At 59.9% G+C, this 56,394-nt stretch carries 60 protein-coding genes (2 of these 60 only partly in view); 50 read left to right on the top strand and 10 right to left on the bottom strand.

The features are described from left to right. From NQL71_RS10600 to flhB, 19 genes are all read left to right on the top strand, one after another. A protein-coding gene (locus NQL71_RS10600) for a sigma-54-dependent transcriptional regulator (protein ID WP_248686366.1) crosses the window boundary here: on the top strand, positions 1-586 show its final stretch. Its footprint begins 806 nt before the window's first position; only the last 586 of its 1,392 coding nucleotides appear in the window; the start codon falls outside the window, past its left edge; its stop codon occupies positions 584-586. A 117-nt stretch (positions 587-703) separates the two neighbouring features. Continuing rightward, complete coding sequence (gene fliE / locus NQL71_RS10595; RefSeq protein ID WP_077184074.1) at positions 704-1,033, top strand: flagellar hook-basal body complex protein FliE; 330 nt, start codon at positions 704-706, stop codon at positions 1,031-1,033. A 15-nt stretch (positions 1,034-1,048) separates the two neighbouring features. Further along, complete coding sequence (gene fliF, locus NQL71_RS10590) at positions 1,049-2,836, top strand: flagellar basal-body MS-ring/collar protein FliF (protein ID WP_046816896.1); 1,788 nt, start codon at positions 1,049-1,051, stop codon at positions 2,834-2,836. Then, positions 2,829-3,848: a flagellar motor switch protein FliG gene (gene fliG, locus NQL71_RS10585; RefSeq protein WP_046816897.1), complete on the top strand. Its 1,020-nt coding sequence runs from the start codon at positions 2,829-2,831 to the stop codon at positions 3,846-3,848. The genes fliF and fliG overlap by 8 nt, the downstream gene beginning before the upstream one ends. A 4-nt stretch (positions 3,849-3,852) precedes the next feature. Next, positions 3,853-4,635: a flagellar assembly protein FliH gene (gene fliH, locus NQL71_RS10580; protein ID WP_046816898.1), complete on the top strand. Its 783-nt coding sequence runs from the start codon at positions 3,853-3,855 to the stop codon at positions 4,633-4,635. Then, positions 4,625-5,983: a flagellar protein export ATPase FliI gene (fliI, locus tag NQL71_RS10575; RefSeq protein WP_046816899.1), complete on the top strand. Its 1,359-nt coding sequence runs from the start codon at positions 4,625-4,627 to the stop codon at positions 5,981-5,983. Before fliH ends, fliI begins: the two co-directional genes overlap by 11 nt. A 6-nt stretch (positions 5,984-5,989) precedes the next feature. Beyond that, positions 5,990-6,439, top strand: coding sequence for a flagellar export protein FliJ (gene fliJ, locus NQL71_RS10570; RefSeq protein WP_046816900.1), 450 nt, complete (start codon positions 5,990-5,992; stop codon positions 6,437-6,439). A gap of 1,111 nt (positions 6,440-7,550) precedes the next feature. After that, a complete protein-coding gene (locus tag NQL71_RS10565; protein ID WP_046816904.1) occupies positions 7,551-7,850 on the top strand; it encodes an STAS domain-containing protein in 300 nt (99 codons plus the stop codon). Positions 7,851-7,855: 5 nt separating this feature from the next. Then, positions 7,856-9,562: an ATP-binding SpoIIE family protein phosphatase gene (locus NQL71_RS10560; protein WP_274642638.1), complete on the top strand. Its 1,707-nt coding sequence runs from the start codon at positions 7,856-7,858 to the stop codon at positions 9,560-9,562. A 30-nt stretch (positions 9,563-9,592) separates the two neighbouring features. Then, positions 9,593-9,943 (top strand): Hpt domain-containing protein, encoded by a 351-nt coding sequence (locus tag NQL71_RS10555; RefSeq protein WP_046816905.1) that lies wholly within the window; start codon positions 9,593-9,595, stop codon positions 9,941-9,943. A 100-nt stretch (positions 9,944-10,043) separates the two neighbouring features. After that, a complete protein-coding gene (locus NQL71_RS10550) occupies positions 10,044-11,348 on the top strand; it encodes a flagellar hook-length control protein FliK (protein WP_274642618.1) in 1,305 nt (434 codons plus the stop codon). A 130-nt stretch (positions 11,349-11,478) separates the two neighbouring features. Next, complete coding sequence (gene fliL, locus NQL71_RS10545) at positions 11,479-11,979, top strand: flagellar basal body-associated protein FliL (protein ID WP_046816907.1); 501 nt, start codon at positions 11,479-11,481, stop codon at positions 11,977-11,979. A 9-nt stretch (positions 11,980-11,988) separates the two neighbouring features. Beyond that, positions 11,989-12,957 carry a flagellar motor switch protein FliM gene (gene fliM, locus NQL71_RS10540; protein ID WP_046816908.1) on the top strand — a complete coding sequence of 323 codons (969 nt, stop codon included), beginning with the start codon at positions 11,989-11,991 and terminating at the stop codon, positions 12,955-12,957. 64 nt (positions 12,958-13,021) lie between these two features. Continuing rightward, positions 13,022-13,480: a flagellar motor switch protein FliN gene (fliN, locus tag NQL71_RS10535; RefSeq protein WP_046816915.1), complete on the top strand. Its 459-nt coding sequence runs from the start codon at positions 13,022-13,024 to the stop codon at positions 13,478-13,480. Beyond that, on the top strand, positions 13,481-13,927 hold the full coding sequence (gene fliO / locus NQL71_RS10530) for a flagellar biosynthetic protein FliO (RefSeq protein WP_077184071.1): 447 nt from the start codon (positions 13,481-13,483) through the stop codon (positions 13,925-13,927). Continuing rightward, positions 13,927-14,685, top strand: coding sequence for a flagellar type III secretion system pore protein FliP (fliP, locus tag NQL71_RS10525; protein ID WP_046816910.1), 759 nt, complete (start codon positions 13,927-13,929; stop codon positions 14,683-14,685). Before fliO ends, fliP begins: the two co-directional genes overlap by 1 nt. Continuing rightward, positions 14,682-14,951: a flagellar biosynthesis protein FliQ gene (gene fliQ / locus NQL71_RS10520; protein ID WP_046816911.1), complete on the top strand. Its 270-nt coding sequence runs from the start codon at positions 14,682-14,684 to the stop codon at positions 14,949-14,951. The genes fliP and fliQ overlap by 4 nt, the downstream gene beginning before the upstream one ends. A 3-nt stretch (positions 14,952-14,954) precedes the next feature. Continuing rightward, positions 14,955-15,740 (top strand): flagellar biosynthetic protein FliR, encoded by a 786-nt coding sequence (gene fliR / locus NQL71_RS10515; RefSeq protein ID WP_046816912.1) that lies wholly within the window; start codon positions 14,955-14,957, stop codon positions 15,738-15,740. 3 nt (positions 15,741-15,743) lie between these two features. Next, positions 15,744-16,883, top strand: coding sequence for a flagellar biosynthesis protein FlhB (gene flhB / locus NQL71_RS10510; protein ID WP_077184069.1), 1,140 nt, complete (start codon positions 15,744-15,746; stop codon positions 16,881-16,883). A gap of 460 nt (positions 16,884-17,343) precedes the next feature. On the opposite strand, the gene NQL71_RS10505 is transcribed toward flhB, so the two are convergent. Further along, positions 17,344-18,441: an RHS repeat-associated core domain-containing protein gene (locus NQL71_RS10505; protein ID WP_046819333.1), complete on the bottom strand. Its 1,098-nt coding sequence runs from the start codon at positions 18,439-18,441 to the stop codon at positions 17,344-17,346. A 339-nt stretch (positions 18,442-18,780) separates the two neighbouring features. On the opposite strand from NQL71_RS10505, the gene flhA reads away from it, so the two are divergent. From flhA to NQL71_RS10425, 16 genes are all read left to right on the top strand, one after another. Continuing rightward, the gene (flhA, locus tag NQL71_RS10500) at positions 18,781-20,910 is read left to right on the top strand and encodes a flagellar biosynthesis protein FlhA (RefSeq protein WP_046819334.1); all 2,130 of its coding nucleotides are present in this window, start codon (positions 18,781-18,783) and stop codon (positions 20,908-20,910) included. Positions 20,911-20,921: 11 nt separating this feature from the next. Beyond that, positions 20,922-22,247, top strand: coding sequence for a flagellar biosynthesis GTPase FlhF (flhF, locus tag NQL71_RS10495; RefSeq protein ID WP_046819335.1), 1,326 nt, complete (start codon positions 20,922-20,924; stop codon positions 22,245-22,247). A gap of 115 nt (positions 22,248-22,362) precedes the next feature. Next, a complete protein-coding gene (fleN, locus tag NQL71_RS10490; protein WP_007975361.1) occupies positions 22,363-23,193 on the top strand; it encodes a flagellar synthesis regulator FleN in 831 nt (276 codons plus the stop codon). Continuing rightward, positions 23,190-23,930, top strand: a complete 741-nt coding sequence (gene fliA, locus NQL71_RS10485) for an RNA polymerase sigma factor FliA (protein ID WP_046819336.1) — start codon at positions 23,190-23,192, stop codon at positions 23,928-23,930. Before fleN ends, fliA begins: the two co-directional genes overlap by 4 nt. A gap of 166 nt (positions 23,931-24,096) precedes the next feature. Then, complete coding sequence (locus NQL71_RS10480) at positions 24,097-24,468, top strand: chemotaxis response regulator CheY (protein ID WP_162488921.1); 372 nt, start codon at positions 24,097-24,099, stop codon at positions 24,466-24,468. A 19-nt stretch (positions 24,469-24,487) separates the two neighbouring features. Further along, positions 24,488-25,276 carry a protein phosphatase CheZ gene (locus NQL71_RS10475; protein ID WP_046819338.1) on the top strand — a complete coding sequence of 263 codons (789 nt, stop codon included), beginning with the start codon at positions 24,488-24,490 and terminating at the stop codon, positions 25,274-25,276. Positions 25,277-25,322: 46 nt separating this feature from the next. Then, positions 25,323-27,572 carry a chemotaxis protein CheA gene (locus NQL71_RS10470; RefSeq protein ID WP_274642617.1) on the top strand — a complete coding sequence of 750 codons (2,250 nt, stop codon included), beginning with the start codon at positions 25,323-25,325 and terminating at the stop codon, positions 27,570-27,572. Positions 27,573-27,622: 50 nt separating this feature from the next. Next, positions 27,623-28,759, top strand: a complete 1,137-nt coding sequence (locus NQL71_RS10465) for a protein-glutamate methylesterase/protein-glutamine glutaminase (protein WP_274642616.1) — start codon at positions 27,623-27,625, stop codon at positions 28,757-28,759. Further along, positions 28,759-29,499, top strand: a complete 741-nt coding sequence (locus tag NQL71_RS10460; RefSeq protein ID WP_046819341.1) for a flagellar motor protein — start codon at positions 28,759-28,761, stop codon at positions 29,497-29,499. Before NQL71_RS10465 ends, NQL71_RS10460 begins: the two co-directional genes overlap by 1 nt. A gap of 12 nt (positions 29,500-29,511) precedes the next feature. Next, positions 29,512-30,405, top strand: coding sequence for a flagellar motor protein MotD (gene motD, locus NQL71_RS10455; RefSeq protein ID WP_410454533.1), 894 nt, complete (start codon positions 29,512-29,514; stop codon positions 30,403-30,405). A gap of 42 nt (positions 30,406-30,447) precedes the next feature. After that, positions 30,448-31,236 (top strand): ParA family protein, encoded by a 789-nt coding sequence (locus tag NQL71_RS10450; protein ID WP_046819343.1) that lies wholly within the window; start codon positions 30,448-30,450, stop codon positions 31,234-31,236. A 205-nt stretch (positions 31,237-31,441) separates the two neighbouring features. Continuing rightward, positions 31,442-32,341, top strand: coding sequence for a chemotaxis protein CheW (locus NQL71_RS10445; RefSeq protein ID WP_274642615.1), 900 nt, complete (start codon positions 31,442-31,444; stop codon positions 32,339-32,341). Positions 32,342-32,383: 42 nt separating this feature from the next. Further along, positions 32,384-32,869: a chemotaxis protein CheW gene (locus NQL71_RS10440; protein WP_007980742.1), complete on the top strand. Its 486-nt coding sequence runs from the start codon at positions 32,384-32,386 to the stop codon at positions 32,867-32,869. Continuing rightward, the gene (locus NQL71_RS10435; RefSeq protein ID WP_046819345.1) at positions 32,870-33,262 is read left to right on the top strand and encodes a DUF2802 domain-containing protein; all 393 of its coding nucleotides are present in this window, start codon (positions 32,870-32,872) and stop codon (positions 33,260-33,262) included. Between the two features lie 366 nt (positions 33,263-33,628). Then, positions 33,629-34,117, top strand: coding sequence for a hypothetical protein (locus NQL71_RS10430; protein ID WP_274642614.1), 489 nt, complete (start codon positions 33,629-33,631; stop codon positions 34,115-34,117). Between the two features lie 280 nt (positions 34,118-34,397). Then, complete coding sequence (locus tag NQL71_RS10425) at positions 34,398-34,652, top strand: hypothetical protein (RefSeq protein WP_143512428.1); 255 nt, start codon at positions 34,398-34,400, stop codon at positions 34,650-34,652. Between the two features lie 81 nt (positions 34,653-34,733). Here the strand turns inward: NQL71_RS10425 and NQL71_RS10420 are convergent, their stop codons facing one another. Further along, positions 34,734-35,021, bottom strand: a complete 288-nt coding sequence (locus NQL71_RS10420; RefSeq protein WP_274642613.1) for an EscU/YscU/HrcU family type III secretion system export apparatus switch protein — start codon at positions 35,019-35,021, stop codon at positions 34,734-34,736. 324 nt (positions 35,022-35,345) lie between these two features. Here NQL71_RS10420 and NQL71_RS10415 point away from each other — a divergent pair, with 324 nt between their 5' ends. The 3 genes from NQL71_RS10415 (at position 35,346) to solA (ending at position 39,091) form a co-directional block, all read left to right on the top strand. Further along, entirely contained in the window at positions 35,346-37,010 is a 1,665-nt protein-coding gene (locus tag NQL71_RS10415; RefSeq protein WP_274642612.1) for a pyrroline-5-carboxylate reductase dimerization domain-containing protein, read from the top strand. Between the two features lie 322 nt (positions 37,011-37,332). After that, complete coding sequence (locus tag NQL71_RS10410; protein ID WP_274642611.1) at positions 37,333-37,935, top strand: EamA family transporter; 603 nt, start codon at positions 37,333-37,335, stop codon at positions 37,933-37,935. Then, entirely contained in the window at positions 37,925-39,091 is a 1,167-nt protein-coding gene (solA, locus tag NQL71_RS10405; RefSeq protein WP_274642610.1) for an N-methyl-L-tryptophan oxidase, read from the top strand. The genes NQL71_RS10410 and solA overlap by 11 nt, the downstream gene beginning before the upstream one ends. Before the next feature lie 138 nt (positions 39,092-39,229). Here the strand turns inward: solA and NQL71_RS10400 are convergent, their stop codons facing one another. Beyond that, complete coding sequence (locus NQL71_RS10400) at positions 39,230-39,559, bottom strand: EscU/YscU/HrcU family type III secretion system export apparatus switch protein (RefSeq protein ID WP_274642609.1); 330 nt, start codon at positions 39,557-39,559, stop codon at positions 39,230-39,232. Then, on the bottom strand, positions 39,556-41,124 hold the full coding sequence (gene fliK, locus NQL71_RS10395) for a flagellar hook-length control protein FliK (RefSeq protein ID WP_274642608.1): 1,569 nt from the start codon (positions 41,122-41,124) through the stop codon (positions 39,556-39,558). Before fliK ends, NQL71_RS10400 begins: the two co-directional genes overlap by 4 nt. 198 nt (positions 41,125-41,322) lie before the next feature. On the opposite strand from fliK, the gene ccmA reads away from it, so the two are divergent. From ccmA to phnN, 11 genes are all read left to right on the top strand, one after another. Next, positions 41,323-41,958, top strand: coding sequence for a cytochrome c biogenesis heme-transporting ATPase CcmA (gene ccmA, locus NQL71_RS10390; RefSeq protein ID WP_274642607.1), 636 nt, complete (start codon positions 41,323-41,325; stop codon positions 41,956-41,958). Next, entirely contained in the window at positions 41,955-42,623 is a 669-nt protein-coding gene (gene ccmB / locus NQL71_RS10385) for a heme exporter protein CcmB (protein ID WP_007980754.1), read from the top strand. Before ccmA ends, ccmB begins: the two co-directional genes overlap by 4 nt. 79 nt (positions 42,624-42,702) lie before the next feature. Next, positions 42,703-43,458, top strand: a complete 756-nt coding sequence (locus tag NQL71_RS10380; protein ID WP_077184061.1) for a heme ABC transporter permease — start codon at positions 42,703-42,705, stop codon at positions 43,456-43,458. Further along, the gene (gene ccmD / locus NQL71_RS10375; RefSeq protein ID WP_008055370.1) at positions 43,455-43,631 is read left to right on the top strand and encodes a heme exporter protein CcmD; all 177 of its coding nucleotides are present in this window, start codon (positions 43,455-43,457) and stop codon (positions 43,629-43,631) included. Before NQL71_RS10380 ends, ccmD begins: the two co-directional genes overlap by 4 nt. Continuing rightward, positions 43,628-44,083: a cytochrome c maturation protein CcmE gene (gene ccmE / locus NQL71_RS10370; protein WP_056852992.1), complete on the top strand. Its 456-nt coding sequence runs from the start codon at positions 43,628-43,630 to the stop codon at positions 44,081-44,083. Before ccmD ends, ccmE begins: the two co-directional genes overlap by 4 nt. Positions 44,084-44,086: 3 nt before the next feature. After that, positions 44,087-46,075 carry a heme lyase CcmF/NrfE family subunit gene (locus NQL71_RS10365; RefSeq protein ID WP_077184060.1) on the top strand — a complete coding sequence of 663 codons (1,989 nt, stop codon included), beginning with the start codon at positions 44,087-44,089 and terminating at the stop codon, positions 46,073-46,075. Continuing rightward, on the top strand, positions 46,072-46,608 hold the full coding sequence (locus NQL71_RS10360; protein WP_166619209.1) for a DsbE family thiol:disulfide interchange protein: 537 nt from the start codon (positions 46,072-46,074) through the stop codon (positions 46,606-46,608). The genes NQL71_RS10365 and NQL71_RS10360 overlap by 4 nt, the downstream gene beginning before the upstream one ends. Next, on the top strand, positions 46,605-47,075 hold the full coding sequence (locus NQL71_RS10355; protein WP_046819352.1) for a cytochrome c-type biogenesis protein: 471 nt from the start codon (positions 46,605-46,607) through the stop codon (positions 47,073-47,075). The genes NQL71_RS10360 and NQL71_RS10355 overlap by 4 nt, the downstream gene beginning before the upstream one ends. Beyond that, on the top strand, positions 47,072-48,274 hold the full coding sequence (ccmI, locus tag NQL71_RS10350) for a c-type cytochrome biogenesis protein CcmI (protein ID WP_046819353.1): 1,203 nt from the start codon (positions 47,072-47,074) through the stop codon (positions 48,272-48,274). Before NQL71_RS10355 ends, ccmI begins: the two co-directional genes overlap by 4 nt. Before the next feature lie 14 nt (positions 48,275-48,288). Continuing rightward, the gene (locus NQL71_RS10345) at positions 48,289-48,696 is read left to right on the top strand and encodes a hypothetical protein (protein WP_274642606.1); all 408 of its coding nucleotides are present in this window, start codon (positions 48,289-48,291) and stop codon (positions 48,694-48,696) included. A 248-nt stretch (positions 48,697-48,944) separates the two neighbouring features. After that, the gene (gene phnN / locus NQL71_RS10340; protein WP_166619206.1) at positions 48,945-49,511 is read left to right on the top strand and encodes a phosphonate metabolism protein/1,5-bisphosphokinase (PRPP-forming) PhnN; all 567 of its coding nucleotides are present in this window, start codon (positions 48,945-48,947) and stop codon (positions 49,509-49,511) included. 157 nt (positions 49,512-49,668) lie between these two features. Here the strand turns inward: phnN and NQL71_RS10335 are convergent, their stop codons facing one another. Beyond that, the gene (locus tag NQL71_RS10335) at positions 49,669-50,874 is read right to left on the bottom strand and encodes an MFS transporter (RefSeq protein WP_248686348.1); all 1,206 of its coding nucleotides are present in this window, start codon (positions 50,872-50,874) and stop codon (positions 49,669-49,671) included. Positions 50,875-51,112: 238 nt separating this feature from the next. Between NQL71_RS10335 and NQL71_RS10330 the strand changes: the two genes are divergently transcribed. Continuing rightward, on the top strand, positions 51,113-51,556 hold the full coding sequence (locus tag NQL71_RS10330) for a hypothetical protein (RefSeq protein WP_077184054.1): 444 nt from the start codon (positions 51,113-51,115) through the stop codon (positions 51,554-51,556). A gap of 68 nt (positions 51,557-51,624) precedes the next feature. Here the strand turns inward: NQL71_RS10330 and NQL71_RS10325 are convergent, their stop codons facing one another. From NQL71_RS10325 to NQL71_RS10305, 5 genes are all read right to left on the bottom strand, one after another. Beyond that, positions 51,625-52,620 (bottom strand): sulfate ABC transporter substrate-binding protein, encoded by a 996-nt coding sequence (locus NQL71_RS10325; RefSeq protein WP_077184052.1) that lies wholly within the window; start codon positions 52,618-52,620, stop codon positions 51,625-51,627. Between the two features lie 103 nt (positions 52,621-52,723). Next, positions 52,724-53,548, bottom strand: coding sequence for an ion transporter (locus tag NQL71_RS10320; RefSeq protein WP_046819359.1), 825 nt, complete (start codon positions 53,546-53,548; stop codon positions 52,724-52,726). A 21-nt stretch (positions 53,549-53,569) separates the two neighbouring features. Then, positions 53,570-54,484 (bottom strand): urea transporter, encoded by a 915-nt coding sequence (locus tag NQL71_RS10315; protein ID WP_077184049.1) that lies wholly within the window; start codon positions 54,482-54,484, stop codon positions 53,570-53,572. A gap of 137 nt (positions 54,485-54,621) precedes the next feature. Then, positions 54,622-56,037, bottom strand: coding sequence for a pyruvate kinase (gene pyk / locus NQL71_RS10310; RefSeq protein ID WP_274642605.1), 1,416 nt, complete (start codon positions 56,035-56,037; stop codon positions 54,622-54,624). After that, positions 56,027-56,394 carry the final stretch of a glycerate kinase type-2 family protein gene (locus NQL71_RS10305; protein WP_166619204.1) on the bottom strand. The gene runs 913 nt beyond the window's last position, so the window shows 368 of its 1,281 coding nt (coding positions 914-1,281); its start codon lies off the right edge, out of view — the gene reads right to left on this strand; the stop codon is at positions 56,027-56,029. The genes pyk and NQL71_RS10305 overlap by 11 nt, the downstream gene beginning before the upstream one ends.

Raw genomic sequence — 56,394 nt, 5'->3', positions numbered from 1 at the left:
CACCAACCGGGACCTGGCCGGGGAAGTGGCGGCGGGGCGTTTCCGTGAAGACCTGTACTATCGCCTGTCCGTATTCCCGCTGGCCTGGCGGCCGTTGCGCGAGCGCACTGCCGATATCCTGCCCCTGGCCGAGCGCCTGCTGGCCAAGCACGTCAATAAAATGAAGCATGCCGCGGCGAGGTTGTCGCCCGAGGCGCAAGCCTGCCTGATCGGCTATCCGTGGCCGGGCAATGTGCGTGAACTGGATAACGCGATTCAGCGCGCATTGATCCTGCAGCAAGGTGGCCTGATTCAACCCCAGGATTTCTGTCTCGCCGGGCCGGTTGCCTGCGCACCGCTGCCGGCGTTGGCGCCAGCGCCTGCGAGGGCGGTGGAGGTCGAGGTCGAGGTCGAATCTGCCGGGGCGCTGGGCGATGACCTGCGCCGGCGTGAATTCCAGATGATCATCGACACCCTGCGCACCGAGCGCGGCCGCCGCAAAGAGGCCGCCGAGCGCCTGGGCATCAGCCCGCGCACCTTGCGCTACAAGCTGGCGCAGATGCGCGATGCCGGGATGGACGTGGAAGCGTATTTGTTTGCGACCTGATTCGGCGCGTATCCGCCGAGCTGGCACCCTTGTTGCTAACACCTCGTTACCCGCTGAGTGAGCGTCAAAAAAATTGCGGGCCGCCAGCGACGTAGCTCGTTTTCAAAGAGAGAAACCATGAGCCAAGGTATTGAATTCAATCGGTTGATGCTGGATATGCGCGCCATGCAAATGGACGCCATGTCTGCGCCGAAATCGACTGCCGCCGTCCCTGAACTGAATGGCAGCAGCTTTTCCGACATGCTCGGTCAGGCCGTCAACAAGGTCAACGACACCCAGCAGGCTTCCACGGCCCTGGCCAACGCCTTCGAGATCGGCAAGAGCGGCGTCGACCTGACGGACGTGATGATTTCCTCGCAGAAGGCCAGCGTGTCGTTCCAGGCATTGACCCAGGTGCGCAACAAGCTGGTTCAGGCTTACCAAGACATCATGCAGATGCCGGTTTAAGGACGAGATTGAGTCATGGCAGATGCAATCGCTGACAAGGTTCCGGCCAAGGCCAACTCCGTAGACGGCAAACCGCCGCTGTTCGGGTTGTCCTTCCTGGAAAACCTCTCCGAGATGACCATGCTGCGCCAGGTGGGCCTGATGGTCGGCCTGGCCGCGAGCGTGGCGATTGGCTTTGCCGTGGTGTTGTGGTCCCAGCAGCCGGACTACCGTCCGCTGTACGGCAGCCTGGCCGGCATGGACGCCAAGCAGGTGATGGATACCCTGGCGGCCGCCGATATTGCCTATAGCGTCGAACCCAATTCCGGTGCCTTGCTGGTCAAGGCCGAAGACCTGTCCCGTGCACGTCTCAAGCTCGCGGGCGCGGGTGTCACGCCCAGCGATGGCAACATCGGTTTTGAAATCCTCGACAAGGAACAGGGCCTGGGTACCAGCCAGTTCATGGAAGCGACCCGTTATCGTCGCGGCCTTGAAGGCGAGTTGGCGCGGACCATTTCCAGCCTGAACAACGTCAAGGGTGCCCGGGTGCACCTGGCGATCCCGAAAAGTTCGGTGTTCGTGCGTGACGAGCGCAAGCCGAGCGCTTCGGTGCTGGTCGAGCTGTACTCCGGGCGTTCGCTGGAGCCGGGCCAGGTCGTGGCCATCGTCAATCTGGTGGCGACCAGTGTGCCCGAACTCAGCAAGTCGCAGATCACCGTGGTCGACCAGAAAGGCAACCTGCTCTCCGATCAGGCGGAAAACTCCGAACTGACCATGGCCGGCAAGCAATTCGACTACAGCCGCCGCATGGAGAGCATGCTCACCCAGCGCGTGCACAACATCCTGCAACCGGTGCTGGGTAACGACCGCTACAAGGCCGAAGTCTCGGCCGATGTCGACTTCAGCGCCGTCGAGTCCACCTCCGAGCAATTCAATCCGGACCAGCCGGCGTTGCGCAGCGAGCAGTCGGTCAACGAGCAACGTACCGCCAGCAACGGCCCGCAAGGTGTGCCGGGTGCCCTGAGCAACCAGCCACCGTCGCCAGCCTCGGCACCGCAAACCACCGGTGGCGCCACCGCGGCGGCCGGCATGGTGCAGCCTGGCCAGCCTCTGCTCGATGCCAACGGCCAGCAGGTCATGGACCCGACCACCGGCCAGCCAATGCTCGCGCCATATCCGGCGGACAAACGTTCGCAATCGACCAAGAACTTCGAGCTCGACCGCTCTATCAGCCATACCAGGCAACAGCAGGGCCGATTGAATCGCCTGTCGGTCTCGGTGGTGGTCGATGACCAGGTCAAGATCAACCCGGCCAACGGTGAAACCACCCGTGCGCCGTGGAGCGCCGACGAATTGGCCCGTTTCACTCGGCTGGTCCAGGATGCAGTCGGTTTCGACGCCAGCCGGGGCGACAGCGTCAGCGTGATCAACATGCCGTTCTCCGCCGAACGTGGCGAAGTGATTGCCGATATTCCGTTCTACTCCCAGCCGTGGTTCTGGGACGTCATCAAGCAGCTGTTGGGCGTCCTGTTCATTCTGGTGCTGGTGTTCGGCGTGTTGCGCCCGGTGCTCAACAACATCACCGGTGGCGGCAAGGGCAAGCAGTTGGCGGGCATCGGCAGCGACGTCGAGCTCGGTGGCATGGGCGGCCTCGATGGCGAGCTGGCCAACGACCGTATCAGCCTTGGCGGCCCGACCAGCATCCTGCTGCCGAGCCCGAGCGAAGGCTATGACGCACAGTTGAACGCAATCAAGAGTCTGGTGGCAGAAGACCCGGGTCGTGTTGCCCAGGTCGTGAAAGAGTGGATTAACGCAGATGAGTGATAACCGAGCCATTGCCGCCAAACTGAGCAAGGTCGACAAAGCCGCGATCCTGCTGCTGTCGCTGGGCTCGACCGATGCCGCCCAGGTGCTGCGCCACATGGGGCCCAAAGAGGTCCAGCGTGTCGGCGTGGCCATGGCGCAGATGGGTAACGTGCACCGCGAGCAGGTCGAGCAGGTGATGAGCGAGTTCGTCGACATCGTCGGCGACCAGACCAGCCTGGGCGTGGGTTCCGACGATTACGTGCGCAAGATGCTCACCCAGGCACTGGGCGAGGACAAGGCCAACGGCCTGATCGATCGCATCCTGCTGGGCGGCAATACCAGCGGCCTCGACAGCCTGAAGTGGATGGAGCCGCGCGCGGTCGCCGACGTGATTCGCTACGAGCACCCGCAGATCCAGGCAATCGTGGTGGCGTATCTCGACCCGGATCAGGCCGGTGAAGTGCTGGGCAATTTCGACCACAAGGTGCGCCTGGACATCATCCTGCGGGTGTCCTCACTGAACACCGTGCAGCCGGCGGCCCTCAAGGAGCTCAACCAGATTCTCGAGAAGCAATTCTCCGGCAACTCCAATGCTTCGCGCACCACCCTGGGCGGGATCAAGCGCGCGGCAGACATCATGAACTTCCTCGACAGCTCGATCGAAGGCCAGCTCATGGACTCGATCCGCGAAGTCGACGAAGACCTGTCCGGTCAGATCGAAGACCTCATGTTCGTGTTCAACAACCTGGCCGATGTCGACGATCGCGGCATCCAGGCGTTGCTGCGTGAAGTGTCCTCCGACGTACTGGTGCTGGCCCTCAAGGGCTCGGACGAAAACGTCAAGGAGAAGATCTTCAAGAACATGTCCAAGCGTGCGGCCGAACTGTTGCGCGACGATCTCGAGGCCAAGGGCCCGGTGCGCGTCAGCGATGTGGAAACCGCTCAGAAGGAAATCCTCACCATCGCCCGTCGCATGGCCGAAGCGGGCGAAATCGTGCTCGGCGGCAAGGGCGGCGAGGAAATGATCTGACCCCATGGCCAAGAACGATGAGCAACCCTCTGACCTGATCCGGGCCCGGGATGTCGGTGGTTTCGAATCCTGGGCGCTGCCCAGCTTCGATCCGCCGGCCCCCGAGCCTGAGCCTGAGCCCGAACCCGAGCCGCCGCAAATGGAGGAAGTGCCGCTGGAGGAAGTCCAGCCACTGACCCTCGAAGAGCTCGAGAGCATTCGCCAGGAAGCCTACAACGAAGGTTTCGCGGTGGGTGAGAAAGAAGGCTTCCATAGCACCACGCTCAAGGTTCGCCAGGAAGCGGAAGTGGCCTTGGCGGCGAAGATCGCCGGGCTTGAAAAAATAATGGCGCATCTGTTCGAGCCCATCGCCGAACAGGACACCCAGATTGAAAAGTCCCTGGTCGAGCTGGTGCGGCACATGACCCGGCAGGTGATCCAGCGCGAACTGGTCATGGACTCGTCGCAGATCGAACACGTCATGCGCGAGGCCCTCAAGCTGTTGCCGTTGGGCGTCGACAACGTGCGGCTGTACATCAATCCGCAGGATTTCGCGCAGGTCAAAGCCCTGCGCGAGCGCCATGAGGAAACCTGGCGCATCGTCGAGGACGAGGCGCTGTTGCCCGGTGGTTGCCGGGTTGAAACCGAACACAGCCGTATCGATGCCACGGTGGAAACCCGTGTAGCGCGCGTGATGGACAAGCTGTTCGACCAGCTTCACGAGCAGGCCTTGCACCCGGCCGCGGCGGATCTGAGCCTGGAGCTGCCCGTCGGCGACAAACCAATGGCTGCCCCCGATGCGCCTTGAACGCACCAGTTTCGCCAAGCGCCTGGGCAGTTACGCCGAGGCCACGACCCTGGCTGGCGCGCCGATCCTCGAAGGTCGCCTGCTGCGCATGGTCGGCCTGACCCTCGAAGCCGAGGGCTTGCGCGCGGCCATGGGCAGTCGCTGCATGGTCATCAACGATGACAGCTACCACCCGGTGCAGGTCGAAGCCGAAGTCATGGGCTTTTCCGGCAGCAAGGTGTTCTTGATGCCGGTCGGCAGCGTGGCCGGTATCGCCCCCGGTGCCCGGGTGGTTCCCCTCTCAGACAGCGGCCGCTTGCCGATGGGCATGAGCATGCTCGGGCGCGTGCTCGATGGTGCCGGTCGTGCGCTGGACGGCAAGGGCGGGATGAAGGCCGAGGACTGGGTGCCGATGGATGGCCCGACCATCAACCCGCTCAAGCGCGAACCGATCAGCGAGCCGCTGGACGTGGGCATTCGTTGCATCAACGGCATGTTGACGGTCGGGCGCGGTCAGCGACTCGGTCTGTTCGCCGGTACCGGCGTCGGTAAATCCGTGCTGCTGGGCATGATGACGCGCTTTACCGAGGCCGACATCATCGTCGTCGGCCTGATCGGCGAGCGGGGGCGTGAGGTCAAGGAGTTCATCGAGCACATCCTCGGTGAAGAAGGGCTCAAGCGTTCGGTGGTGGTGGCATCGCCCGCGGACGATGCGCCGCTGATGCGTCTGCGCGCCGCCATGTATTGCACGCGAATCGCCGAGTATTTCCGCGACAAGGGCAAGAACGTCCTGCTGCTGATGGATTCGTTGACACGTTTCGCCCAGGCCCAACGGGAAATCGCCCTGGCCATCGGCGAGCCACCGGCGACCAAGGGTTATCCGCCCTCGGTGTTCGCCAAGTTGCCGAAGCTGGTGGAGCGCGCCGGCAATGCCGAGAAGGGCGGTGGTTCGATCACGGCGTTCTATACCGTACTGTCCGAAGGTGACGATCAGCAGGACCCGATCGCCGACTCGGCGCGGGGCGTGCTCGACGGGCACATCGTGCTGTCGCGGCGCCTGGCCGAGGAGGGCCATTACCCGGCTATCGATATCGAGGCCTCCATCAGCCGGGTCATGCCGGCGGTGGTGTCGCCCGAACACATGGCCCGGGCGCAGTACTTCAAGCAGTTGTGGTCGCGCTATCAGCAGAGCCGCGACCTGATCAGCGTCGGCGCCTACGTCGCCGGCGGCGACCGCGAGACCGACCTGGCAATTTCCCTGCAGCCGCAGCTGGTCAAATACCTGCGCCAGGGCCTCAACGACAGCATCAGCCTGGGCGAAAGCGAAGCGTACCTCGCTTCGATCTTCGCGCCCGCGGCGGGCGGTTAACCGGTCATGGCCCAGAGTCGGGCGGGCCGCCTGGCCCCCGTGGTGGAAATGGCCGAGAAGGCCGAGAAAACCGCGGTCCAGCGTTTGGGGCACTTCCAGGGCCAGGTCCGGCTGGCCGAAAGCAAGCTGGCCGACCTTGAAGCCTTTCGGCTCGACTATCAGGAACAGTGGATCGTGCGCGGCAGTGCCGGCGTGTCCGGCCAATGGTTGCTGGGCTACCAGGGCTTTCTCGCGCAATTGGGCACGGCCATCGATCAACAGCGGCAAAGCCTTGCCTGGCACCAGAACAACCTGAACAAGGCGCGGGATACCTGGCAACAGGCGTTCGCCCGGGTCGAGGGTTTGCGCAAACTGGTACAACGCTACCAGGACGAAGCAAGGGCGCTGGAAGACAAGCGCGAGCAGAAGCTGCTGGACGAATTGTCCCAGCGCCTGCCGCGACATGATGCGTATTGATCGTTGCCCGGGAAAAGATCGCAGCCAGCGGCAGCTCAGGGTGAGCGCGAAACCCATGTAGGAGCTGGCTTGTCGGGGCGCCGCATCGCAGCGAAGAGGCCCGAAAAAACAATGCAATACCCAAGGCCGCCTTCGCCGGCAAGCCGGGCTCCTACAATGTTTTGTGTTGGCCATGAGTCCGTGGTTGTCCTCGGACCATGTAGGAGCTGGCTTGCCAGCGAAGAGGCCCGAAAAAACAATGCAATACCCAAGGCCGCCTTCGCCGCCAAGCCGGGCCCCTACAATGTTTTGTGTCGGCCATGAATCCGTGGCTGTCCTCGGACCATGTAGGAGCTGGCTTGTCGGGGCGCCGCATCGCAGCGAAGAGGCCCGAAAGAACAATGCAATACCCAAGGCCGCCTTCGCCGGCAAGCCGGGCTCCTACAATGTTATGTGTCGGCCATGAGTCCTTGGCTGCCCTCGGACCATGTAGGAGCTGGCTTGTCGGGGCGCCGCATCGCAGCGAAGAGGCCCGAAAGAACAATGCAATACTCAAGGCCGCCTTCGCCGCCAAGCCGGGCCCCTACAATGTTTTGTGTCGGCCATGAATCCTTGGCTGTCTTCGGACCTGTAGGAGCTGGCTTGCCAGCGAAGAGGCCCGAAAGAACAATGCAATACCCAAGGCCGCCTTCGCCGGCAAGCCGGGCTCCTACAATGTTATGTGTTGGCCATGAATCCGTGGCTGTCCTCGGACCTGTAGGAGCTGGCTTGCCAGCGAAGAGGCCCGAAAGAACAATGCAATACCCAAGGCCGCCTTCGCCGGCAAGCCGGGCTCCTACAATGTTTTGTGTTGGCCATGAGTCCTTGGCTGTCCTCGGACCTGTAGGAGCTGGCTTGTCGGGGCGCCGCATCGCAGCGAAGAGGCCCGAAAGAACAATGCAATACCCAAGGCCGCCTTCGCCGGCAAGTCGGGCTCCTACAATGTTTTGTGTTGGGCATGAATCCGTGGTTGTCTTCGGACCTGAGCTGCCGAAGGCTGCGATCTTTTGATCTTGATCCCTGCCTTGCCCCAACCTCTACACGATGCTAAACCTTGTACAAGAAGGTTCACCAATGACAAGGAAGCCATGACATGTCAGTCGTTACAGAAGTCTCCCCGGACGGGGAAAAACTGACGATATCGGTCAAGGGACGATTCGATTTCGCCAAGCATCAGGATTTCCGAGCATCCTACGAAAACAAGGCGCTCAAGGCGGTGGTGGTCGACCTGAAAGAGGCCACCTACCTCGACAGTTCCGCCCTGGGCATGCTGCTGCTGTTGCGTGACCATGCCGGTGGCGACGATTCCGACGTTCGCGTGGTCAACAGCAATTCTGACGTGAGGAAAATTCTCGCCATCTCCAACTTCGACAAGCTGTTCGACATCAGTTGATCACCGTGCAGGCGGCAATCGAGTCGCTGACGATCCTGATCGCCGAAGACAGCGCGGCCGACCGCCTGCTGTTGTCGAGCATCGTCCGCCGCCAGGGGCATCAAGTGCTGACGGCGGCCAACGGCGCCGAAGCGGTCGAGGTGTTTCGCCAGCAACGCCCGCAACTGGTGTTGATGGACGCGATGATGCCGGTGATGGACGGTTTCGAGGCCGCCGCGCAAATCAAGGCATTGGCCGGGGAAACCCTGGTGCCGATCATCTTCCTCACCTCGCTGTCGGAAAACCAGGCGTTGGCCCGCTGCCTGGAGGTCGGGGGTGACGATTTTCTGGCAAAACCCTACAACCAGGTGATCCTCGCCGCCAAAATCAAGGCAATGGACCGCTTGCGGCGCCTGCAGGCCACCGTCCTGCAGCAGCGCGACCAGATCGCCAGGCACCATGAATACTTGCTCAATGAGCAGCGGGTGGCCAAGGCGGTGTTCGACAAGGTGGCCCATTCCGGTTGCCTGAATGCGCCCAATATCCGCTACCTGCAATCGCCTTATGCGTTGTTCAACGGCGACCTGCTGTTGGCGGCGTTCACCCCGGCCGGGGACATGCACGTATTGCTTGGCGATTTCACCGGCCATGGCCTGCCCGCCGCCGTTGGTGCCATGCCCCTGGCTGAAGTCTTCTATGGCATGACCGCCAAGGGGTACGGCCTGGCCGAAATCCTGCGCGAGATGAATGCCAAGCTCAAGCGCATCCTGCCGGTGGACATGTTTTGCTGCGCGACGATGCTGTGCCTGGGTTTCCAGAGCCGCTCGCTGGAGGTCTGGAACGGCGGCATGCCGGACGGCTATCTGCACCACATCGCCAGTGGGGAGCGAACGCCACTGACGGCGCGGCATTTACCCTTGGGTGTGCTGAGCCCGCACACCTTCGATGACCGCACCGAAGTGTTTCCGATGGCCGTGGGTGACCGGGTATTCCTGTTGTCCGACGGGGTGATCGACACCTGCGATGCCGATGATCAGCTGTTTGGCGTGCAGCGGTTACAGCAGGTGTTTGCCGCCAATCGTCAGCCTGACACCTTGTTCGAGGACATCGAGCAGGCACTGCGTGACTTTCGCGGTGTAGCCCGCGACGATGTCAGCATGGTCGAGGTCATCCTGACCGAGCTCGCGCAGGCGAGTTTACCGGCACCGGTCTATTCCGACAGCGGCCAGTCCTGCCCCCTGGACTGGTCGGCCAGTTTCGAGTTTCGCGCCGAGACCCTCAAGCGCTTCAACCCATTGCCCTATCTGTTGCAACTGCTCCAGGAAGTGCATGGCCTGCGGGCGCAGAGCGGGGCGCTCTACAGTGTGCTGGCGGAGTTGTACTCCAATGCCCTTGAGCATGGGGTGCTGGGCCTGGACTCCAGCCTCAAGCGCGATGTGTCAGGTTTTACCCGCTATTATCAACAGCGCAATACGCGCCTGGACGAATTGAAGGACGGTTATGTCCGGGTGCATTTACAGGTCACGCCAGAGGGCGAGGGCGGTTGCCTGGCGATTCGCGTCGAGGACAGCGGCAAGGGCTTTGATGTCGGGCAGGTGCTGCAGCGTCTCCCCGATCCTGTCCGCCTGTCCGGACGCGGCGTCAACCTGATCCGTCAGTTGGGTCAAAATGCGAGCTGGTCTGACGGCGGTCGAAGTGCCCGCGTGGAGTTTTACTGGAAGGCTCTGGCATAATCCGAAGATTCTTGATCAGGGAGCGAACAAGTGACTGAAGAACATCTTGACCTGGACGCGCTGAGCGCATTGCGCGAAGTCATGGAGGACGCGTATCCGCAGTTGCTGGATACCTTTCTCGACGATTCCGAACAACGCCTGCAATCGCTGCGAGAGGCGGGGAAAGCTGCGCAGTTGATAGACGTGGCTCACAGCTTCAAAGGCAGCAGCAGCAATATGGGCGCCGTCAGACTCGTCGCGTTGTGTGGCGAACTTGAGAAGAATGCCGAAAAGCTTTCTTCCTCCCAAATCCAGGAGCTGATCGCTGCAATCGACGTAGAGTTCGCGATCGTGCGACCCCTTTACGAAGCAGAGCGGCAGCGGTCCCTGGCGGAAAACTGAGGCATAAGGCGCTTTTCGTCTTCACCGAGTGAAACTGGCTCGACCCTTGCAGTCAACTCTTCAACTGTACCTACGATCCCAGTGCAGCGGAGACCGTTAAATGCCCCTTACCCCCCAATCACTGCTCCAGGCTGCTGCTCAATCCAAGAGTCAGGCCAAGAGTCAATCCGTCTCAGCCCCTGCCACCGCAGTGATTGCCGAGCCCCGGGATAAGGCCTCCAGCTTCTCGCAGGTGTACGCCAGGCAAGCTCGGGACAAAGCCGTGGCGACCCCTGACACACCTTCGAAATCGGCACGAGACAAGGTTGCCGACAGCGTCGCCCGTAAGGATGTAGAGGATAAATCTGCCGCGCAGCAACCCGCCGTTGCCGATAGCGGCAAAAACTTGCCCGCCGATAAACCGGCGCAAGCCGATGACAAGCCGGCCGATGCCGATTCGACGGACGCCGGACAGGCACCGGTCGTCGATGCAGTGCCTGTTGATCCCGCCTCGGTGCCTGTGGTTGCGGCGCCTGCGTCGCCTGTGGTGACGGACCCCGCCGAAGAGACGTTGGCGGCGCTCGTTGCGCCAGCCGTTCCCGCCACTGACGCCGGTTTCGATCCAGAAGCCGACCCACTCGACGCCTTGCCAGCCCTGCGCATGGCCATGGAGCAGAGCGGGCATGTCTCGGCTTCGAGCCAGGCACAACCCAAGGCGGCACCAGCCCAGGCCGACGGCGAGCTGACCGCGGCGCAGACCTTTGCCGCCGGCATGGCGAACATGCTCGATGTGCAAGCCGACAAGGACAGTACCGGCCAGGGGGGCGAAAAAGCCTTCGGGGGCCTGATCGATGCGGGCCTCAAGGACCTCACATCTGCCAGCAGCGATACCCGGGTCGATGAATTCGCCAACCGCCTGGCGGCATTGACCCAGGCGGCCACGCCGAAAACCGCCAACGCCGTGCCGGTCAACCAGCCTATCGCGATGCACCAGAGTAGCTGGACCGAAGAAGTGGTGAACCGGGTCATGTACCTGTCCAGCGCCAATCTCAAGGCGGCCGACATCCAGTTGCAGCCGGCCGAGCTGGGCCGCCTCGACATTCGGGTGAACATGGTGCCCGACCAGCAGACCCAGGTGACCTTCATGAGCGCTCATCCGGGGGTGCGTGAAGCGCTGGACAACCAGATGCACCGGTTGCGCGACATGTTCGCCCAACAGGGCATGGGCCAGGTTGACGTCAACGTCTCCGACCAGTCCCGCGGTTCGCAGGGTCAGGGGCAACATCAGCAGGCGCAGAGCGGGCGGGCCAGTGCCAGCGGCGGTCGCCTTGACGCCATGGATGACGAGATCGCCCCGAGCGTGACGGAAGTGGCCGCAACGGCTACACGGGTGATTGGCTCCAGCGCGGTTGACTATTACGCCTGACCCGGCGCTCAGCCCGATCGTTCCCACGCAGAGCATTGGAGCGATCGGGCTTCCTGGATAGTTCTGGCATAACACTTGCTCCAGCCTTGCCGTGCGACTGTGAAAACCCGAATAGTGACGGATTATTGGCATGGCGAAGAGCGACGCAGCAGTAAAAGACCCCGCAACCAAAGGCAAACTCAAGCTGATCATCTTGATCGTGGTGGCGCTGCTGCTGGCGATCGGCTTGTCCGTTGGGGCGACCTGGTACTTCATGCACAGCGCCCAGAGCAAGCCTGCCGTCGTGGCTGAGACCGCCCCTGTGGGCAAGCAGCCAGCGGTTTTCGAGGCGATGGCTCCGGCGTTCGTGGCCAACTACAACCAGGGCGGCCGCCAGCGCTACATGCAAGTGAGCATCACCATGCTCGCGCGCAACCAGGCGGACCTGGACGCGCTCAAGGTGCACATGCCGGTAATCCGCAACAACCTGGTGATGCTGTTCTCCGGTCAGGACTTCGCGACCCTCGCCTCGCCGGTCGGCCAGGAAATGTTGCGCCAGAAGGCCACGGCCAGCGTCCAGGAAGTGGCGCAGAAAGAGCTCGGCAAAGTGGTGATCGAACAGTTGCTTTTCACTAATTTCGTACTGCAGTAGGAACACGACATGGCCGTGCAGGACCTGCTGTCCCAGGATGAGATCGACGCGCTGCTGCATGGCGTCGACGATGGTCTGGTACAGACCGATATCGCTGCCGAACCCGGCACCGTCAAGAGCTACGACCTGACCAGCCAGGATCGCATCGTCCGTGGACGCATGCCGACCCTGGAAATGATCAACGAGCGTTTTGCCCGCTACACGCGCATCAGCATGTTCAACCTGCTGCGCCGTTCGGCAGACGTGGCGGTCGGTGGCGTGCAGGTGATGAAGTTCGGCGAATACGTGCACTCGCTGTACGTGCCGACCAGCCTCAACCTGGTCAAGATCAAGCCGCTGCGCGGCACTGCGCTGTTCATCCTCGACGCCAAGCTGGTGTTCAAGCTGGTGGACAACTTCTTCGGCGGCGATGGCCGCCACGCCAAGATCGAAGGGCGTGAATTCACCCCCACCGAGCTGCGCGTGGTGCGCATGGTCCTGGAGCAGGCCTTCGTCGACTTGAAAGAGGCCTGGCAGGCGATCATGGAAGTGAACTTCGAATACATCAACTCGGAAGTGAACCCGGCCATGGCCAACATCGTCGGCCCCAGCGAAGCCATCGTGGTGTCGACCTTCCACATCGAACTCGATGGCGGTGGCGGTGACCTGCACGTGACCATGCCGTACTCGATGATCGAACCGGTGCGCGAGATGCTCGACGCCGGCTTCCAGTCCGATCTCGACGACCAGGACGAGCGTTGGGTCAATGCCTTGCGCCAGGATGTGATGGACGTCGATGTTCCGATCAACGCCACCGTTGCCCGTCGCCAGTTGAAGTTGCGCGACATCCTGCACATGCAGCCGGGGGATGTGATTCCGGTGGACATGCAGGAAGAACTGGTCATGCGCGCCAACGGCGTGCCGGCCTTCAAGGTCAAGATGGGCTCGCACAAGGGCAACCTTGCGCTGCAAGTGATCGAGCCGATCGAGCGTCGTTGAGGCGGCGCCACTCCCCCTATTAATTGACTCTTCTGATTGAAGAGTTGTTCGCCGAGGACAAATGATGGCTGACCACATGAATACCCAGGACGACCAGGCGCTGGCTGATGAGTGGGCTGCGGCCCTGGAAGAAACCGGCGACGCCGGGCAGGCCGATATCGACGCCTTGCTGGCCGCCGATGCTGGCCGCTCTTCGTCCAACCGCCTGCCCATGGAAGAGTTCGGCAGCGTGCCGCGGAGCAACGAGCCGGTGAGCCTGGAAGGCCCGAACCTGGACGTGATCCTCGACATCCCGGTGTCGATCTCCATGGAAGTCGGCAGCACCGACATCAACATCCGTAACCTGTTGCAGCTCAACCAGGGTTCGGTCATCGAGCTCGATCGCCTGGCCGGTGAGCCGCTGGACGTGCTGGTCAACGGCACGCTTATCGCCCATGGCGAAGTGGTGGTGGTCAACGAGAAGTTCGGCATCCGCCTGACTGACGTGATCAGCCCAAGCGAACGCATCAAGAAGCTGCGCTGAGTGAAAAGGCTCTTGGGGTTTTTCTCGGCGCTGGCGCTTCCCTGCAGCGTGCTGGCCGCCGAGCCTGCGGCCCATGCCGCTGCTGCGCCGGTGGTCAACAGCGGCGTGGCCGGGCAGTTGACGCAGCTGGTGTTCGGCCTGCTGCTGGTGCTGGGGCTGATTTTCTTCCTCGCCTGGCTGTTGCGCCGGGTGCAACAGGCCGGGCCGGCCGGCAAGGGGCAGGTGATCGAGCTGATCGGCTCCCGCGCGCTGGGGCCCCGTGATCGCTTGATGCTGGTGCAGGTGGGCAACGAGCAGATCCTGCTCGGCCTGAGCCCGGGCACCATCACGGCGCTGCATGTGCTCAAAGAGCCGGTGCAGGTGCCGGGCACGACCGAGAAAGCCACCCCGGAGTTCGCCCAGCGCCTGATGGAGCTGATGGGCAAGGATCAGAAGGATAAGAAGTAATGGGTGCGCTGCGCATCGTCTTGACCCTGGCCATGATGCTGGCCGCGCCGCTGGCGCTGGCCGCCGATCCGTTGTCGATCCCGGCCATCACCCTGGGCACCAACGCCGAGGGCGCCCAGGAATACTCGGTCAGCCTGCAAATCCTGCTGATCATGACCGCGCTGAGTTTCATTCCGGCGTTCGTCATGCTGATGACCAGTTTTACCCGCATCATCATTGTCTTCTCGATCCTGCGCCAGGCCCTCGGCTTGCAGCAGACACCGTCGAACCAGATCCTCACCGGCATGGCGCTGTTCCTGACCCTGTTCATCATGGCGCCGGTGTTCGACCGGGTGAACCAGGATGCCTTGCAGCCCTACCTCGCGGAAAAAATGACTGCCCAGGATGCCGTGGCCAAGGCCCAGGTGCCGATCAAGGACTTCATGCTGGCCCAGACGCGCACCAGTGACCTGGAGCTGTTCATGCGCCTGTCCAAGCGCACCGACATTGCCACGCCGGACCAGGCGCCGCTGACCATCCTGGTGCCGGCGTTCGTCACCTCTGAGCTCAAGACCGCGTTCCAGATCGGCTTCATGATCTTCATTCCGTTCCTGATCATCGACCTGGTCGTGGCCAGCGTGCTGATGGCCATGGGCATGATGATGCTCTCGCCGCTGATCATTTCCCTGCCGTTCAAGATCATGCTGTTCGTGCTGGTCGATGGCTGGGCCCTGATCATCGGCACCCTGGCCAGCAGCTTCGGCGGTGTCTCGCCATGACGCCAGAAGTCGCCGTCGACATCTTTCGCGAAGCGTTATGGCTGACCACCCTGATGGTCGCGGTGCTGGTGATTCCGAGCCTGCTCGTGGGGCTGTTGGTGGCGATGTTCCAGGCCGCCACCCAGATCAACGAACAGACCTTGAGTTTCCTCCCGCGCCTGCTGGTGATGCTGGTCACGCTGATCGTCGCCGGCCCCTGGCTGGTGCAGACCTTCATGGAATACATCCTGCAGTTGTACGGCAGCATTCCGCAGGTCATCGGCTAGACCATGTCGTCGCTGCTGCAGTTGACCGATACCCAGATCAGCACCTGGGTGGCGACGTTCATGTTGCCGCTGTTTCGCGTCGGCGCCTTGCTGATGGTGATGCCGGTGTTCGGCACCGCCCTGGTGCCCAAGCGCATCCGCCTGTATTTCGCTTTGGCCATCACTGTGGTCATCGCCCCGGGCCTGCCGCCGATGCCGCCGGTGAATGCGCTGGACCTGAGCGGGCTACTGCTGATTGCCGAACAGATCCTCGTCGGCGCGATCCTGGGCTTCTCCCTGCAACTGTTCTTCCAGGCCTTCGTGGTGGCGGGACAGATTGTCGCGATCCAGATGGGCATGGGCTTCGCCTCGATGGTCGACCCCACCAACGGTGTGTCGGTGGCGGTGATCGGGCAATTCTTCACCATGCTGGTGACGCTGCTGTTCCTCTCCATGAACGGCCACCTGGTGGTGTTCGAGGTACTCACCGAGAGCTTCACCACCTTGCCGGTCGGCAGCGGCCTGATGGTCAACCATTACTGGGAACTGGCCGGCAAGCTCGGCTGGGTGCTCGGCGCGGCGCTGCTGCTGGTGCTGCCGGCGATCACCGCGCTGCTGGTGGTCAACATCGCGTTTGGCGTGATGACCCGGGCCGCGCCGCAACTGAACATCTTCTCCATCGGCTTCCCGCTGACCCTGGTGCTCGGCATGTTCATCCTCTGGGTCGGGCTGGCGGACATTCTCAACCAGTATCAACCGCTGGCCTCCGAGGCCCTGCAGTTTTTACGCGAACTGGCACAGGCGCGCTGACTCATGGCTGAGAGCGAAAGCGGTCAGGACAAGACAGAAGACCCCACGGAGAAAAAGAAAAAGGATGCCCGGGAGAAGGGTGAGATCGCCCGGTCCAAGGAGCTTAACACCCTGGCGATCATGCTCGCCGGAGCGGGGGCGCTGCTGATCTTCGGTGGCGCCCTGGCCCAGGACATGATGGACCTGATGCGCCTGAATTTTTCCCTGTCCCGCGACGTGGTGCTGGACCAGCGCGCGATGGGCACTTACCTGCTGCACTCGGGGCAGATCGCCTTGCTGGCGATTCAGCCGGTCATGATCACCTTGCTGCTGGCGGCGATTATCGGCCCGATATCCCTCGGCGGCTGGCTGTTTTCCGCCGGCACCATGGCGCCCAAGTTCAGTCGCATGAACCCCGGCGCCGGCCTCAAGCGCATGTTTTCGGCCAAGGCCCTGACAGAACTGCTCAAGGCCCTGGCCAAGTTCTTCATCGTCCTGTTCGTGGCCCTGGCGGTGTTGTCGGCGGACATCGACGACCTGCTGCGCATCGCCCACGAACCGCTGGATCGCGCCATCACCCACAGCCTGCAAGTGGTCGGCTGGAGCACCCTGTGGATGGCCTGCGGGCTGATCATCATCGCTGCCGTCGACGTGCCGATCCAGATCTGGGAAAGCATCAAGAAGCTGAAGATGACCAAGCAGGAAATCCGCGACGAGCACAAGGACCAGGAAGGGCGGCCGGAGGTCAAACAAAGGATTCGCCAGCTGCAACGCGAAATGTCCCAGCGCCGCATGATGGCGGCGGTGCCCGATGCCGACGTGGTCATCACCAACCCGACCCACTACGCCGTGGCCCTCAAGTACGACCCGGACAAGAGCGGCGCGCCAATGCTGATCGCCAAGGGCAGCGACTTCCTGGCGCTCAAGATTCGCGAAATCGCGGCGGCCAACGAGATCCTGCTACTGGAATCCCCGGCGCTGGCGCGGTCGATCTACTACTCCACCGAGCTCGAACAGGAAATCCCTGGCGGCCTGTACCTCGCCGTCGCTCAGGTACTGGCCTACGTCTACCAGATTCGCCAGTACCGCGCCGGCAAGGGCAAGCGCCCGGATCCTCTCAAGGATGACCTGCCGATCCCGCCGGATTTGCGTCGCGATTCCTGATTATTCCCGTCAGCTGCTCAATACACAGAAGCTGTGGGAGCGAGCCTGCTCGCGAAGAGGCCATACCTGTCAATTGGGACGGTGGCTGACACACCGCCATCGCGAACAGGCTCACCCCCATATGGCTTGAATCTCCCTCTTAATAGATGTTAAAACCGAAAGGATCGCGAAACCTCTGTTTCAACCGTTATCAAAAAACGGACAAATAAATTTATTCCCTTTCCTTTTCCCGTTAACTGGCGGATTTATAAGTTATTCGAGACGTGGTTCAGTGCCAGAAACCCATATGTCTCCGGTGTCTTTTCGCATTTGAATGCCGTTTAGCAAGTTGATAGGTTTCAGATTGGACGACACTTGATTTTGTCACGGCTTTCCCATAAGTTCCCTTAACGGCCTTCCAACTTATTCCTAAAGCGATCTTCTTACTTGAAGCTAAAATAGAAGCTGCACTATTTGTGGTTTAAAATGGGGCTTCGAAAGCTCTTGGACGGGCTTTTTTTTGTGAGGCTGTAGAGCCCAGTTGTCTGATAACGACGGCTCTCGATATGTGGGGTTTGGCTATGAACTCCATTGTCATATGGTTCGGATTTTGATGGTCGAATGAGTAGTAATTAAATTCGTAGTCTCTGCCTGGAGTCTTTCCCTGCAGGTTCTGGATGTGGACCTCTACAATATTCGCTTTTCCCAGGTTCCACGTGTCATCTCCAGTGCTTTGAAATTGCGCCGAATTAGCGTATTCCTTAGCTATGCCCTTGTCCGGAGTGAGGTAGAAGCCAGGTCGCTCTTCAATTTTCGAGTAGTGCGGTTGTGCGCCTTCTCTGAGTAGTTTTTTTACATCGGATTTTGATGTGCCGTGATAGCCCAAAAAGTCAGGCTCTGTTAGTGACGGTATTGTGAGATCAGGCGCTGATAGCCGTCTGTTTTTTACAGGGTAAGGGCGTAGGTCGAAGCGGCTTGAGTATGATCTGCTGGCATAGTTGCCATCAAATTTAAATAAAGATTTCAATATTGTTGTTAACAAGGGACTGTGTCCCGAAGGGTCGGAGGAGTTAACGGGTTTTCCCATGCAATATGCGTACGGGTTCAACCCTCCCTCCCCAAACGGACTCCAACTGTCTGGGCTGTTAAACCGCATCAATACTGGATTGAACGCCCGATATCCATTCCCTAACAAATAGCACCCGGTCACCGGATCCTGCCGTTCCCCGTTGAACCCAAGCAGGCTGAGTAACCCGTTTTCAGCGGGGCGGTAGCCGTAGGGCGAATAAGCGATGGATTGTCGTGAGTGATTGCCCTTGAGGGCGTGCAACACCGAACGCTGCTGATCGGTGGCCAGGAGCGTGGTGTCGGGTGACTCGCTTACGCTCTGCTGTTGCGCCAGCAGTTGGTCCTCATGCTGGAACACCGAATACCGGTTCGCGCCCTGGATCTCGGTGGCCAGTCGGCTTTTGCAGTAAAAGCGCTGGTGCTCGGGCTCGTTTGGCCGTTCGTTGCTCGTCAGGCGGTCGAGGGCATCGTAGCGATAGTGGCAGAGCAGGATATCGCGTGGGTTGGTCATGTGTGAACGCCTCGAAAGGTCGAAGGACTTGCGCTGAGTATCAGCGGATTCGCCAGAGGCGGGTACTAGCAGAACTGATAGGTTCGCTGGCGGGTGCCACGTTCGACGGGCTGCTTCGCCGGGCGTGTATCCTTGGATTTGCGGCGTGATGGCAGACATCCGCGCAGGCAGTACGGGCCTCTTCGCGGGCAAGCCGCGCTCCTACAGGATGCGCGTCATGCTTGATTGGTAAATCCCGCTATTTCAAACCCCGCCTAAAGTTGGAAAGCTTCTTGCAGTACCCACCCCGCGCCCGCTTCTGGCGTCAAAAGTTTTGCTTCAAAGGAACGGGGAATACCGGTGGATCGCTCTCAGTTAATCAACAGTGCTCGCACGAACATGGCAGACCTCAGCCGAGGCAATCTGGGCGTGCCGCTGTTGCTGCTGGTCATGCTGGCGATGATGATGTTGCCGATGCCCCCGTTCCTGCTCGACGTGTTTTTCACTTTCAACATCGCCCTGTCGATCGTCGTTCTGCTGGTCTGCGTCTACGCCTTGCGGCCGCTGGATTTTGCTGTGTTCCCGACCATTTTGCTGGTGGCGACGTTGTTGCGCCTGGCGCTCAACGTGGCGTCCACGCGGGTGGTGATGCTCCACGGCCAGGACGGTCATGCCGCCGCCGGCAAGGTGATCCAGGCCTTTGGCGAGGTGGTGATCGGCGGTAACTACGTGGTCGGTATCGTGGTGTTCGCGATTTTGATGATCATCAACTTCGTCGTGGTGACCAAGGGTGCCGGGCGTATTTCCGAGGTGAGCGCGCGTTTCACCCTCGATGCGATGCCCGGCAAGCAGATGGCGATCGACGCCGACCTCAACGCCGGCCTGATCGACCAGAACCAGGCCAAGGCGCGGCGTTCGGAAGTAGCCCAGGAGGCCGAGTTCTACGGTTCCATGGACGGTGCCAGCAAGTTCGTGCGCGGTGACGCTATTGCCGGCCTGCTGATCCTGTTCATCAACCTGATCGGCGGCATGGCGGTCGGTATCTTCCAGCACAACATGTCCTTTGCCGACGCCGGCAAGGTGTACGCCCTGTTGACCATCGGTGACGGTTTGGTGGCGCAATTGCCATCACTGTTGTTATCCACAGCGGCGGCGATCATGGTCACCCGTGCTTCGGGCTCCGAAGACATGGGCAAGCAGATCAACCGGCAGATGTTCGCATCGCCCAAGGCGTTGGCGGTGTCGGCCGGCCTGATGGCGGTGATGGGGCTGGTGCCGGGCATGCCGCATTTTTCCTTCCTGTCCATGGCCGCCCTGGCCGCGGGTGGCGCGTACCTGTTCTGGAAAAAGCAGAACACCGCCAAGGTGCAGGCCCTGCAAGAGGTCAAGCGTCAGCAGGAACTGCTGCCGTCGCCGGCCCGCGCCCAGGAAACCAAGGAGCTGGGCTGGGATGACGTGACGCCGATCGACATGATCGGCCTGGAAGTGGGCTATCGCCTGATTCCACTGGTTGACCGCAACCAGGGTGGGCAATTGCTGGCGCGGATCAAGGGCGTGCGCAAGAAGCTGTCCCAGGACCTGGGCTTCCTCATGCCCACGGTGCACATTCGCGACAACCTCGACCTGGCGCCGAGCGCCTATCGCCTGACCCTGATGGGGGTGATCCTGGCCGAGGCGGAGATTTACCCGGATCGCGAGCTGGCGATCAACCCGGGGCAGGTCTACGGCACGCTCAACGGCATTACCGCCAAAGATCCGGCTTTCGGCCTGGAGGCGGTATGGATCGAAATCAGCCAGCGCGCCCAGGCGCAATCGCTTGGCTACACCGTGGTCGATGCCAGCACCGTCGTGGCCACCCACTTGAACCAGATCCTGTACAAGCACTCCAGCGAACTGATCGGTCACGAGGAAGTCCAGCAACTCATGCAATTGCTGGCGAAAAACTCGCCGAAACTGGCCGAAGAGCTGGTGCCGGGCGTGTTGTCGCTGTCGCAATTGCTCAAGGTCCTGCAAGCGCTGTTGGCCGAACAGGTGCCAGTACGCGACATCCGCAGCATTGCCGAAGCCATCGCGAACAACGCCAACAAGAGTCAAGATACCGCCGCGCTGGTGGCCGCGGTGCGTGTTGGCGTATCCCGCGCAATCGTGCAAAGCATTGTAGGCACTGACTCCGAGCTACCAGTGATCACGCTGGAACCAAGGTTGGAACAGATATTGCTCAATAGTCTGCAGAAGGCAGGACAAGGCTCTGAAGAGGGCGTTCTGCTGGAGCCAAGCATGGCTGAAAAGCTGCAGCGCTCGTTGATCGATGCGGCGCAGCGGCAGGAGATGCAAGGTCAGCCGGTGATTCTGCTGGTGGCCGGTCCGGTTCGCGCGATGCTCTCGCGATTTGGCCGGCTCGCAGTCCCGGGTTTGCATGTGTTGGCTTATCAGGAAATTCCTGACAACAAGCAAGTGACCATCGTTGCGACAGTAGGGCCCAACGGCTGAGGTAGTGGTTTATGCAAGTTAAGCGTTTTTTCGCCGCCGATATGCGTCAGGCCATGAAGCTGGTTCGTGATGAGCTGGGCGCCGATGCCGCCATCATTGGCAACCGCCGCATCGCCGGTGGTGTCGAGCTTATGGCTGCCCTGGACTACAAGCTGTCGGCGCTGGCTCCGCGCGTGCCGAACGTGGAACTCGAGGACGAGCTGCGCAAGACCCAGTCGCGGATCGTCACTGCCCAGGCCGAATTAAGCCTGCGCGGCGAGGGCGAGAGCGACAAGGGCACCAATCGCCAGTTATTTGCCGGCTTGCCGCTGACTGCTGCTGAACCGCTGATCGAACCGACCTTTGCCGAACCTGCGCGACCTGCCCCGGCACCTGCGCCGGCGGCCGGCCTGGATACGCGCGCCTTCGACTCGATGCGTTCGGAGCTCAACAGCCTGCGCGAACTCATGGAAGTACAACTCGGCTCCCTCGCCTGGAACCAGCTGCGGGGCAGTCGTCCTGACCAGGCAAACCTGTGGCGTCGCCTGCAGCGCATCGGCCTGTCCGGCCCGTTGTCGCGAGACTTGCTGGCGCTGGTCAGCGAAATCGAAGAACCCCGTCAGGCCTGGCGTATGTTGCTGGCGCACCTGGCGCGGATGATCGCCACGCCGGAAATGGAACCGCTGGAAGAGGGCGGTGTGATCGCCATGGTCGGCCCGGCCGGCATGGGCAAGACCACCACTTTGGCCAAGCTGGCGGCACGTTACGTGCTCAAGTACGGCGCGCAGAACATCGCGTTGGTGAGCATGGACAGCTTCCGTATCGGTGCCCAGGAGCAGCTCAAGACACTCGGGCGGATTCTCAATGTCTCGGTGACCCACGTCGATCCGGGCCAGTCGCTGGTCCAGGCACTGGATCCGTTGTTGCGCAAGCGCGTGGTGCTGATCGATACCGCCGGCCTGCAAGCCAGCGATCCGGCCCTGCGCATGCAACTCGAAAGCCTGGCCAGTCGAGGCATCCGCTCAAAAAATTATCTGGTCCTGGCAACCACCAGCCAGAAACAGGTTCTAACCGCCGCTTATCACAGTTACAAGCGCTGCGGGCTCGCTGGCTGCATCCTGACTAAACTGGATGAAACGGCAAGCCTGGGCGAAGTGTTGAGTCTGGCCATCAGCCATGAATTGCCGGTGGCCTACCTGACCGATGGCCCGCGGATTCCAGATGATTTGCATCTGCCGCGTCGTCATCAACTGGTCAGTCGGGCCGTCAGCGTGCAAATGCAGGAAGAACCCAGCGAAGAAGCCATGGCTGACATGTTCGCTGATATCTATCACAGCCCGACCAAGCAGGTTGGCTGAGGTAATAATGAATAGTTTTTGTACCTACATCGATGGCCTGCCATGCATTGTTCCGGTTGTGAACGCGCAGCCAGTTATGTGGCCCCGTCTATGCAGAACAAGGTAAAGAAATAACATGGGCAGCATGCATCCTGTACAGGTGATCGCGGTGACCGGCGGCAAAGGTGGCGTCGGCAAAACTAACGTGTCAGTGAACTTGTCCCTGGCTTTGGCTGAGCTTGGCCGGCGCGTCATGCTGCTTGACGCCGACCTGGGCCTGGCGAATGTCGACGTTCTGTTGGGGCTGACACCCAAACGTACCCTGGCCGACGTCATCGAAGGCCGCTGCGAGCTGCGCGACGTGCTGTTGCAGGGCCCCGGCGGCATCCGCATCGTTCCGGCGGCGTCCGGCACCCAGAGCATGGTTCATTTGAGCCCGGCCCAGCACGCCGGCCTGATCCAGGCCTTCAGCGACATCGGCGACAATCTCGACGTGCTGGTGATCGACACTGCGGCGGGCATTGGTGAGTCGGTGGTCAGTTTCGTGCGCGCGGCCCAGGAAGTGTTGCTGGTGGTCTGCGACGAGCCGACTTCGATCACTGATGCCTACGCACTGATCAAATTGCTCAATCGCGATTACGGCATGAACCGTTTCCGCGTGCTGGCGAACATGGCGCAGAGCCCGCAGGAAGGGCGCAACCTGTTCGCCAAGTTGACCAAGGTCACCGACCGCTTCCTCGACGTCGCCCTGCAATACGTCGGCGCCGTGCCTTACGACGAAAGCGTGCGCAAGGCCGTGCAGAAGCAGCGCGCCGTGTACGAGGCCTTTCCACGCTCCAAGTGCTCGTTGGCATTCAAGGCGATCGCGCAGAAGGTCGACACCTGGCCGCTGCCCGCCAACCCGCGTGGGCACCTGGAATTTTTCGTCGAGCGCCTCGTGCAACAAACGGCAGGACCCGTGCTATGACCGCGAGCGGTTACAACCTCTACAAGGCATCGGCGCGTGACGCGCAGTACGAGCTGATCGAGCGTTACGCGCCGCTGGTAAAACGCATTGCCTATCACTTGCTGGCGCGTCTGCCGGCCAGTGTCCAGGTCGAAGACCTGATCCAGGCCGGGATGATCGGCCTGTTGGAAGTATCGACCAAATACGACGCCAGCAAAGGCGCGAGTTTCGAGACCTACGCAGGTATCCGTATCCGCGGTGCGATGCTCGATGAAGTCCGCAAGGGGGACTGGGCGCCGCGTTCGGTCCACCGCAATACGCGGATGGTCAGCGACGCCATTCGCTCGATTGAAGCGAAAACCGGACGTGACGCTAAAGATCACGAGGTTGCGGCCGAACTCCAATTGAGTCTTGACGATTATTACGGGATTTTGAACGACACCCTGGGCAGCCGCCTGTTCAGTTTCGACGACCTGTTGCAGGACGGCGAACACGAAGGGCTGCACGAGGACGGCGCGAGTGCGCATATGGAACCGTCGCGCGATCTGGAAGATGAACGCTTCCAGGCGGCGCTGGCCGATGCGATCGCCAATTTGCCGGAGCGTGAGCGCCTGGTGTTGGCGCTGTACTACGACGAAGAGTTGAATCTCAAGGAAATCGGCGAGGTCCTGGGGGTCAGTGAATCCCGGGTCAGCCAGTTACACAGCCAGTGCGCGGCCCGTTTGCGGGGGCGTCTGGGAGAGTGGCGAGCGCGCTGAAGGCAGTGTGGGGGCACTGCGACGCGGCTGGTGGGGTGATGAACCGTGCCGGTCTCGATCCGTTGTACTCCAGACAGTCATCGAGTGTTTCGCCAGTTTGATTGAAATGGCGCGTCCAGGTGCTGGGCGCGTTTTAGTCTGCTTGGAGGTCGAATTGGACAAGAACATGAAAATCCTCATCGTTGATGACTTCTCAACGATGCGGCGGATCATAAAAAACCTGTTGCGTGACCTTGGGTTCACCAACACGGTCGAGGCCGACGATGGCACTAGCGCCATTCCGGTACTCAACAGCGGGAGCATCGACTTTCTGGTGACGGACTGGAACATGCCTGGCATGACCGGTATCGATCTGCTGCGCCACGTGCGCGCCGATGAAAGGCTCAAGCACCTGCCAGTGCTGATGGTGACTGCCGAAGCCAAGCGCGAGCAAATCATTGAAGCAGCCCAGGCCGGCGTAAACGGCTATGTGGTCAAACCCTTCACGGCCCAGGCGTTGAAAGAAAAAATCGAGAAGATTTTCGAACGCATCGGTTGAACTGCGCCACGGGGGAGCTATGGGGCATAACGAATCATCCCAGGGCGATTTTGAATCGACCCTGAAAAAACACGCCGTCGAATTGGTCGAGAGCCTTGAAAAGGGTAGGTTCGGCGATGCTGTGCAATTGATCCATGAGCTCAACCAGACCCGTGACCGCGGCCTGTACCAGGAAGTGGGCAAGCTCACCCGCGAGTTGCATAGCGCGATCGTCAATTTCCAGATTGACCCGCACATGCCGCAAGCCGAGGAAGTGTCACAGATCACCGACGCCACCGAGCGCCTGGGGTATGTGGTCAAGCTGACTGAAGCTGCCGCCAACCGCACCATGGACCTGGTGGAAAACGCCACGCCGCTGGTCAACAGCCTGGCGGACGAAGCCCAGGGGCTGAGCACCGATTGGGGACGGTTCATGCGACGCGAAGTCGGCGCTGAAGAGTTCCGTGAGCTGGCCCGGCGTGTCGACGGCTTCTTGGCGCGCAGCAGCACGGACAACCGCGCCGTGTCGAGCAACCTCAACGACATCCTGCTCGCCCAGGATTACCAGGATCTCACGGGCCAGGTGATCAAGCGCGTGACCCAACTGGTCACCGAAGTGGAAAGCAACCTGCTCAAGCTCGTGCTGATGGCCAGTCAGGTGGACCGCTTTGCGGGCATCGAACATGACCGCGCGGCAATGCTTGCAGAAAAAGATCCACAAAAACATCTCTCCAAGGGTGAAGGTCCGCAGATTCATGCCGATAAAAGAGAAGACGTTATGTCCGGTCAGGACGATGTGGACGATTTGCTATCCAGCCTAGGATTCTAACATTTTAGGTTTTTGGGTTTTTAGACCTTTAGGAGCACCCCCTTAAATGAGCTTCGGCGCCGATGAAGAGATCCTTCAGGATTTCCTGGTTGAGGCCGGCGAGATTCTAGAGCAACTGTCCGAGCAACTGGTCGAGCTGGAAAGCCGTCCGGATGACGCGGACTTGCTCAATGCAATTTTTCGCGGTTTTCACACTGTAAAAGGGGGCGCCGGCTTCCTCCAGCTCAACGAGCTGGTGGAGTGCTGCCACATCGCCGAGAACGTGTTCGACATCCTGCGCAAGGGCGAGCGTCGCGTTGACTCGGAATTGATGGACGTGGTCCTCGAGGCGCTGGACGCCGTGAACAGCATGTTCGGCGAAGTGCGCGAGCGCAGCCCGGTGACGGCGGCAACGCCTGAGTTGCTGGCGGCACTGGCGCGTCTGGCCGAGCCGCAATCGGCTGACGAGGTGGTGGTTACCGCAGTGGTCGAAGCACCTGTGGTTGAAGCCGATCCAGGCGATATTACCGATAACGAATTCGAACAACTGCTGGACTCGCTGAATGCCGTCAAGGCCCAGGCCGAGGCGCCAGCGGTTGCTCCAGCACCCGCCAGCGAAGTGCCGGCCAGCGACGAAATCACCGACGCCGAGTTCGAGTCGTTGCTCGATCAGTTGCACGGCAAGGGCAAGTTCGCCGTCGATGCCGTGGCCCCGGCGCCCGTTGCGCCGCCAGAGCCGAAAGCCGCTGGCGATAGCTCGGACATCACCGACGAAGAATTCGAAGCGTTGCTCGACCAGCTGCACGGCAAGGGCAACTTTGCGGTCGAGGCGCTGGAGTCGGCGATCGCATCGGTGCCTGCACCGGCAGCGCCTACCGCTGCGGCGGCCGGCAGCGATCTGATCAGCGACCATGAATTCGAAGCACTGCTCGACGAATTGCACGGCAAAGGCAAGTTCAGCGACGTCGGCACTGCGACAGCGGCCAGCGGCGCGAACGCCTCGGTAGCGGTGCCGGCTGCCAAGGCGGTTGCGCCCAAGCCCGTGGCCAAGGCGCCCGAATCCAAAGCCCAAGCGCCGGCGCCCGCCGCTGCACCGGCTGCGGCCCGTGCCCCGGCCGCGCCGCCTGCGGAAAAACCCGCCAGCGAAGCCGAGACCACCGTGCGGGTCGATACCGCGCGGCTCGACGAGATCATGAACATGGTCGGCGAGTTGGTGCTGGTGCGTAACCGCCTGGTGCGCCTGGGTGCCAACAGCGCCGACGAAGCCATGTCCAAGGCCGTGTCGAACCTCGACGTGGTCACGGCCGATCTGCAGACCGCGGTCATGAAGACCCGGATGCAACCGATCAAGAAGGTCTTCGGACGTTTCCCGCGCCTGGTTCGCGACCTCGCGCGCCAGCTCAAGAAAGAGATCAACCTGGAGTTGGTCGGCGAAGACACCGACCTCGACAAGAACCTGGTCGAAGCCCTGGCCGACCCGCTGGTCCACCTGGTGCGCAACGCGGTCGACCACGGCATCGAATCGCCGGAAGAACGCGAGGCCTCGGGCAAGGCCCGTGGCGGCAAGGTGATCCTGGCGGCCGAGCAGGAAGGCGATCACATCCTGTTGTCGATCTCCGACGACGGCAAGGGCATGGACCCGAATGTCCTGCGTGCCATCGCGGTAAAACGCGGTGTGATGGATAAGGATGCGGCCGACCGCCTGAGCGATACCGAGTGCTACAACCTGATCTTCGCCCCGGGTTTCTCGACCAAGACCGAGATCTCCGACGTGTCGGGTCGCGGCGTGGGCATGGACGTGGTGAAAACCAAGATCTCCCAGCTCAACGGTTCGATCAACATCTATTCGGCCAAGGGCCAGGGCTCGAAGATCGTCATCAAGGTACCGCTGACCCTGGCGATCATGCCGACCCTGATGGTCATGCTCGGCAACCAGGCGTTCGCCTTCCCGCTGGTGAACGTCAACGAGATCTTCCACCTCGACCTGTCGCGCACCAACGTGGTGGACGGCCAGGAAGTGGTGATCGTGCGGGACAAGGCACTGCCGTTGTTCTACCTCAAGCGCTGGCTGGTCAGCTCCGCCGCTCACGAAGAGCAGCGCGAAGGCCATGTGGTGATCCTTTCGGTGGGCACCCAGCGGATCGGCTTTGTCGTCGACCAGCTGGTGGGCCAGGAAGAAGTGGTCATCAAGCCATTGGGCAAAATGCTCCAGGGAACCCCGGGCATGTCGGGCGCCACCATCACCGGTGACGGCCGCATCGCGCTGATTCTCGATGTTCCGAGCATGCTCAAGCGTTACGCCACACGGCGTATTTGATTCTGGCGTGGCGGGGCGACTGATGCCCCGCTGCGTCTAATGGAGTGTTTATGGCAGTCAAGGTCCTGGTGGTGGACGATTCGGGGTTTTTCCGCCGCCGCGTCTCGGAAATTCTTTCAGCGGATGTGAATATCCAGGTCGTCGGCACGGCGACCAACGGCAAAGAGGCGATCGATCAGGCGCTGGCCCTCAAGCCGGACGTGATCACCATGGACTACGAGATGCCGATGATGGACGGCATCACCGCGGTACGGCACATCATGCAGCGCTGCCCGACCCCGGTGTTGATGTTTTCCTCGCTGACCCACGAAGGCGCCCGGGTCACCCTGGATGCGCTGGACGCCGGTGCGGTGGACTTCCTGCCGAAGAACTTCGAAGACATTTCGCGCAACCCCGAGAAGGTCAAGCAACTGCTGTGCGAGAAGATTCTCAGCATCTCGCGCAGTAATCGTCGTGTCAGCAGCTACAGCGCGCCAGCGCCCGTGGCTGCGCCGGCTCCGACACCAACGCCTGCGCCTGCGAGCACTATCGGTTATGGCAGCAGTGCGCCTGTGCGTCCGGCACCGGCTCCGCTCCCGACCCGTGCCCCCGTGCATGCACCGTCATCGCCCGCGCCAAAACGCAAGGCCTACAAGCTGGTGGCCATCGGTACGTCCACCGGCGGACCGGTTGCCCTGCAGCGGGTACTGACCCAGCTGCCGGCCAACTTCCCAGCCCCCATCGTGTTGGTCCAGCACATGCCGGCAGCCTTCACCAAGGCATTCGCCGAGCGCCTGGACAAGCTCTGCCGGATCAGCGTCAAGGAAGCCGAGGACGGCGACATCCTGCGTCCGGGGCTGGCGTTGTTGGCGCCCGGTGGCAAGCAGATGATGGTCGATGGTCGCGGCGCGGTGAAAATCCTCCCGGGCGACGAGCGCTTGAACTACAAGCCGTGCGTGGACATCACCTTCGGTTCGGCGGCCAAGTCCTACGGTGACAAAGTTCTGGCGGTGGTACTGACCGGCATGGGCGCCGACGGCCGCGAAGGCGCGCGCCTGCTCAAGCAGAGCGGCAGTTCGATCTGGGCCCAGGATGAAGCCAGCTGCGTGATCTATGGCATGCCCATGGCCATCGTCAAGGCCGAGCTGGCCGACGCGGTGTATGGGCTGGACGACATCGGCCGGCACATCGTCGAGGCCTGCCTCTGATGGACGTGTTAAGTCTCATCGGCATCATCATGGCGTTCGTCGCCATCATCGGCGGCAACTACCTCGAAGGTGGACATATCGGTGCGCTGGCCAACGGTCCGGCCGCGTTGATCGTACTGGGCGGGACCATTGGCGCGGCGTTGCTGCAATCGCCCATGAGCGCTTTCAAGCGTGCCATGCAGATCCTGGCGTGGATCCTGTTTCCGCCGCGGGTCGACCTGGCCGGTGGCATCGATCGCGTCGTCAACTGGAGTCTGACCGCCCGCAAGGAAGGCCTGCTCGGGCTGGAAGGGGTGGCCGATGCCGAGCCCGACAGCTATTCGCGCAAAGGCCTGCAATTGCTCGTCGATGGCGTCGAGCCGGAAGCGATCCGCAGCATTCTCGAGGTGGATTTCTACACCCAGGAAAGCCGCGACATCGAAGCCGCCAAGGTCTTCGAAAGCATGGGCGGTTATGCGCCGACCATCGGCATCATCGGTGCGGTCATGGGCCTGATACATGTCATGGGCAACCTGGGCGATCCGTCGCAGCTGGGCAATGGCATCGCCGTGGCCTTCGTCGCCACCATCTATGGCGTCGCCAGTGCCAACCTGGTGTTGCTGCCGATTGCCGCCAAGCTCAAGTCCATCGCATTACGCCAGTCGCGTTATCGCGAAATGTTGTTGGAAGGGATCCTGTCGATCGCCGAAGGTGAAAACCCACGCTCGATTGAGTTGAAGCTCCAGGGCTTCATGGATTGATGGGGGACATGGATCATGGCACGTCGTCGCCAGCCTGAAGAACACGTCAATCACGAACGCTGGCTGGTGTCCTACGCCGACTTCATCACCTTGCTGTTCGCCTTCTTCGTGGTGATGTACTCGATCTCCTCGATCAACGAAGGCAAGTACAAGGTCATTTCCGAGGCGTTGGTCGGGGTCTTTAACGATACCGATCGCGCGCTCAAGCCGATCCCCATCGGTGACGAGCGGCCGAAGACCGTGACCCCGGCCAAGCCGCTGGTCAAGGACAGTGACCAGGTCGATGCCGGTGTCTCGGGTGCCAGCGATCCGCTCAAAAGCATCGCCGATGACATCAGCGCGGCGTTTGGCGACCTCATTAGTTCCAACCAGATGACGGTGCGCGGCAACGAGTTGTGGGTCGAGATCGAACTCAATTCCAGCTTGCTGTTCGGCAGCGGTGATGCCATGCCCAGCGACATCGCCTTCAACATCATCGACAAGGTCGCGAAGATCCTGAAACCGTTCGACAACCCGATCCACGTCGAGGGTTTCACTGACGATCAACCGATCCGCACCTCGCAGTACCCCACCAATTGGGAGCTGTCTTCGGCGCGCTCGGCCAGCATCGTGCGCATGCTGGCGATGCAGGGGGTCAACCCCGGTCGCCTGGCGTCGGTGGGGTATGGCGAATTCCAGCCGGTGGCCAATAACGCCACGGCCGAGGGCCGGGCACGCAACCGTCGGGTGGTGCTGGTGGTCTCGCGCAACCTGGATGTGCGCCGCAGCCTCACTGCCACCGGTGCGGCCAATGCGCAACCGGATGCCGCATTGAAGCGTGCTGGCACACAAACTGCACCGACCAAGGTCAAGTCGCCGGTAGGGGAGAACGCCGTCAATTCTCCGTCACCCGCATTAACACGCTGAGCTAATTCTCGGCCGACCCGTTCGGCCGGGAGGAACAATCGAATGAGAGTCTGGGCAGTCGCCAATCAAAAGGGTGGTGTTGGTAAAACCACTTCCTCCATCGCTTTAGCCGGGTTGCTGGCCGAGGCAGGCAAGCGCGTGGTCGTGGTCGATCTGGACCCCCACGGCTCCATGACCAGCTATTTCGGTTACGACCCCGACAGCCTTGAACACAGCAACTACGACCTGTTCCTGCATAAAGGCAGCGTGCCCCAGGGCCTGCCCGGGCAGTTGTTGCTGCCTACCAGCCACGAAAGCATTTCGCTGTTGCCATCGAGCACTGCGCTGGCCACCCTTGAGCGTCAGTCGCCGGGCCAGAGTGGCCTGGGCCTGGTGATTGCCAAGAGCTTGGCGCAATTGTGGCAGGACTTCGATTACGCGGTGATCGACAGCCCGCCGTTGCTCGGGGTGCTGATGGTCAATGCCTTGGCGGCGAGCCAGCAACTGGTGATCCCGGTGCAGACCGAGCACCTGGCGGTCAAAGGCCTGGAGCGTATGGTCAACACCCTGGCGATGATCAATCGTTCGCGCAAGCAGGCCTTGCCGTTCACCATCGTGCCGACGCTGTTCGACCGCCGCACGCAAGCCTCCCTCGGTACGCTGCGAGTGCTGCGCGACAAGTTTCCGGAAGAGATCTGGCAGGGCTACATCCCGGTCGACACGCGCTTGCGCGATGCCAGCCGGGCGGGGCTGACGCCTTCGCAATTCGACGGCAAGAGCCGTGGCGTCGTCGCCTACCGCGCGTTGCTCAAGCATCTGCTGGCGGCGCAACTTGTTGCGCAGGTGGCTTGAGAATGAGCGCGATCCCTGTAGGAGCAAGCTTGCTCGCGATGGTCGTCAACGATAACGCTGGAAACCTGGCAGCCCGCGGCATTCTCGCTCCTGTAGGAGCAAGCTTGCTCGCGATGGTCGTCAACGATAACGCTCGAAACCTGGCACCCCGCGTCGCTCTCGGGTTCTTCGCGAGCAAGCTCGCTCCTACAATGGGGGGGTGTCAGTGAATCGGCCGGTAAAGATCACATCGCGCCCGCAACTGGCGCTGCAGTCGTATCTGGACAGCCTGCTGCAAGAAGTCACCGAGGAACTCTCGGCGGAATTCGAAGCAGCGCCGGAAGTCGTCGAAGCCGAGGCTGCGCTCGACGAATTCCAGGCCGCAGTGCTCGAAGAGCAGGCCCGGGATGCACAGAAGGGCGCCGCCCCGGACGTTGCACCTGTGGTAGCTGTGGCGAAGCCCGCTGTGGCCGTGATCGAAGCGCCGGCCCCCGTGCTGACGCCGGTATCAACCATCGCGCCATTGCTGCACGCCCTGGTACCGCCGCCGGTCGAAGTGCATCAAGCCTTGGTGCCTCCGGTCGTCGAAGTGCATTTGCCACCTGCCAACACGCCGCCACCGGTGGAAACCGACGATCGTCCGGCCTGGGCGGCCGAACCCTTCGAATGCCTGTTGTTCGATGTCGCCGGCCTGACCCTGGCGGTGCCGCTGGTGTGCCTGGGTTCGATTTATCCACTGGCCGGTCATGAGCTGACCTCGCTGTTCGGCCAGCCGGACTGGTTCCTGGGCATCCTGCCGAGCCAGGCTGGCAACCTCAAGGTTCTGGACACGGCCCGTTGGGTCATGCCCGATCGCTACCGCGAGGACTTCAAGCAGGGCTTGCAGTACGTGATTTCCGTCCAGGGTTACGAATGGGGGCTGGCGGTGCATCAGGTCAGCCGCTCGTTGCGCCTGGACCCGAACGAAATCAAATGGCGCAGCCACCGCGGCCAACGGCCATGGCTGGCGGGCACGGTGATAGAACACATGTGTGCCTTGCTCGATGTATCCGAACTGGCCGAATTGATCGCCAGCGGTGGGGCCAGGCACATGGGCGGCAACAAGCCGACCCACACAACTACATAACAGAACAACACCGCCAGGGCGGTTTCTTGAGGGGATCAGGGTATGAATGACAAGGCAACGGCGGCAAAGGGTTCCGAAGATCCGATCCTGCAATGGGTCACCTTCAAGCTGGACAACGAGACCTATGGCATCAACGTGATGCGCGTCCAGGAAGTCCTGCGCTACACCGAAATCGCCCCGGTACCGGGTGCACCGAGCTACGTGCTGGGCATCATTAACCTGCGCGGCAACGTGGTCACCGTGATCGACACCCGCCAGCGCTTCGGCCTGATGAATGCCGAAATCAGCGACAACACCCGTATCGTCATCATCGAAGCCGACAAGCAGGTGGTCGGGATCATGGTCGACAGCGTGGCCGAAGTGGTTTACCTGCGTCAGTCGGAAATCGAGACGGCGCCGAACGTCGGTAACGAAGAATCCGCCAAGTTCATCCAAGGCGTGTGCAACAAGAACAACGAACTGCTGATCCTGGTCGAACTGGACAAGATGATGAGCGAAGAAGAATGGTCGGAACTGGAGAGTATCTGATTGATCCTCGAGGTAGCGGTCATTGTCCTGTTCCTGTTGTGGGCAGGCACGCTGGCAATGTTTCTGTCTTACGTGCGCGGTCAAAAGCTGATCGCTGCGCAACAGGCCCAGGGCGATGCGCAGCGTGACCAACGCATCAAGGACCTGAGCCGGCGCGTCGACAATTACCAGAACGGCAATGTGCGCATGGGCGAAGACCTGCATGAACTGCGGACGATCGTCGAGCCCTTGCCGGACAGACTGGCCCGCATCGAACAGCGCGACCCCGCGAGCCTGTCGTTTGAACAGGCGGCGAAACTGGTCGGGATGGGCGCCAGCGTCGACGAACTGACCCAGTCCTGCGGCCTGACTCAGGCTGAGGCGGAGTTGATGAGCAAGTTGCACAAGAACTAAACATCGCTCGGATCGTTCCCATGCTCTGCGTGGGAATGCTTCTAGGGACGCTCCGCGTTCCGCTTCCGGGAGGTGACGCGGAGCGTCACGGGCTGCATTCCCACGCAGAGCGTGGGAACGATCAAATCGATCAAATATGCGCATTATTTGCGCTTGGCCTGAACTCGCATCGCGGGCTTGAACCTTCAACAGTTCTCCCCCGTCCTCAGACAAGGACTACGCCTACGTAGTCCTCTTCCTATGGTTTTTCCGGATTCTGCTGGCTTGCGAACGCGCCCAGCCACCGCTAGTTTCATCATCCCAACTCATTGTTATCGCCGCAGATAACGGATGCAGGTTTAACCATGTGCGGTGCCAAGGAGGCCTATGCTCGACATTTTGCGTGGTACACCGCTGTGGGTTTATGCGGTTTTTGTGGTCCTGACCTATTACGGCGTCATTGCGTGTTTCAAGAATCACGTATCGAAGCAGTCATTGCAGATCACACCAGCGATATTCGTCGTAATTTCCCTGGCCTCGCTGGATCTTTCACAAGGCGTTGCAATCCCGATCTCTGTTTACGCACTGGGATTGTCGATGGGGACCTATGTGGCAATGCGCTTGTTCTCGTACCAGAGCGTGGCGCGGAAAGGAGACAGTCTGGTACTGAGCGGCACAATCAAAGTGCTGATGGTTTACTGGTGTTTTTTTGCCTGGCGTTATTACCTGGGGTATCAGTCAGCTATCCATCCTGAGTTGGCCAATGGGGTCTCGATGCTTGTATGGTCTGCGTTGGGGGCGGGTCTTATCAATGGTTTGATTGTCGGTCGCAGTCTCAAGCTGCTGCGTTTCTATGGACTGTTTTATTCAGAATAACGGGCTGTTTATGGTCGGCCAACTGCTCACGGAGCACCCAATCTACTGTAGGAGCTGGCTTGCCAGCGAAGACGATCGAAAAATCACCGCTAGTGTTATTTAAAGAAAGAATCTCTCGCTCCAACAACTATGTCAATTTGTAAGTTTGGACATAAAGCGTTTGAATCCTGTTACTTTGGATAGTTGAGTCGTTTTGGCGAAAGCCTTAGTTTGAATTCGAACCTGCTTTGCAGGCTCGACACACTAATGTGTGAAGTTCAAACTTCAAGGAGTGATTTGCATGGAACAGCAGCGAAATCGTCATACCGGAATCATTGCGTCTTTTCAATTGGAATATCCAGGTTGGCCAGTCATAACACCAGCGGCAAAAGGAACAGTTCGATCCACACTTGATAATAATCTATACGATCTTCGTGGGCGTGACTTCATGGGCATGGAGCGTCTGTTGCCCCTTGTAGGCGTGCGTATTTCTTTTGTGCTTGTCCGGTGGAACGACGGTAAAGTGACCGCGGGTGATATTCGACTGGAAGCATAGATCGCGATGCCTGATTAAGGTATCGCTATCAGTTATGTGTTGGCTGCCTCTCTCAATGAGGGCAGTCAGCACGTTGTCATTTCAATAATTGTCGCCCTGGTCGGTGATATCGCGTTCCACTATCACCGCATCCGGATTCTGCCCCACCGGAAACTTCCCCTTCAAATTCCACGCAAACGCAATAATCTCGGCAATCGTCAGATAAAGCTCCTGCGGAATACTGTCCCCCAACTCCATCCGCGCCAGCAGGCTCACCAGTTCGGAGTTCTCATAGATCGGCACTTCGCAGTCGCGAGCGATGCGCAGGATTTCTTCGGCCAGTTCTTCGTCGCCCTTGGCGGTGAGGGTCGGGGCGTGGGTGCCATTCACAAGGTTGCCACGATATTTGAAGAAGGATTTGGCACTTTGAGTGTTACAGAATAATTCTCTTTGCTCCATTCTCAAAGCAACTACGTCCTACTTCTAAGAAGGCCCACTTAGACGGTTGTGGTCTATTTCAGTCCTACATGGTGAAGTGTGACTTTTCCTACAAGTTTGGTCGTATGTGAACGGCTTGTATGTTGAGTTTCTGTTGCGTTGTCAGTTTTGAATTGACAGATTGAGGCGCGGGTTATTAAGTTCGTTCTGTCGAGTGGAAAGTCGGCGTAAATCAATGTTGAATATAAAGGGGATAAACATAGAAGGAAAAGGCTCGTGAAAAATATTTATATTTTAGGTGCGGGTAATATGGGTCAAGCAATATTGTTCGGGCTGAGAAAGAAGTTCAGTGTTCGTCATCTAAAACCGATCGAAATTTGTGTCGAGCGAGCAGCGTCCCTTGCAGCCTTCGGGTTTGAGGTGGCTGATCGGATTGAAAGTATCGATAATGATGATGTTGTTGTATTAGCCGTCCCACCTCAGAATTTTAAGAGTGTGGTTCGTGATAATCAATCATTGCTTGGTTACGGTGGTACGGTCCTATCTGTAATGGCTGGCGTCACAGTCAGTGAACTTTGCGGCACGTTAGTCCATGCACGAATCGTCCGTTCGATCCCAAACATTCCGGCTGAGGTCGGAGAGGGAGTGACTCTTTACTACGTTCAAAATAATCGGGACAGTAATTTGATAGCTGTCGCAGAAATGATTTTCGGTGCGATTGGCGTCTGCATTCGAGTTGAAGATGAGTGTCAAATTGATTCTGGCACAGCGCTGGCGGGAGGAGGGCCAGCATTGGTCGCCTATTTTGCCAACGCGTTACTACTTTACGCAGAGTATGTAGGCTTGAATCCCGAGAGTGCTTGGAAAGTCATTGCGCAGTTATTGTACGGTACTTCGCTGCTGTTAAAATCGACTAACAAAATGCCGATGAAGTTGTGCGATGAGGTCCAAACCAAAGGGGGGACAACCGAGCAGGCAATATTAGTGTTGGAACAACATGGTTTGAATGAAATTGTTTTGTTGGCGTTGGCAGCCGCTGCTAAGCGGTCGGAAGCGTTGGGGAGAGAAAATTTTTCGGGGGCTGTTATGAGCATTGAAAATTCAAATCATTTGCAGGGTGCTCATTTTAATGACGCCAAAGTGTTTGATGATTCATATAGTGTTTATTGTGGTTTGGGGCACTGCATAATTCTTTTTTATGATGCCAAGGTTTTTAAGGTAAGTCCCGCAGGTGTGGCGTTTGGGTCGCTGATAACGCGATATGTAAATAAAGAGCATAAAGATGCAAAATTTTTGGATCTGGGAACAGGGAGTGGTGTCCACTCTTTATTGCTGAAAAGTATGGGTGTTGGATCCGTAACCGGGTCTGATATATCTACGGATGCAATTGTTGTGGCGAAGAAGAACGAGTTCAACAATTTTGGGGTAAATACAATCGAGTTTTTTTGTGGGGATCTTTTTCAAGGGCTTCCAGATCTTTCAGAGCAATATGATGTGATTTTGTTCAATCCTCCTGGTTGGAGAACGCCTTCCGACTCGTTTCTTCAAGCGCTTGATAAGTTCTCGGGTATGGAAGGGCTCCCAATTGACTCTATGTTTTACGGCGATAGAACCTTGGGGAGGTTTTTCAAAGAGCTGCCGAATCATTTAGTGGATGGTGGAAAGGTCATAATAGGTCTTAATTCATTGGTTGGAATTCGAGAGGTTATGAACAGGCTCCGAAATTCGCACGAAGAAATGTATGTGATCGACTGCAGGCTTTTGGAGCGACATGATTTTCCTTTACTTCTATATTCTGAGAGTTGGGCCCGGGTGCAAGACCTTCTCGTTGAAGAAATATTGAGTTGGACAAGGAAGGGAGATGCGTACTGTAATGTACTAGAGAATGGCCAGATATTCTGGTCTTATGAGATAGTTGAATTAACCTTTTGGAAAAAATAATCGTATGTTGCTTTCAAGCGAAAAACGATATTTTTTTATCGGGACGCTCAGTGGCATCCTAGCGAATGTTCTGTTAGGGGTATCGTCAATTTTTTGGAAGAGTATAGGGTCTTTGAATGCAGTCGTATTGGTCGGTTACAGAATCTATTTGTCTCTGCTGTTGGTTTTTCTAGTGGTATGCGTTTGTAAGGATGTAAGGCGATTTTATTCGCAGCTCACCTTTAGGCTGCTAGTTATACATGTGTTTGCGGCGATGTTAATAGCTGTCAATTGGGGAGTGTTTATATGGGCGTCTATCCATGGTCGAGTCTTGGAAAGTAGCTTGGGTTATTTGATTGCTCCGATATTAAGTATCGCGACCGGCATCGTGGTGTATAAGGAGTCGGTTACGGTCTGTAAAACAATAGCTGTAATAGTTGTGATGATTGCTGTGGTGTGGTTGTTTGTGTTGAGCAATGAACTCGACATGAGGGTTTATTTGTCTATCGGTGTTTCTTGGGGCGTCTATTCGTGTCTGAAGAAAATGACAACGTTGAATGTTTTTAGTGGATTGCTGCTGGAGTCTACTGTGCTCGCTGTTCTATACAGCTTGATTTTATTTTGCTCGGATTTGAGTATGGCGATTCCTGTAGAGTTTGAGTTGTGGCGGACGCTGCTGCTTTTTAGTTGTGGCGTGGTTTCAATTGTGCCGTTAGCTTTATTTTCGCTTTCAGCAAAACGTCTGTCTGGCACATCTATGGGTTTGTTGCAGTTTGTTTTACCCGTTACGCAGTTTTTTGTGGCTATCATGATCTACAAGCAATCGCTTTCTATGGTCATTATGTTTGTGTTGTTGGCGGTTATGAGTGCGTTGTTGCTTGTAGTGCTTGAGCCAGTCTTAAAAATAATATTGGTGAAGAACATGGGTGAGCGACATGGCGCGTAAGTATAGTGTGGTTGTCATTGGTTTAGGTGTGGTTGGAAGTGCTTCGCTTTGGAGATTTTCATGCTCGAAAACTGACGTGCTAGGCGTTGATTCTGCAGCGCCTATAAATCTATTGGGATCATCGCATGGCGCTTCCCGAATTTTTAGGCAAGCTTACTGGGAGGGGCAGGAATATCTTCCGTTGCTTTCCCTTTCAGATGAATTATGGCAAGAGTTAGACAGGTCTTGTAGCAGACGTCTGATTTTTCGTACTGGAGGGCTTTTCGTTGGGCCTATTGCCTCAGGAGTTGTGCCCAAAAGTGTGAAGACTGCTCAGAAGGGGAATATCAAGTACAAAGTTCTTTCTACTACCCAAATTTCTGAATCTTTTCCAGCCTTTCAGGTTCAGGAAGGGACGGAGGCGGTGTATGAAAACGGGGCTTACACTATTTCAGCGGATGATTCAAAATTACATATGATCAACCTGGCTGTGAGAAACGGTGCAGAGGCCCGATTCGGAACAACGGTGATAAGTATCTTTCGAACCTCACAGGGGTTGGCTGTTCAACTGGCCGAGGGTGAAGTTATTTATACAGCACGAGTTATTTTGTCAACAGGCTCTGCTATGGGTACAGCGCTTATTAATGATCTTTCAGAATTACTTCAGCCTCAAAGTGTGCCCGTTTACTGGTTTAAGCCTAACTCAGATCGAGATTCGGATTTTGCAAAAAAAATTCCCGCTTTTTTGTATAAAATGTCAGATGGGAATTTGCTGTATGGTACTCCCGAAATCAGCCAAGAAGAACCAGGGGTCAAGATAGGGTTTCATAATCAACAACAAACGCCATTTGACCCTCTTGAACATACCAAGCCTGTAGATGTTGCGGATGTCGAACAAGTTTCTACTTGTGTAAGGCAGATATTTCCGGGTTTAAATTCAGTTCCATTTGCATCAAAAAAATGTATTTATACAATGACTCCAGACGGGTCTTTTTTACTGGGTGAATCAAGTGAGTTTCCCGGTGTTTTTTATGTTTCGGCATGCTCGGGGCATGGGTTTAAATTCGCAACTGGTTTGGGTGAGGTGCTGGCGAGAGCTGCATTGGATGGAGGAGTTGCACAAGAGATGTCAATATTCAGTGTTAGCCGATTCGCTAGTGTTAACAAATCAGGCTAGAGCTATTAAGTGCAAATTTTGGAGTGTTGGGGGTTGAGCTGTATGAATTTATGCTGCGTGCCTATGCTAAAAAATTTTATAGGTGGTTTTGCTACGAAGCGATGGCCTAACAATATACGAAATTGTTTGGCCTTTTGATCAGTAATCGTCCCCATAGTCCGTCACATCCTTCTCCATCACTTCAGTAGCTGGATCCTGCCCCACCGGAAACTTCCCCTTCAAATTCCACGCAAACGCAATGATCTCGGCAATCGTCAAATAAAGCTCTTGCGGAATACTCTCTCCCAACTCCATCCGCGCCAACAGGCTTACCAGTTCGGCGTTTTCGTAGATCGGCACTTCGCAGTCGCGAGCGATGCGCAGGATTTCTTCGGCCAGTTCTTCGTCGCCCTTGGCGGTGAGGGTCGGGGCGTGGGTGCCGTCGTATTTGAGGGCGATGGCCTGGCGTGGGGGGTTGGGGTTGTTCATGCGTTTTCGTCGACCCAGCGTTGTTCGAGGCGGGTTTGTGGACCTTGGGGCGGTTTGCCGAGGTGGCAGTCGAGGTCGCCGACGTTCAGCCCGGCGGCCAGCATTCTTTGGCGCAACGCCGCCAGGTTGCTTTCGATCAGGCTGGCGGTGTAGGCGTGTTCGGCCCACAGCTGGCTGCTGAGGCTGCCCTGGATCAACTGTGCCTGAACCTGCAGCGGGCCTAGCGGTTCCATGTCGAACGCCAGTTCGATGCGCCAGAGTTGTTGCTTGGGTGTGCGTTCTTCCGGGCGTTCCTTGGGTTGTTCTCGTTCGGGGGCGTCCTCGCGCTGGAACTTGATCTGCAGCGGCACGATGTCCTGCAGGTTGCGCATCGGGATCTCCAGCTGCCAGGTACTCATCAGCCGTCCGTCCGCGGTGACGCCGGTTTGCTCCAGGCTGGACAGCTGGTGACTTTGCAGGCGGGAAACCGCCGCGGCGGCCAGGCGCAGCAGATGTTCCAGATCGTCTTCGCCGTCGGCGCTTTGCAACAAACGCTCAGGCAGCGGAAACCCGGTGGGCGATGGCTTGGCGCTGACCTGGCCGAGCATGCCCAGGGCATTGCGCACGAAACTCGGCATGGCCTGGGCCAGGGTGTTTCCGGCGATGATCGCGCCGAGATGGGTGCTGGCCGGCAGCCCGGAGGACAACTGCCCGATCAGTTTGAGCAGGTCGGCCTTCATGTCGGACGCCAGGTTCTGACCGCCCAACAGTTTCGACTCGAGGAATGCGCCGCTATTGGCCAGTGCCTGGGCCAGGCCTTTGGTGCTGCTCAATTGTTGGAGGTCCGGCAGGCCTGCAAGCAATCGGTCCACGGCCGCGCGCAGGTCGCTGGAGGTCTGGTTCGAGGCCGGCAGGTTCTGCAGCACTTTGAGCAACCCGTCCAACGAACCCTGGCGACTTTGCTGGCTGAGCAGTTGCTGGGTCACGGCCAATTGTTCCTGACGGCTGCTCAAGGGTACGAACTTCAGAGTGTGAGCGTCCTGCACCTGGGCGCTGAGCAAGGTGCCGATGCGCAGCGGCTGCGAGCTGTCGATGCTCAGCGTGCTGCCGCTCAGCGCGGTGTTGAGCAAGCTGACCATCGAGCGAAACACCGTGGGTTGCCCCGGCACGGTCGGCAACATTTGCGAGGTCAGCACTTTACCCTGCAGCAGGGTGCCGACCGGCATCTGTGCAGTGTCGATGCGGGTGAGGGTGGCGACGCTGGCGGCGATGGCTTGCTGCACGGTGACCGCCAGGTTGCCCGCCGAGGGCTGGGTGACCGCGATGCTGGTGCCCTGGGACAGGGGTTGGTTGCTCAGGGCCTGGAGCGTGGTCTGCCGGCCACTTTCGAGGGTGAGCTTGAGCAGCAATTGAAATGCCTGATCCGCCTGCTTGAGCGACAGCACTTCAGCCTTGGCGGTCTGGCCGGCGCTGATCAGGCCCTCCATCGGCGTCAGCAGCTTGAGTAACTCGCCGTTCACCGCCTGCGGGCGCGTGGTCGCCGGGGCGGCTTGCGGTAGCGGGAGGATGTTCATTTCGCCTGTCATACGCGGTCACAACCTTGGGAAATTGCACGCTTGAGAGTAGGAAATGGCATGTATAATGCCGCCCCGTTGTATACAGAGTGCGGTAAATTTCGCAGTTATTTGACGTAGCTCTCTCGTTCGGGCCGCCAATACATTTATTCTGCATCTCTTTAACGGCCGCGCCAGCGCCGACTTGAACCGTATAAGGCCCGTGAACCCTTGACCAGTCCAGTCCTGCAAACCGTTGCCCTTGCCTGCGAGCGAGACCTTCGGCTGCTTTTCGAAAATCTCGATTTGAGAATGGCCAGTGGCGAAATGGTACAGATCAGTGGCCCCAACGGCAGTGGCAAGACCAGTCTATTGCGCCTGTTATCCGGCCTGATGCACCCAACCGCCGGTCAAGTGCTGCTCAACGGTCAACCGCTGAGCGAGCAACGCACGGAGCTTGCTCGCAACTTGCTGTGGATCGGCCATGCCGCCGGCATCAAGGATCTGCTCACCCCGCAAGAGAACCTGAGCTGGCTGTGCGCCCTGCATCAACCGGCTTCCCATGAGGCGATCTGGCAGACCCTGGCGGCTGTCGGATTGCGCGGTTTCGAGGATGTCCCTTGTCATACGCTGTCCGCCGGTCAACAGCGCCGCGTGGCACTGGCACGGCTTTATCTGGACAGCCCGCCGCTGTGGATCCTCGATGAGCCGTTCACCGCCCTCGACAAGCAAGGCGTGGCGCAACTCGAAGAACACCTGGCCGGCCACTGCGAACGTGGCGGCATGGTGGTCTTGACCACCCACCACACGCTGAGCCGCATGCCGGCGAGCTATCGCGACATTGATCTGGGGAACTGGGCCGTATGAGTGTTTTCGGCCTGTTGGTCGCCCGCGAGGCCCGTCTGCTGTTCCGCCGTCCGGCCGAACTGGCCAATCCGTTGGTGTTCTTTGCCATCGTCGTTTCGCTGTTCCCGCTGGCGGTCGGTCCCGAGTCTCAATTGTTGCAAACCTTGTCGCCGGGACTGGTCTGGGTGGCGGCCCTTTTATCGGTCCTGCTCTCGCTGGACGGGCTCTTTCGCAGTGATTTCGAGGATGGATCGCTGGAACAGTGGGTCCTTTCGCCGCACCCCCTGGCTCTTCTGGTATTGGCCAAGGTGCTGGCACACTGGGCGTTTTCCGGCCTGGCATTGGTTTTGCTCGCGCCTTTGCTGGCGTTGATGCTCGGTTTGCCTGCCGCCTGTCTGCCGGTGTTGCTGCTTTCTCTATTGCTGGGTACACCGGTGCTGAGCCTGCTCGGTGCGGTGGGCGCGGCCTTGACGGTCGGCTTGAAGCGCGGTGGCCTGTTGCTGGCATTGCTGATCCTGCCGTTGTACATCCCGGTGTTGATCCTTGGCAGTGGTGCCTTGCAGGCCGCTTTGCAAGGCATGCCGGCGACCGGTTATCTGCTGTGGCTTGGGAGCCTGACCGCCCTGGCGATAACCCTGACACCTTTTGCAATAGCTGCTGGCCTGAAGATCAGCGTCGGCGAATAATGAGGTCTGGTTAAAAAATAACCAGTAAAGACCCTTTGGCTGCGTCGTGAAAACGAACAGCAACCGTGATGGAAACAGTATGAACTGGACGTGGTTTCACAAGCTCGGCTCGCCCAAATGGTTTTACGGCATCAGCGGCAGAATGCTGCCATGGCTGAGCGTCGCGGCGTTGCTGCTGATCGGCGTTGGCGTGGTCTGGGGCTTGGCCTTTGCACCACCGGATTACCAGCAGGGCAACAGCTTCCGCATCATCTACATCCACGTTCCGGCTGCCATGCTGGCCCAGTCCATCTACGTGATGCTGGCGGTGTGCGGCATCGTCGGGCTGGTGTGGAAAATGAAACTGGCCGATGTCGCCCTGCAATGCGCAGCCCCCATCGGTGCCTGGATGACCGCCGTGGCGCTGGTCACCGGGGCGATCTGGGGCAAGCCGACCTGGGGCTCGTGGTGGGTCTGGGATGCACGTCTTACGTCCATGCTGATCCTGCTTTTCCTGTACTTCGGTCTTATTGCGCTGGGCAACGCTATCAGCAATCGTGACAGCGCGGCCAAGGCTTGTGCGGTGCTGGCGATTGTCGGCGTGATCAATATCCCGATCATCAAGTACTCGGTGGAGTGGTGGAACACCCTGCACCAGGGCGCGACGTTCACGCTCACGGAAAAACCGGCGATGCCCGCCGAGATGTGGCTGCCGTTGCTGCTGACGGCGCTGGGTTTCTACTGTTTCTTCGGCGCGGTGCTGTTGCTGCGCATGCGCCTCGAAGTGCTCAAGCGCGAAGCCCGGGCCAGTTGGGTCAAGGCCGAAGTCGAACACAGCCTGGAGGTCGCTCGATGAGTTTTGCTTCATTCGGCGATTTCCTCGCCATGGGCCATCATGGCCTGTATGTCTGGTCGGCCTATGGCATCTGCCTGGCGGTGCTGGCCCTCAACGTGGCGGCGCCGATCCTGGCGCGCAAGCGGTATCTGCAACAAGAGGCGCGTCGTTTGCGCCGGGAGAACGGCAAGTGAATCCGCTGCGTAAAAAGCGTCTCATCATCATTCTGGCGATCCTGGTCGGGGTCGGCGCCGCCGTGGGCCTGGCCCTGAGCGCCCTGCAGCAGAACATCAACCTGTTTTACACGCCGACCCAGATCGCCAATGGCGAAGCCCCGCAGGACACACGCATCCGCGCCGGCGGCATGGTCGAGGCCGGTTCCCTGCAGCGTTCCGGCGACTCGCTGGACGTGAAGTTCGTCGTCACCGACTTCAACAAATCCGTGACCATCGCTTATCGGGGCATCCTCCCCGACCTGTTCCGCGAGGGGCAGGGCATCGTCGCCCTCGGTAAGCTGAACGCTGATGGCGTGGTGGTGGCCGATGAAGTGCTGGCCAAGCACGATGAAAAGTACATGCCGCCGGAAGTGACCAAGGCCCTGAAAGACAGCGGCCAGTCGGCACCCACTCCCGCGAAAGAGGGCTAACTGATGACATCTGGAATTTTTATCCCGGAGTTGGGCCACCTGGCCATGATCCTGGCGCTGTGTTTCGCCCTGGTTCAGGCCGTGGTGCCGTTGGTGGGCGCCTGGCGCGGTGACCGCTTGTGGATGAGCCTGGCCCAACCCGCCGCCTGGGGCCAGTTCGCGTTCCTGTTGTTCGCCTTCGGTTGCCTGACCTACGCGTTCATGGCCGATGATTTCTCCGTCGCTTATGTCGCCAGCAACTCCAACAGCGCACTGCCTTGGTACTACAAGTTCAGCGCCGTCTGGGGGGCACACGAAGGTTCGTTGCTGCTCTGGGCGTTGATCCTCGGCGGCTGGACGTTCGCCGTGTCGGTGTTTTCCCGGCAGTTGCCGCAGGTGATGCTGGCGCGAGTGCTGGCGGTGATGGGCATGATCAGCACCGGTTTCCTGCTGTTCCTGATCCTCACCTCCAACCCGTTCAAGCGCATCCTGCCGCAAATACCCAGCGATGGCGCCGACCTCAATCCGTTGCTGCAGGATATCGGCCTGATCGTTCACCCACCGATGCTGTACATGGGTTACGTCGGTTTCTCGGTGGCGTTCGCCTTTGCTATCGCGGCGTTGATGGGCGGTCGTCTTGATGCTGCGTGGGCGCGTTGGTCGCGTCCGTGGACCATCGTCGCCTGGGCCTTCCTCGGCATCGGCATCACCCTGGGCTCCTGGTGGGCCTACTACGAACTTGGCTGGGGCGGCTGGTGGTTCTGGGACCCTGTGGAAAACGCCTCGTTCATGCCGTGGCTGGTGGGCACGGCGCTGATTCACTCGTTGGCGGTCACGGAAAAACGTGGCGTGTTCAAGAGCTGGACCGTGTTGCTGGCCATCGCGGCCTTTTCCTTGAGCTTGCTGGGTACCTTCCTCGTGCGTTCCGGCGTGCTGACCTCGGTGCACGCCTTTGCTTCGGACCCCGAACGCGGCGTGTTCATCCTGATCTTCCTGCTGTTCGTGGTCGGTGGTTCGCTGACTCTGTTCGCCCTGCGCGCACCGGTGGTCAAGAGCCAGGTCGGCTTCAACCTGTGGTCCCGGGAAACCCTGTTGCTGGGCAACAACCTGGTGCTGGTGGTAGCGGCTTCGATGATCCTGCTGGGTACTTTGTATCCGCTGATCCTGGATGCCATGACCGGCGCCAAGCTGTCGGTCGGCCCGCCGTACTTCAACGCGCTGTTCATCCCGTTGATGGCCTTGTTGATGCTGGTGATGGCGGTCGGGGTGATCGTGCGCTGGAAAGACACCCCGGTGAAATGGCTGTTGGGCATGCTCACCCCGGTACTGCTCGGCAGCGCCGCGCTGGCGGTGGTGGCTGGCGTGGCCTACGGCGATTTCAACTGGGCGGTGCTGGCGACCTTCATGCTCGCGGCCTGGGTGTTGCTGGCCGGTGTGCGTGACATTGTCGACAAGACCCGCCACAAAGGCCTGATCAAAGGTTTGCCGACCCTGACCCGCAGCTACTGGGGCATGCAGGTTGCCCACCTGGGCATCGCCGTCTGCGCCCTTGGCGTGGTGTTGTCGAGCCAGAACAGTGCCGAGCGCGACTTGCGCCTGGCGCCGGGGGAATCCATGGCCCTGGGCGGTTATCAGTTCATCTTCGAAGGCGCCAAGCACTTCGAAGGCCCGAATTTCACCTCCGACAAGGGCACCGTACGGGTGATCAGGGATGGCAAGGAAGTCAGCGTGCTGCACCCGGAAAAACGCCTGTACACGGTGCAGAACTCGGTGATGACCGAAGCCGGGATCGACGCCGGTTTCACCCGTGACCTCTATGTCGCCCTGGGCGAACCCTTGGGGGATGGCGCCTGGGCGGTGCGTGTGCACGTGAAACCGTTCGTGCGCTGGATCTGGTTCGGTGGCTTGCTCACCGGTCTGGGCGGGTTGTTGGCGGCGCTGGATCGGCGTTATCGAGTCAAAGTGAAAGCCCGTGTGCGTGAAGCGCTGGGCCTGTCGGGAGCCACTGCATGAAGCGTTGGTTGATGGTGTTGCCACTGGCGATTTTTCTGGTGGTCGCTGTATTCCTTTACCGTGGGTTGTACCTGGATCCAGCCGAGCTGCCTTCGGCCATGATCAACAAGCCGTTCCCGGAGTTTTCCCTGCCAGCGGTGCAGGGCGACAAGACCCTGACCCGTGCCGACATCCTCGGCAAACCGGCACTGGTCAACGTCTGGGGCACCTGGTGCATCTCCTGCCGGGTCGAGCACCCGGTGTTGAACAAGCTGGCCGAGAGGGGCGTGGTGATCTACGGCATCAACTACAAGGACGTCAACGCCGACGCCTTGAAGTGGCTGGACGAATTCCATAATCCCTATCAACTGGACATCCGTGACGATGCCGGCACCCTGGGCCTGAACCTCGGTGTATACGGCGCCCCGGAAACTTTCTTCATCGACGCCAAGGGCATCATCCGCGACAAGTTCGTCGGCGTGATCGACGAGCAGGTCTGGCGGGAGAAACTGGCGGCCAAGTACCAGGCGCTGGTTGATGAGGCCAAGCCATGAAGCGCTGGCTAGCCGCTGTCGTTCTGGGCTTGAGCATGGCCGGCGTGGCCCACGCCGCCATCGACACCTATGAGTTCGCCAAGGAAGGTGATCGCGAGCGTTTTCGTGAATTGACCAAGGAACTGCGTTGCCCCAAGTGCCAAAACCAGGACATCGCCGACTCCAATGCGCCGATCGCTGCCGACCTGCGCAAAGAGATTTTCCGCATGCTCGGCGAGGGCAAGGACAACCAGCAGATCATCGATTTCATGGTCGATCGCTATGGTGATTTCGTCCGCTACAAACCCGCCCTGAACGCCAAGACCGCGCTGCTCTGGTTCGGTCCCGCCGGTCTGCTGCTCGGTGGTTTGGTGATCATCGCGGTGATCGTCCGTCGTCGTCGCGCACAACGCGCCGAGGCGCCGGGCTCGCTTTCTGCCGAGGAGCGCGAGCGCCTCGACCAACTGTTGGATAAAAACCAAGAATGATTGATTTCTGGCTCGCTGCAGGTCTGCTGCTCCTGGTGGCCCTGAGTTTTCTGTTGATCCCCGTTCTGCGTAGTCGTCGCGCCCAGCTCGAAGAGGATCGTACTGCCCTGAACGTGGCGCTGTATCAGGAGCGCGTGGCCGAGCTGCAGGTTCAGCAGGCGGAGGGCGTGCTCGATACCGCGCAGATGGACGCCGGGCGCGCCGAAGCCGCCCGTGAATTGCTCGCCGACACCGAGGGCGTTGCCGCGCCACGGGTGTCGCGCCTGGGCAAGCCGGCCCCCTTGCTGGCTGCGATCCTGGTCCCGGTGCTGGGCCTGGGCCTGTACCTGCATTTTGGTGCCAGCGACAAGGTCGAACTGACCCGGGAATTCTCCCAGGCGCCGCAGTCGATGGAAGAGATGACCCAGCGTCTGGAGCGCGCAGTCGCGGCGCAGCCGGATTCCGCCGAAGCGCTGTACTTCCTCGGTCGCACCTACATGACCCAGGATCGTCCTGCCGACGCGGCGAAGGCCTTCGAGCGCACCGTCAATCTCGCCGGGCGTCAGCCTGAATTGCTTGGGCAGTGGGCGCAGGCCCAGTACTTCGCCGATGGCAAGAAATGGTCGGACAAGGTCCAGGCCCTGACCGACGAAGCGCTCAAAGCCGATCCGAAGGAAGTCACCAGCCTTGGCCTTTTGGGCATCGCCGCGTTCGAAGGCCAGCGTTATCAGGAAGCGATCGATTACTGGAATCGTCTGCTGGAGCAACTGCCACCGGAGGATAAATCCCGTGTCGCGCTGCAGGGCGGCATTGCCCGGGCCAGCGAGAAACTGGTGGCCAGCGGGGGCAAAGTGGCCGAGGCGCCAGCGGCCAAACCGGCAGCGCTGCTCAAGGTCCGCGTGGACCTGGCGGCCGACCTGAAAGCCAAGGTCCAGCCGGGCGACAGCGTATTCATCTTCGCCCGCGCCACCTCGGGCCCACCGGCGCCGTTGGCGGCCAAGCGCCTGACCGTGGCGGATCTGCCGGCAACGGTGGAACTGGGCGATGGCGATGCAATGATGCCGCAGTTGAAACTGTCGAACTTCCCTGAAGTCCAACTGGTTGCGCGCATCTCCCGTGCCGGCCAACCGACGGCAGGCGAGTGGATCGGTCGTAGCCAGCCCCTGGCCAGCAGCACCACCGCGCCGCAACAACTGACCATCGACAGCCCGGATAAATAACAGGAAACGCCACCATGACCGCCATTGCTCGTATTACCCTGCTCAGCGTTGTTTTGGGGCTGAGCGCTTGTGCGGTCCAGCGGCCACCCGAGCAGACGACTCCGCCACCGATCCCGCCGTCGCAGCCGAGTACCAAACCGGCGCCCTCGACGGCACCGAGCAAACCGACTACCCCGGCCAAGCCGGCCAAGCCATTGCCGCGCACCTCGGCGAGCTTTGCGCCGCCACCGGGGGGCAACAGTCACTGGGACCCGAAACTGGGTGTGTACGTGCTCGACGATCAACCGAACACCTTCTACCGCCAGCGCACCTATTACCGCTGGGATAACGGCTGGAGCCGCTCGATCAGCCCGAAAGGGCCGTGGGAAGAGACGGATATCCAAGGGGTGCCGGGTGGTTTGGGACGGCAGTTCGGGCAGTAGTGCAAAAGGCGACCTTTGGGGTCGCCTTTTTTGTGGGGGCTGAATCTGTTCTTGAAAGCAGCGTCAAAAGATTCTGATCTTATAAAATTTTGCCGATCCCGCTGGTGATGGACCACTCGCCGGGTCAGCGCCAGATCGCGCAGGAATCCAAGTACCGTGAACATTTCATGGCCACCGGGCTCTCTGATCGCGGCAAGAAAATTTACCGGTAGCCAGCAAGCAGGGCGACAAGCGAAGAGGGTGTTTTGATGGCAGGCAGGTTGATCTATCTCATCGGGCCTTCGGGTTCAGGCAAGGACAGCCTGCTCGATGCCGCGCGGGAGCGGTTGGCCGAGCGCGGCTGCCGCATCGTGCGGCGGGTCATCACGCGTTCGGCGGAAGCGGTGGGCGAGGCGGCGCTGGGCGTCAGTGCGCAGCAGTTCGCCGGGATGGAGGCCCAGGGCGCGTTTGCCCTGAGCTGGCACGCCAATGGCCTGTCCTATGGCATCCCGCGGGAAATCGATGACTGGCTGGCCGCCGGGCAGGACGTGCTGGTCAACGGTTCGCGGGGGCACCTGCACAATACTCGCGAACGTTATCCAGACATGTTGGCGGTGTTGCTGACCGTTAACCCGGCTGTGCTACGCCAGCGCCTGCTGGCGCGTGGGCGTGAGTCCGTGGCTGAAATCGACCAGCGCCTGGCGCGCAATGCCCGTTTCAATGAGCAACTGCTGGCCGAAGATCCGAACGTGCATGTGCTCGACAACTCCGCGCCGCTGGAGCACACCGTCGAGCGATTACTGGCCTGCCTCGACGAGCCCGGTGCATGCGCCTGACTGGACACACACTCCGCAATATAACCAAACGGCATGCCTTTCGAATGGGGCTTTGATAACACCGCCATCAGTGTCCAGGTCCCCGATATTCCAAGTGCGCTAACCGCCGGGGACGTTGTCTTGGCGGGCGCTTCGACTTGCCCGCCAGGCGCCTGGATTACGCGGTCGCCAGCGAAGCCTTCTGCGAAACACTGAGAAAGCGCAGCAACGCCAACAGTGGAAACGCACTGCCGACCACCACGATCCACAACCATCCGCCGTGTTCATACACCGCGCTGGCCACGGACGAACCAAATGCGCCGCCGATGAAGATGCTGGTCATGTACAAGGCATTCAGGCGGCTGCGGCTCTTGGCGTCCAGGGCATAGACCGCGCGTTGGCCAAGGACCATGTTCATTTGCACGCAGAAGTCCAGGACCACGCCGGTCACTGCCAGGCCGATCACGCTGTAGGCCGGATGGATGAACGCGGGCAGGAAGCTCAGGCTGGCGAACAACAGGGCCAGCAATGAAGCAATGCGGGTGTGACCGGCGTCGGCCAGGCGTCCGGCGATAGGCGCGGCAATGGCGCCGATTGCGCCGACCAGGGCGAAAATTGCGATCTGGCTTTGCGACAACCCATGATTGCGCGCCAGTTCCAGCGGCACGGCGGTCCAGAACAGGCTGAACGTGGCGAACATGCACCCTTGGTAAAACGCTCGCTGGCGCAGCACCGGCTGTTGGCGCAGGAGCGTCCAGAGCGAGCCCAGCAATTGGCCGTAGGATGCGCTGTGGTCAGGCTGGCGCTTGGGAATGGTCACCGCCAGCACGATGCTGATTGCAGCCATCAACAGTGCAGCAATCACGAACATTGCCCGCCAACCGAAATGATCGGCCACCACGCTGGACACCGGTCGCGCCAGCAGGATCCCCAGCAACAAACCGCCCATGATCCCGCCGACCACGCGACCGCGGGATTCTTCCGGCGCCAGGTGCGCGGCCAGCGGAATCAGGATCTGCACCGACACCGAGCTGAAGCCCACCAGCAGCGAAATCAGCAAGAACACGTTCGGCTGATCGGTGAACGCCGCGCCCAGCAGACTGGCAATCGCCACCAAGGTGGTGATGATCATCAGCCGGCGGTTTTCCAACAGGTCACCCAAGGGCACGAGGAAGAACAGGCCCAGGGCGTAGCCGATCTGGGTCAGCGACACGATCAGGCTGGCCATGGTGCTGGTCAGGCCGATGTCCGGTGCGATCAGGCCGATGATCGGCTGCGCATAGTAGATGTTGGCGACGATCGCACCACAGCAGAAGGCAAACAGCAGCACCATGCCTCGGGTCATTGTCGCGGTGCCGTGGGGCACTTGGGTCGCTGGGTTCATAAGGTGTCTCGTTGAACTGGAGGGAAAGCGCGCAGGCTAAAGGCTTGACCGCAACGGCGGAAGAGAGTTTGGAGTGATAGTAGTCATGCCATGGCGTAATGATTGACGACCGCGCGTGCCGCTCGCCGATGTGGTGCCAACGCAGACCGGCCATCCGAAGAACCGCCCGCTTTGCCGTGACAGCTAGAATTTACAGGGGGATCACTTCAACGTGTCCTTACATAGCGGGAGTATCACGATGAAAATCGTATCTTCGCTGGCGTTGGTGGTAGCGGTTGGGTCGATCTTCGGGTGCTCGACAGTACCTGACCGTCAGGTCACCAACGTTCCCTTGAACGCTACTTCCATCAATGCCGGGAACATCGCCCGGCCCATCATGATGTCCGACGGTAACACAACGGTGTTCTGGTTCGCGGTCAGTGGCGAAAGCATGGGAAGTGCTTTGCCGGGCCGCTTGCAGGCCTATATCTATCCGGGAAGTTGTGCGAGCCTGGGTGCGAAACCGGCCTATGACATGAACGACGGTCCGAATGCGCGGTTCTATTCCCAGGCGTCGCACCAGTATTTCTGGAAGAGCGCTCCGATCGCCATGGAAACGCTGCGAGCGGGCGGATATGCCCTGGTCGTGCGTGAAAGCCCGGCCGATGGTAATCAGGATATTTTCTGCGGCAACCTGAGCTAGCGGCGCTCCCCTGCAGGAGCTGGCGCAGGCTGCGGCAACACCTACAGGCAATCGTGTCTGCTTAACGGTTACTGCGCATAAATCTGGTCGAAGACCCCGCCATCATTGAAGTGGGTCTTCTGCACGGTGCGCCAGTCACCGAAGGTCTTCTCGACCGACAGGAAGTCTACTTTCGGGAAGCGGTCGGTGTACTTGGCCAGCACGACCGGGTCACGCGGACGCAGGTAGTTGGCGGCAGCGATTTCCTGGCCTTCTGGCGACCACAGGTACTTCAGGTATTCCTCCGCGGCGGCGCGGGTGCCTTTCTTGTCGACGGTCTTGTCGACCACCGACACTGGTGGTTCGGCTTCGGCGGAGACGCTTGGGTAGATCACTTCGAACTGATCGCGGCCAAACTCGCGGGCGATCATTTCCGCTTCGTTTTCGAAGGTCACCAGCACGTCGCCGATCTGGTTGGTCATGAAGGTCGTCGTCGCGGCGCGGCCACCGGTATCCAGCACAGGCGCCTGCTTGAACAGCTTGCCGACGAAGTCTTTGGCCTTGTTCTCGTCGCCGCCGTTTTTCAGCACGTAGCCCCAGGCCGACAGGTAGGTGTAGCGGCCGTTGCCCGAGGTTTTCGGGTTGGGCACGATGACTTGCACGCCGTCCTTGAGCAGGTCGGGCCAGTCTTTGAGGGCTTTCGGGTTGCCTTTGCGGACGATGAACACGGTGGCCGAGGTGAACGGCGCGCTGTTGTTCGGCAGGCGGGTGACCCAGTTGTCCGGGATCAGTTTGCCGTTGTCGGCCAGGGCGTTGATGTCGGTGGCCATGTTCATGGTGATCACGTCAGCGGGCAGGCCATCGATGACCGAACGTGCCTGTTTGCTCGAGCCGCCAAAGGACATCTGCAGGGTGATGTTTTCGTTGTGTTCGGCTTGCCAGTGTTTCTGGAACGCAGTGTTGTAGTCCTTGTAGAAATCGCGCATCACGTCGTAGGAAACGTTGAGCAGGGTCGGTGCGGCCTGGGCCATGCTGGACAGTGCCAGGCCCGCGGCCAGGAGTGAGGCGCCAAAGAGTTTTTTCACTGCGAATTCCTTGTTCGAGACGATGTTTTTTAGAATACGAGGCAATTTGCCAGCGACTATAGCCGGGCTCGCATAGTCGTTTAAAGATTAAAAAGCTCTTTGCTTATTCCCGTTTCTTGAATAATGCGTTGCCGCAGCGAGAGCAGAACGCGGCGCCGTGTTCATGGCTGTTTTTCTTGCACACCGGGCAGTCATGTTGCAACTGTTCGCCACGCATGGCGTTGGCCAGTTCGGCGGTAAAAATACCGGTCGGTACGGCGATGATCGAGTAACCGGTGATCATCACCAGCGAGGAAATCACCTGGCCCAATGGCGTCTTCGGTACGATGTCGCCGAAGCCCACGGTGGTCAGCGTCACGATAGCCCAGTAGATGCCCTTGGGAATGCTGGTGAAACCGTGCTCCGGGCCTTCGATCACGTACATCAGCGTGCCGAACACCGTCACCAGCGTGCAGACGCTCACCAGGAACACCACGATTTTCTGCTTGCTGCCGCGCAGCGCGGACATCAGGTAGTTGGCTTGTTTGAGGTAAGGGCTCAGCTTGAGCACGCGGAAAATCCGCAGCATCCGGATGATCCGGATAATCAGCAGGTACTGCGCATCGGCGTAATAGAGCGCAAGGATGCCGGGCACTATAGCGAGCAGATCCACCAGTCCATAAAAGCTGAAGGCATAGCGCAGGGGCTTGGGCGAACAGTACAGGCGCAGGCCATACTCGATGGCGAAGATGACCGTGAAGCCCCATTCGATATACGCCAACACGTCGGCGTAGTTGCGGTGAACGGTGTCGATGCTGTCGAGCATCACGATCACCAGGCTGGCGAGGATGATCAACAGCAGTATGCCGTCGAAGCGCCGACCCGCCGTGGTGTCGCTCTGGAAAATCATGACGTAAAGGTCTTCACGCCAGTTTTTGTTGCTGTCCATGGATAACGCCTGACTCGATGATCAGCGCAGCCTAGGTTGATTCTCCCCAGGAGCGCAAGGCGCACTGGCGCCCGTCGCTTTGCCGATCAGTTGAGCCACCGTACGGATCAGCCAGCAGGCGAGGATAAACGGTGCGGTCAGCGTGGGCAGGCCGATAGCGGCAAACATCGGTGTCAGCAGCAGCGCAGAGGCAATCGCCACCAGTGGCAGCCAGGGCTGCTGGCGCTGCGCGCTGAAGGCGAGGGCGGCGAGCACGGCGTTGTAGCCAGCCAGGCCCAGCAGTGCAGTGTAGAAGTCGTGATTCAGCAGGCTCCAACCCATGCCCGCAATCGACGCCAACAACGCCCAGCAGAAGGCGCGACGATCGGCGATCAGCAACCCGGCGGCAATCATGGCACCGGCCAGCGGATGACCGAGGAACATCACCTGGCCGAGGCCCTTGAAGGGGGCGGCGAGCATGTTCAGTGTGCTGACCTCGATCAGGTGCGCCTCGGTCGAGGGTGTGGCGAAGCACAGCAGTAACCAGCTCAGTACGACGAAGGGCGCGGTGTAGGCGGGCAGGTATTGGCTGAACCGGACGCGTTTGAGCCATTGTTGAGTGATCATCGCACTCAGGCCGCCGGCGGCCAGGATTAGCGGTGGCATCATCGCCGACCAGGGGAAGTACAAGCTCAGCAGCAGGCCGAGCAATACGCCGTTGTAGCTGAACAGCCCGGCCTGACGATCAGCCTTGGCATAGTTGCGACGTTGCGCGGTGAGCAATCCGGCGACACCGCCAAGCAATGCGCCACCGAGCAGGGCAGGAGCGGTGAACAGGATGGCCGAAAGAATCAGCAAGCCGCACAGCGGATTGCGCTGCAGGAATATCTGACTGAAACCGTTGAGCAAGGCTTCGGCCCAGTCGGGGCAGTGGGTGTTGAAGTGGTTGGCAGGCATGGTAAGGGTCGTTTCAGTACTGATCGTTCCCACGCTCCGCGTGGGAATGCCTAAATGGACGCTCTGCGTCTGCTCTTGGGACGCGGAGCGTCCCGGGCTGCATTCCCACGCAGAGCGTGGGAACGATCATGTGGAAGTTAAATCAATGTTTCGATCCGCAAAGAGTTAGTCGACCCCGGCTGCCCAAACGGCACACCCGCCGTAATCAATAACGTATCGCCACGCTGCGCCATGCCCTGGGCCTGGGCAATCTCCAGGGCCGTGGAGCAAACCTCGTCCACCTGGCGCAGGCGATCGTTGACCACCGAGTGCACGCCCCACGCCACGGTCAGGCGACGAGCGGTTTGCAGGTTCGGCGTCAGGTTGAGGATCGGTACCGTCGGCCGTTCACGTGCAGCGCGCAGGCTCGAGGTGCCTGATTCGCTGTAGTTGACCAGCACCGCCACCGGCAACACATTGCTGATACGGCGGATCGCGCAACTGATCGCATCATTAACCGTCGCTTCGGCTTTTGGTCGGCTGACGTCCAGTTGGTTCTGATAGTCCGGGCCGTTCTCCACCTGGCGGATGATCTTGCTCATCATCTGCACGGCTTCCAGCGGGTATTCACCGGACGCGGTTTCCGCCGACAACATCACCGCGTCGGCCCCTTCGGCCACCGCGTTGGCGACATCGGTGACTTCGGCGCGGGTGGGCGCCGGGGAGAAACGCATGGATTCGAGCATCTGCGTCGCCACCACCACTGGCTTGCCGAGCTCGCGGCAGGTGCTGATGATGGTCTTCTGGATCTGCGGCACGCTTTCGGCCGGCACTTCCACGCCCAGGTCACCGCGGGCGACCATGATCGCGTCGCTCAATTCGGCGATTTCGCGCAATTGCGTGACCGCCGACGGCTTTTCGATCTTGGCCATCAGGAACGCCTTGTCGCCGATCAGCGCCCGGGCTTCGATGATGTCTTCCGGACGTTGTACGAACGACAGCGCCACCCAGTCCACCCCCAGTTCGAGGCCGAAGCTCAGGTCACGGCGATCCTTGGCGGTCAGTGGGCTCAGGTCGAGCACCGCTTGGGGCACGTTCACGCCTTTTCGATCGGACAGTTCGCCGCCATTGAGCACGGTGGTGTCGATGGCGTCGGCATACTTGGTGACCACCCGCAGGCGCAGCTTGCCGTCGTCCAGCAGCAGGTCCATGCCCGGCTCGAGCGCAGCGATGATCTCCGGGTGCGGCAGGTTGACCCGGCGCTCGTCACCTGGCGTGGCATCGAGGTCCAGGCGCAAGGCCTGACCGCGATACAGCTGGACTTTGCCCTGGGCAAATTTGCCGACCCGTAATTTAGGGCCTTGCAGGTCCATCAGGATGCCCAGCGGATAATTCAGCTGGCGCTCGACTTCACGGATCCACTGGTAGCGTTTGGCGTGGTCGGCGTGATCGCCGTGGCTGAAGTTCAGGCGAAAGATATTGACCCCGGCCTGCACCAGTTCACGAATGTCATCGATTCCGTCGGTGGCGGGACCGAGAGTGGCGAGGATCTTGACCTTTTTATCAGGCGTCATGTTTTGGGCTCTCAAGGATCAGAATGGCGCGGAAGTCGTTCACGTTGGTGCGGGTCGGCTCGGTGACGATCAGTGCGTCCAGCGCCTCGAAATAGCCGTAGCCATTGTTATTGTCCAACTCGTCGCTGGCGCTCAAGCCGAGGGCGGCGGCGCGGGCGTAGCTGTCCGGGGTCATGATTGCCCCGGCGTTGTCTTCGGAACCGTCGATGCCGTCGGTGTCGCCGGCCAGGGCATAGACGCCGGGCAAGCCCTTGAGGCTGTCGGTCAGGCTCAGCAGGAACTCGGCGTTGCGCCCGCCACGGCCATTGCCGCGAACGGTGACTGTGGTTTCGCCGCCCGAAAGAATCACGCAGGGCG

Source organism: Pseudomonas serbica (assembly GCF_028823535.1).
Classification (GTDB): domain Bacteria; phylum Pseudomonadota; class Gammaproteobacteria; order Pseudomonadales; family Pseudomonadaceae; genus Aquipseudomonas; species Aquipseudomonas serbica.
This window is presented reverse-complemented; position numbering and strand designations above follow the sequence as displayed.

Bases quoted from the DNA above. Each gene is read 5' to 3' on its own strand.
- NQL71_RS10470 (WP_274642617.1), top strand. From the start codon at position 25,323: ATGAGCTTCGGCGCCGATGAAGAGATCCTTCAGGATTTCCTGGTTGAG.
- NQL71_RS10475 (WP_046819338.1), top strand. From the start codon at position 24,488: ATGGGGCATAACGAATCATCCCAGGGCGATTTTGAATCGACCCTGAAA.
- NQL71_RS10335 (WP_248686348.1), bottom strand. From the start codon at position 50,874: ATGAACCCAGCGACCCAAGTGCCCCACGGCACCGCGACAATGACCCGA.
- NQL71_RS10550 (WP_274642618.1), top strand. From the start codon at position 10,044: ATGCCCCTTACCCCCCAATCACTGCTCCAGGCTGCTGCTCAATCCAAG.
- NQL71_RS10365 (WP_077184060.1), top strand. From the start codon at position 44,087: ATGACATCTGGAATTTTTATCCCGGAGTTGGGCCACCTGGCCATGATC.
- fliL (WP_046816907.1), top strand. From the start codon at position 11,479: ATGGCGAAGAGCGACGCAGCAGTAAAAGACCCCGCAACCAAAGGCAAA.
- NQL71_RS10380 (WP_077184061.1), top strand. From the start codon at position 42,703: ATGAACTGGACGTGGTTTCACAAGCTCGGCTCGCCCAAATGGTTTTAC.
- NQL71_RS10440 (WP_007980742.1), top strand. From the start codon at position 32,384: ATGAATGACAAGGCAACGGCGGCAAAGGGTTCCGAAGATCCGATCCTG.
- fliQ (WP_046816911.1), top strand. From the start codon at position 14,682: ATGACGCCAGAAGTCGCCGTCGACATCTTTCGCGAAGCGTTATGGCTG.
- flhF (WP_046819335.1), top strand. From the start codon at position 20,922: ATGCAAGTTAAGCGTTTTTTCGCCGCCGATATGCGTCAGGCCATGAAG.
- fliN (WP_046816915.1), top strand. From the start codon at position 13,022: ATGGCTGACCACATGAATACCCAGGACGACCAGGCGCTGGCTGATGAG.
- NQL71_RS10400 (WP_274642609.1), bottom strand. From the start codon at position 39,559: ATGAACAACCCCAACCCCCCACGCCAGGCCATCGCCCTCAAATACGAC.
- fliI (WP_046816899.1), top strand. From the start codon at position 4,625: ATGCGCCTTGAACGCACCAGTTTCGCCAAGCGCCTGGGCAGTTACGCC.
- pyk (WP_274642605.1), bottom strand. From the start codon at position 56,037: ATGACGCCTGATAAAAAGGTCAAGATCCTCGCCACTCTCGGTCCCGCC.
- NQL71_RS10465 (WP_274642616.1), top strand. From the start codon at position 27,623: ATGGCAGTCAAGGTCCTGGTGGTGGACGATTCGGGGTTTTTCCGCCGC.
- NQL71_RS10360 (WP_166619209.1), top strand. From the start codon at position 46,072: ATGAAGCGTTGGTTGATGGTGTTGCCACTGGCGATTTTTCTGGTGGTC.
- solA (WP_274642610.1), top strand. From the start codon at position 37,925: ATGGCGCGTAAGTATAGTGTGGTTGTCATTGGTTTAGGTGTGGTTGGA.
- ccmB (WP_007980754.1), top strand. From the start codon at position 41,955: ATGAGTGTTTTCGGCCTGTTGGTCGCCCGCGAGGCCCGTCTGCTGTTC.
- fliE (WP_077184074.1), top strand. From the start codon at position 704: ATGAGCCAAGGTATTGAATTCAATCGGTTGATGCTGGATATGCGCGCC.
- fliA (WP_046819336.1), top strand. From the start codon at position 23,190: ATGACCGCGAGCGGTTACAACCTCTACAAGGCATCGGCGCGTGACGCG.
- ccmD (WP_008055370.1), top strand. From the start codon at position 43,455: ATGAGTTTTGCTTCATTCGGCGATTTCCTCGCCATGGGCCATCATGGC.
- NQL71_RS10430 (WP_274642614.1), top strand. From the start codon at position 33,629: ATGCTCGACATTTTGCGTGGTACACCGCTGTGGGTTTATGCGGTTTTT.
- fliR (WP_046816912.1), top strand. From the start codon at position 14,955: ATGTCGTCGCTGCTGCAGTTGACCGATACCCAGATCAGCACCTGGGTG.
- NQL71_RS10450 (WP_046819343.1), top strand. From the start codon at position 30,448: ATGAGAGTCTGGGCAGTCGCCAATCAAAAGGGTGGTGTTGGTAAAACC.
- NQL71_RS10345 (WP_274642606.1), top strand. From the start codon at position 48,289: ATGACCGCCATTGCTCGTATTACCCTGCTCAGCGTTGTTTTGGGGCTG.
- NQL71_RS10480 (WP_162488921.1), top strand. From the start codon at position 24,097: ATGAAAATCCTCATCGTTGATGACTTCTCAACGATGCGGCGGATCATA.
- fliM (WP_046816908.1), top strand. From the start codon at position 11,989: ATGGCCGTGCAGGACCTGCTGTCCCAGGATGAGATCGACGCGCTGCTG.
- NQL71_RS10320 (WP_046819359.1), bottom strand. From the start codon at position 53,548: ATGGACAGCAACAAAAACTGGCGTGAAGACCTTTACGTCATGATTTTC.
- NQL71_RS10425 (WP_143512428.1), top strand. From the start codon at position 34,398: ATGGAACAGCAGCGAAATCGTCATACCGGAATCATTGCGTCTTTTCAA.
- NQL71_RS10505 (WP_046819333.1), bottom strand. From the start codon at position 18,441: ATGACCAACCCACGCGATATCCTGCTCTGCCACTATCGCTACGATGCC.
- phnN (WP_166619206.1), top strand. From the start codon at position 48,945: ATGGCAGGCAGGTTGATCTATCTCATCGGGCCTTCGGGTTCAGGCAAG.
- fliP (WP_046816910.1), top strand. From the start codon at position 13,927: ATGGGTGCGCTGCGCATCGTCTTGACCCTGGCCATGATGCTGGCCGCG.
- NQL71_RS10315 (WP_077184049.1), bottom strand. From the start codon at position 54,484: ATGCCTGCCAACCACTTCAACACCCACTGCCCCGACTGGGCCGAAGCC.
- NQL71_RS10460 (WP_046819341.1), top strand. From the start codon at position 28,759: ATGGACGTGTTAAGTCTCATCGGCATCATCATGGCGTTCGTCGCCATC.
- NQL71_RS10355 (WP_046819352.1), top strand. From the start codon at position 46,605: ATGAAGCGCTGGCTAGCCGCTGTCGTTCTGGGCTTGAGCATGGCCGGC.
- fleN (WP_007975361.1), top strand. From the start codon at position 22,363: ATGGGCAGCATGCATCCTGTACAGGTGATCGCGGTGACCGGCGGCAAA.
- fliF (WP_046816896.1), top strand. From the start codon at position 1,049: ATGGCAGATGCAATCGCTGACAAGGTTCCGGCCAAGGCCAACTCCGTA.
- NQL71_RS10330 (WP_077184054.1), top strand. From the start codon at position 51,113: ATGAAAATCGTATCTTCGCTGGCGTTGGTGGTAGCGGTTGGGTCGATC.
- fliG (WP_046816897.1), top strand. From the start codon at position 2,829: ATGAGTGATAACCGAGCCATTGCCGCCAAACTGAGCAAGGTCGACAAA.
- fliH (WP_046816898.1), top strand. From the start codon at position 3,853: ATGGCCAAGAACGATGAGCAACCCTCTGACCTGATCCGGGCCCGGGAT.
- fliJ (WP_046816900.1), top strand. From the start codon at position 5,990: ATGGCCCAGAGTCGGGCGGGCCGCCTGGCCCCCGTGGTGGAAATGGCC.
- flhB (WP_077184069.1), top strand. From the start codon at position 15,744: ATGGCTGAGAGCGAAAGCGGTCAGGACAAGACAGAAGACCCCACGGAG.
- ccmI (WP_046819353.1), top strand. From the start codon at position 47,072: ATGATTGATTTCTGGCTCGCTGCAGGTCTGCTGCTCCTGGTGGCCCTG.
- fliK (WP_274642608.1), bottom strand. From the start codon at position 41,124: ATGACAGGCGAAATGAACATCCTCCCGCTACCGCAAGCCGCCCCGGCG.
- NQL71_RS10565 (WP_046816904.1), top strand. From the start codon at position 7,551: ATGTCAGTCGTTACAGAAGTCTCCCCGGACGGGGAAAAACTGACGATA.